This window comes from Streptomyces sp. NPDC054932 (assembly GCF_053610205.1).
This window is the reverse complement of the sequence record NZ_JBSGXU010000005.1, coordinates 54,809-109,114: the sequence shown is the minus strand read 5'-3', so window position 1 is coordinate 109,114 and position 54,306 is coordinate 54,809. Positions and strand designations below refer to the sequence as shown.

At 69.1% G+C, this 54,306-nt stretch carries 55 protein-coding genes and 2 pseudogenes (1 of these 57 running past the window's edge); 35 read left to right on the top strand and 22 right to left on the bottom strand.

Annotation, left to right across the window (positions count from 1 at the left end):
* Positions 1 to 36: 36 nt before the first annotated feature.
* Entirely contained in the window at positions 37 to 1,278 is a 1,242-nt protein-coding gene (locus ACWGE1_RS02865) for a hypothetical protein (protein ID WP_453418775.1), read from the top strand.
* A gap of 281 nt (positions 1,279 to 1,559) precedes the next feature.
* Here the strand turns inward: ACWGE1_RS02865 and ACWGE1_RS02860 are convergent, their stop codons facing one another.
* From ACWGE1_RS02860 to ACWGE1_RS02850, 3 genes are read right to left on the bottom strand one after another with little or no spacing between them, the layout of a single operon-like run.
* On the bottom strand, positions 1,560 to 3,665 hold the full coding sequence (locus tag ACWGE1_RS02860; RefSeq protein ID WP_453418774.1) for a xanthine dehydrogenase family protein molybdopterin-binding subunit: 2,106 nt from the start codon (positions 3,663 to 3,665) through the stop codon (positions 1,560 to 1,562).
* A 40-nt stretch (positions 3,666 to 3,705) separates the two neighbouring features.
* Positions 3,706 to 4,722 (bottom strand): FAD binding domain-containing protein, encoded by a 1,017-nt coding sequence (locus ACWGE1_RS02855; RefSeq protein WP_453418773.1) that lies wholly within the window; start codon positions 4,720 to 4,722, stop codon positions 3,706 to 3,708.
* Positions 4,719 to 5,264, bottom strand: a complete 546-nt coding sequence (locus tag ACWGE1_RS02850; RefSeq protein ID WP_453418782.1) for a (2Fe-2S)-binding protein — start codon at positions 5,262 to 5,264, stop codon at positions 4,719 to 4,721. Before ACWGE1_RS02850 ends, ACWGE1_RS02855 begins: the two co-directional genes overlap by 4 nt.
* 398 nt (positions 5,265 to 5,662) lie before the next feature.
* Here ACWGE1_RS02850 and ACWGE1_RS02845 point away from each other — a divergent pair, with 398 nt between their 5' ends.
* The 12 genes from ACWGE1_RS02845 to ACWGE1_RS02790 all read left to right on the top strand — a co-directional run bounded on the left by ACWGE1_RS02845 (position 5,663) and on the right by ACWGE1_RS02790 (position 16,141).
* A complete protein-coding gene (locus tag ACWGE1_RS02845) occupies positions 5,663 to 6,496 on the top strand; it encodes a PIG-L family deacetylase (protein ID WP_453418772.1) in 834 nt (277 codons plus the stop codon).
* Positions 6,497 to 7,019: 523 nt separating this feature from the next.
* The gene (locus tag ACWGE1_RS02840) at positions 7,020 to 7,301 is read left to right on the top strand and encodes a hypothetical protein (protein WP_453418771.1); all 282 of its coding nucleotides are present in this window, start codon (positions 7,020 to 7,022) and stop codon (positions 7,299 to 7,301) included.
* On the top strand, positions 7,282 to 7,815 hold the full coding sequence (locus ACWGE1_RS02835; protein WP_453418770.1) for an RNA polymerase sigma factor: 534 nt from the start codon (positions 7,282 to 7,284) through the stop codon (positions 7,813 to 7,815). Before ACWGE1_RS02840 ends, ACWGE1_RS02835 begins: the two co-directional genes overlap by 20 nt.
* Positions 7,802 to 8,392: a hypothetical protein gene (locus ACWGE1_RS02830; protein WP_453418769.1), complete on the top strand. Its 591-nt coding sequence runs from the start codon at positions 7,802 to 7,804 to the stop codon at positions 8,390 to 8,392. The genes ACWGE1_RS02835 and ACWGE1_RS02830 overlap by 14 nt, the downstream gene beginning before the upstream one ends.
* A 69-nt stretch (positions 8,393 to 8,461) precedes the next feature.
* Positions 8,462 to 8,728: a hypothetical protein gene (locus ACWGE1_RS02825; RefSeq protein ID WP_453418768.1), complete on the top strand. Its 267-nt coding sequence runs from the start codon at positions 8,462 to 8,464 to the stop codon at positions 8,726 to 8,728.
* Positions 8,729 to 8,926: 198 nt separating this feature from the next.
* Entirely contained in the window at positions 8,927 to 9,535 is a 609-nt protein-coding gene (locus tag ACWGE1_RS02820) for a hypothetical protein (RefSeq protein WP_453418767.1), read from the top strand.
* Positions 9,536 to 9,744: 209 nt separating this feature from the next.
* Entirely contained in the window at positions 9,745 to 11,868 is a 2,124-nt protein-coding gene (locus ACWGE1_RS02815) for an SEL1-like repeat protein (protein ID WP_453418766.1), read from the top strand.
* A gap of 272 nt (positions 11,869 to 12,140) precedes the next feature.
* Complete coding sequence (locus ACWGE1_RS02810; protein ID WP_453418765.1) at positions 12,141 to 12,452, top strand: hypothetical protein; 312 nt, start codon at positions 12,141 to 12,143, stop codon at positions 12,450 to 12,452.
* A gap of 8 nt (positions 12,453 to 12,460) precedes the next feature.
* A complete protein-coding gene (locus ACWGE1_RS02805) occupies positions 12,461 to 12,697 on the top strand; it encodes a hypothetical protein (RefSeq protein WP_453418764.1) in 237 nt (78 codons plus the stop codon).
* On the top strand, positions 12,694 to 13,812 hold the full coding sequence (locus tag ACWGE1_RS02800) for a radical SAM protein (protein ID WP_453418763.1): 1,119 nt from the start codon (positions 12,694 to 12,696) through the stop codon (positions 13,810 to 13,812). Before ACWGE1_RS02805 ends, ACWGE1_RS02800 begins: the two co-directional genes overlap by 4 nt.
* Positions 13,813 to 13,835: 23 nt before the next feature.
* Positions 13,836 to 14,942 (top strand): radical SAM protein, encoded by a 1,107-nt coding sequence (locus tag ACWGE1_RS02795; protein WP_453418781.1) that lies wholly within the window; start codon positions 13,836 to 13,838, stop codon positions 14,940 to 14,942.
* The gene (locus tag ACWGE1_RS02790) at positions 14,939 to 16,141 is read left to right on the top strand and encodes a 2OG-Fe(II) oxygenase (protein ID WP_453418762.1); all 1,203 of its coding nucleotides are present in this window, start codon (positions 14,939 to 14,941) and stop codon (positions 16,139 to 16,141) included. Before ACWGE1_RS02795 ends, ACWGE1_RS02790 begins: the two co-directional genes overlap by 4 nt.
* 54 nt (positions 16,142 to 16,195) lie before the next feature.
* On the opposite strand, the gene ACWGE1_RS02785 is transcribed toward ACWGE1_RS02790, so the two are convergent.
* The gene (locus tag ACWGE1_RS02785; RefSeq protein ID WP_453418761.1) at positions 16,196 to 17,137 is read right to left on the bottom strand and encodes a glycosyltransferase family 2 protein; all 942 of its coding nucleotides are present in this window, start codon (positions 17,135 to 17,137) and stop codon (positions 16,196 to 16,198) included.
* A gap of 41 nt (positions 17,138 to 17,178) precedes the next feature.
* Positions 17,179 to 18,021, bottom strand: coding sequence for a 50S ribosomal protein L11 methyltransferase (locus ACWGE1_RS02780; protein ID WP_453418760.1), 843 nt, complete (start codon positions 18,019 to 18,021; stop codon positions 17,179 to 17,181).
* A gap of 227 nt (positions 18,022 to 18,248) precedes the next feature.
* Here ACWGE1_RS02780 and ACWGE1_RS02775 point away from each other — a divergent pair, with 227 nt between their 5' ends.
* Both ACWGE1_RS02775 and ACWGE1_RS02770 read left to right on the top strand, forming a co-directional pair.
* Positions 18,249 to 21,635: a LodA/GoxA family CTQ-dependent oxidase gene (locus ACWGE1_RS02775; protein ID WP_453418759.1), complete on the top strand. Its 3,387-nt coding sequence runs from the start codon at positions 18,249 to 18,251 to the stop codon at positions 21,633 to 21,635.
* Entirely contained in the window at positions 21,635 to 22,795 is a 1,161-nt protein-coding gene (locus ACWGE1_RS02770; protein ID WP_453418758.1) for an NAD(P)/FAD-dependent oxidoreductase, read from the top strand. The genes ACWGE1_RS02775 and ACWGE1_RS02770 overlap by 1 nt, the downstream gene beginning before the upstream one ends.
* A gap of 360 nt (positions 22,796 to 23,155) precedes the next feature.
* Here the strand turns inward: ACWGE1_RS02770 and ACWGE1_RS02765 are convergent.
* Positions 23,156 to 23,331, bottom strand: a pseudogene (locus ACWGE1_RS02765) (IS110 family transposase); the annotation flags it as partial.
* A 735-nt stretch (positions 23,332 to 24,066) separates the two neighbouring features.
* Between ACWGE1_RS02765 and ACWGE1_RS02760 the strand changes: the two are divergent.
* A complete protein-coding gene (locus ACWGE1_RS02760; RefSeq protein ID WP_453418757.1) occupies positions 24,067 to 25,248 on the top strand; it encodes a serine hydrolase domain-containing protein in 1,182 nt (393 codons plus the stop codon).
* 70 nt (positions 25,249 to 25,318) lie between these two features.
* On the opposite strand, the gene ACWGE1_RS02755 is transcribed toward ACWGE1_RS02760, so the two are convergent.
* Complete coding sequence (locus ACWGE1_RS02755) at positions 25,319 to 25,885, bottom strand: CAP domain-containing protein (RefSeq protein ID WP_453418756.1); 567 nt, start codon at positions 25,883 to 25,885, stop codon at positions 25,319 to 25,321.
* Positions 25,886 to 26,799: 914 nt separating this feature from the next.
* Here ACWGE1_RS02755 and ACWGE1_RS02750 point away from each other — a divergent pair.
* The 4 genes from ACWGE1_RS02750 to ACWGE1_RS02735 all read left to right on the top strand — a co-directional run bounded on the left by ACWGE1_RS02750 (position 26,800) and on the right by ACWGE1_RS02735 (position 31,336).
* Positions 26,800 to 27,498 (top strand): hypothetical protein, encoded by a 699-nt coding sequence (locus tag ACWGE1_RS02750; protein WP_453418755.1) that lies wholly within the window; start codon positions 26,800 to 26,802, stop codon positions 27,496 to 27,498.
* Positions 27,499 to 28,794, top strand: coding sequence for a hypothetical protein (locus tag ACWGE1_RS02745; RefSeq protein WP_453418754.1), 1,296 nt, complete (start codon positions 27,499 to 27,501; stop codon positions 28,792 to 28,794).
* Positions 28,791 to 29,468 (top strand): FkbM family methyltransferase, encoded by a 678-nt coding sequence (locus tag ACWGE1_RS02740; protein ID WP_453418753.1) that lies wholly within the window; start codon positions 28,791 to 28,793, stop codon positions 29,466 to 29,468. The genes ACWGE1_RS02745 and ACWGE1_RS02740 overlap by 4 nt, the downstream gene beginning before the upstream one ends.
* A gap of 407 nt (positions 29,469 to 29,875) precedes the next feature.
* On the top strand, positions 29,876 to 31,336 hold the full coding sequence (locus tag ACWGE1_RS02735; protein ID WP_453418752.1) for a ribonuclease catalytic domain-containing protein: 1,461 nt from the start codon (positions 29,876 to 29,878) through the stop codon (positions 31,334 to 31,336).
* Here ACWGE1_RS02735 and ACWGE1_RS02730 read toward each other — a convergent pair.
* Both ACWGE1_RS02730 and ACWGE1_RS02725 read right to left on the bottom strand, forming a co-directional pair.
* Entirely contained in the window at positions 31,298 to 31,801 is a 504-nt protein-coding gene (locus tag ACWGE1_RS02730) for a DUF6233 domain-containing protein (protein ID WP_453418751.1), read from the bottom strand. The two genes, ACWGE1_RS02735 and ACWGE1_RS02730, sit on opposite strands and share 39 nt — an antisense overlap.
* Positions 31,695 to 32,273 (bottom strand): hypothetical protein, encoded by a 579-nt coding sequence (locus ACWGE1_RS02725; RefSeq protein WP_453418784.1) that lies wholly within the window; start codon positions 32,271 to 32,273, stop codon positions 31,695 to 31,697. Before ACWGE1_RS02725 ends, ACWGE1_RS02730 begins: the two co-directional genes overlap by 107 nt.
* Positions 32,274 to 32,302: 29 nt before the next feature.
* Between ACWGE1_RS02725 and ACWGE1_RS02720 the strand changes: the two genes are divergently transcribed.
* The 4 genes from ACWGE1_RS02720 to ACWGE1_RS02705 all read left to right on the top strand — a co-directional run bounded on the left by ACWGE1_RS02720 (position 32,303) and on the right by ACWGE1_RS02705 (position 35,529).
* The gene (locus ACWGE1_RS02720) at positions 32,303 to 32,995 is read left to right on the top strand and encodes a DUF6193 family natural product biosynthesis protein (protein ID WP_453418750.1); all 693 of its coding nucleotides are present in this window, start codon (positions 32,303 to 32,305) and stop codon (positions 32,993 to 32,995) included.
* A gap of 86 nt (positions 32,996 to 33,081) precedes the next feature.
* Entirely contained in the window at positions 33,082 to 33,315 is a 234-nt protein-coding gene (locus ACWGE1_RS02715; RefSeq protein ID WP_453418749.1) for a hypothetical protein, read from the top strand.
* 279 nt (positions 33,316 to 33,594) lie between these two features.
* Positions 33,595 to 34,425, top strand: coding sequence for a helix-turn-helix domain-containing protein (locus ACWGE1_RS02710; protein ID WP_453418748.1), 831 nt, complete (start codon positions 33,595 to 33,597; stop codon positions 34,423 to 34,425).
* 60 nt (positions 34,426 to 34,485) lie between these two features.
* Positions 34,486 to 35,529 (top strand): methyltransferase, encoded by a 1,044-nt coding sequence (locus ACWGE1_RS02705; protein WP_453418747.1) that lies wholly within the window; start codon positions 34,486 to 34,488, stop codon positions 35,527 to 35,529.
* A 209-nt stretch (positions 35,530 to 35,738) separates the two neighbouring features.
* Here ACWGE1_RS02705 and ACWGE1_RS02700 read toward each other — a convergent pair whose 3' ends face one another.
* The 3 genes from ACWGE1_RS02700 to ACWGE1_RS02690 all read right to left on the bottom strand — a co-directional run bounded on the left by ACWGE1_RS02700 (position 35,739) and on the right by ACWGE1_RS02690 (position 38,290).
* Positions 35,739 to 36,269: an SMI1/KNR4 family protein gene (locus ACWGE1_RS02700; protein WP_453418746.1), complete on the bottom strand. Its 531-nt coding sequence runs from the start codon at positions 36,267 to 36,269 to the stop codon at positions 35,739 to 35,741.
* Between the two features lie 57 nt (positions 36,270 to 36,326).
* Positions 36,327 to 36,983: a response regulator transcription factor gene (locus ACWGE1_RS02695; RefSeq protein ID WP_453418745.1), complete on the bottom strand. Its 657-nt coding sequence runs from the start codon at positions 36,981 to 36,983 to the stop codon at positions 36,327 to 36,329.
* A gap of 101 nt (positions 36,984 to 37,084) precedes the next feature.
* Complete coding sequence (locus tag ACWGE1_RS02690) at positions 37,085 to 38,290, bottom strand: sensor histidine kinase (protein ID WP_453418744.1); 1,206 nt, start codon at positions 38,288 to 38,290, stop codon at positions 37,085 to 37,087.
* Positions 38,291 to 38,456: 166 nt separating this feature from the next.
* Here ACWGE1_RS02690 and ACWGE1_RS02685 point away from each other — a divergent pair, with 166 nt between their 5' ends.
* Complete coding sequence (locus ACWGE1_RS02685) at positions 38,457 to 38,849, top strand: MmpS family transport accessory protein (RefSeq protein ID WP_453418743.1); 393 nt, start codon at positions 38,457 to 38,459, stop codon at positions 38,847 to 38,849.
* A gap of 890 nt (positions 38,850 to 39,739) precedes the next feature.
* Here the strand turns inward: ACWGE1_RS02685 and ACWGE1_RS02680 are convergent.
* Positions 39,740 to 39,883: a hypothetical protein gene (locus ACWGE1_RS02680; RefSeq protein WP_453418742.1), complete on the bottom strand. Its 144-nt coding sequence runs from the start codon at positions 39,881 to 39,883 to the stop codon at positions 39,740 to 39,742.
* 116 nt (positions 39,884 to 39,999) lie between these two features.
* On the opposite strand from ACWGE1_RS02680, the gene ACWGE1_RS02675 reads away from it, so the two are divergent.
* On the top strand, positions 40,000 to 40,440 hold the full coding sequence (locus ACWGE1_RS02675; protein WP_453418741.1) for a DUF4240 domain-containing protein: 441 nt from the start codon (positions 40,000 to 40,002) through the stop codon (positions 40,438 to 40,440).
* A 348-nt stretch (positions 40,441 to 40,788) separates the two neighbouring features.
* Here ACWGE1_RS02675 and ACWGE1_RS02670 read toward each other — a convergent pair whose 3' ends face one another.
* Complete coding sequence (locus tag ACWGE1_RS02670) at positions 40,789 to 41,091, bottom strand: heavy metal-binding domain-containing protein (protein ID WP_453418740.1); 303 nt, start codon at positions 41,089 to 41,091, stop codon at positions 40,789 to 40,791.
* 522 nt (positions 41,092 to 41,613) lie between these two features.
* A complete protein-coding gene (locus ACWGE1_RS02665) occupies positions 41,614 to 42,177 on the bottom strand; it encodes an RICIN domain-containing protein (protein WP_453418739.1) in 564 nt (187 codons plus the stop codon).
* A gap of 221 nt (positions 42,178 to 42,398) precedes the next feature.
* Here ACWGE1_RS02665 and ACWGE1_RS02660 point away from each other — a divergent pair.
* A pseudogene (locus ACWGE1_RS02660) lies at positions 42,399 to 42,601 on the top strand (M15 family metallopeptidase); the annotation flags it as partial.
* A gap of 150 nt (positions 42,602 to 42,751) precedes the next feature.
* Here the strand turns inward: ACWGE1_RS02660 and ACWGE1_RS02655 are convergent.
* Complete coding sequence (locus tag ACWGE1_RS02655) at positions 42,752 to 44,062, bottom strand: hypothetical protein (protein WP_453418738.1); 1,311 nt, start codon at positions 44,060 to 44,062, stop codon at positions 42,752 to 42,754.
* 451 nt (positions 44,063 to 44,513) lie between these two features.
* On the opposite strand from ACWGE1_RS02655, the gene ACWGE1_RS02650 reads away from it, so the two are divergent.
* On the top strand, positions 44,514 to 44,717 hold the full coding sequence (locus ACWGE1_RS02650) for a cold-shock protein (RefSeq protein WP_373040189.1): 204 nt from the start codon (positions 44,514 to 44,516) through the stop codon (positions 44,715 to 44,717).
* 91 nt (positions 44,718 to 44,808) lie between these two features.
* Here the strand turns inward: ACWGE1_RS02650 and ACWGE1_RS02645 are convergent, their stop codons facing one another.
* Both ACWGE1_RS02645 and ACWGE1_RS02640 read right to left on the bottom strand, forming a co-directional pair.
* Entirely contained in the window at positions 44,809 to 44,952 is a 144-nt protein-coding gene (locus tag ACWGE1_RS02645) for a hypothetical protein (protein WP_453418737.1), read from the bottom strand.
* Positions 44,953 to 45,607: 655 nt separating this feature from the next.
* The gene (locus tag ACWGE1_RS02640) at positions 45,608 to 45,982 is read right to left on the bottom strand and encodes a VOC family protein (protein ID WP_453418736.1); all 375 of its coding nucleotides are present in this window, start codon (positions 45,980 to 45,982) and stop codon (positions 45,608 to 45,610) included.
* Positions 45,983 to 46,047: 65 nt separating this feature from the next.
* On the opposite strand from ACWGE1_RS02640, the gene ACWGE1_RS02635 reads away from it, so the two are divergent.
* The 3 genes from ACWGE1_RS02635 (at position 46,048) to ACWGE1_RS02625 (ending at position 49,591) form a co-directional block, all read left to right on the top strand.
* A complete protein-coding gene (locus ACWGE1_RS02635; protein ID WP_453418735.1) occupies positions 46,048 to 46,998 on the top strand; it encodes a helix-turn-helix transcriptional regulator in 951 nt (316 codons plus the stop codon).
* Between the two features lie 374 nt (positions 46,999 to 47,372).
* Entirely contained in the window at positions 47,373 to 48,539 is a 1,167-nt protein-coding gene (locus ACWGE1_RS02630; RefSeq protein ID WP_453418734.1) for a hypothetical protein, read from the top strand.
* 41 nt (positions 48,540 to 48,580) lie between these two features.
* Complete coding sequence (locus ACWGE1_RS02625) at positions 48,581 to 49,591, top strand: TauD/TfdA family dioxygenase (RefSeq protein ID WP_453418733.1); 1,011 nt, start codon at positions 48,581 to 48,583, stop codon at positions 49,589 to 49,591.
* Positions 49,592 to 49,747: 156 nt separating this feature from the next.
* Here the strand turns inward: ACWGE1_RS02625 and ACWGE1_RS02620 are convergent, their stop codons facing one another.
* From ACWGE1_RS02620 to ACWGE1_RS02610, 3 genes are all read right to left on the bottom strand, one after another.
* Positions 49,748 to 50,191, bottom strand: a complete 444-nt coding sequence (locus tag ACWGE1_RS02620; RefSeq protein ID WP_453418732.1) for a hypothetical protein — start codon at positions 50,189 to 50,191, stop codon at positions 49,748 to 49,750.
* Between the two features lie 147 nt (positions 50,192 to 50,338).
* Positions 50,339 to 50,506 (bottom strand): hypothetical protein, encoded by a 168-nt coding sequence (locus tag ACWGE1_RS02615; protein WP_453418731.1) that lies wholly within the window; start codon positions 50,504 to 50,506, stop codon positions 50,339 to 50,341.
* Between the two features lie 203 nt (positions 50,507 to 50,709).
* Complete coding sequence (locus ACWGE1_RS02610) at positions 50,710 to 50,937, bottom strand: hypothetical protein (protein WP_453418730.1); 228 nt, start codon at positions 50,935 to 50,937, stop codon at positions 50,710 to 50,712.
* Between the two features lie 21 nt (positions 50,938 to 50,958).
* Here ACWGE1_RS02610 and ACWGE1_RS02605 point away from each other — a divergent pair, with 21 nt between their 5' ends.
* Both ACWGE1_RS02605 and ACWGE1_RS02600 read left to right on the top strand, forming a co-directional pair.
* Positions 50,959 to 51,255: a transposase gene (locus ACWGE1_RS02605; protein ID WP_453418729.1), complete on the top strand. Its 297-nt coding sequence runs from the start codon at positions 50,959 to 50,961 to the stop codon at positions 51,253 to 51,255.
* Positions 51,189 to 51,527: a DDE-type integrase/transposase/recombinase gene (locus ACWGE1_RS02600; RefSeq protein WP_453418728.1), complete on the top strand. Its 339-nt coding sequence runs from the start codon at positions 51,189 to 51,191 to the stop codon at positions 51,525 to 51,527. Before ACWGE1_RS02605 ends, ACWGE1_RS02600 begins: the two co-directional genes overlap by 67 nt.
* Positions 51,528 to 51,530: 3 nt before the next feature.
* Here the strand turns inward: ACWGE1_RS02600 and lspA are convergent, their stop codons facing one another.
* A complete protein-coding gene (gene lspA, locus ACWGE1_RS02595; protein ID WP_453418727.1) occupies positions 51,531 to 52,115 on the bottom strand; it encodes a signal peptidase II in 585 nt (194 codons plus the stop codon).
* 835 nt (positions 52,116 to 52,950) lie between these two features.
* Between lspA and ACWGE1_RS02590 the strand changes: the two genes are divergently transcribed.
* Both ACWGE1_RS02590 and ACWGE1_RS02585 read left to right on the top strand, forming a co-directional pair.
* The gene (locus ACWGE1_RS02590; protein WP_453418726.1) at positions 52,951 to 54,108 is read left to right on the top strand and encodes a DUF3419 family protein; all 1,158 of its coding nucleotides are present in this window, start codon (positions 52,951 to 52,953) and stop codon (positions 54,106 to 54,108) included.
* An 88-nt stretch (positions 54,109 to 54,196) separates the two neighbouring features.
* Positions 54,197 to 54,306 carry the beginning of a 3-oxoacyl-ACP synthase III family protein gene (locus ACWGE1_RS02585; protein WP_453418725.1) on the top strand. It continues 916 nt past the right edge of the window, so 110 of the gene's 1,026 nt are visible here — the first part of the coding sequence; its start codon is at positions 54,197 to 54,199; its stop codon lies off the right edge, out of view.

Below are 54,306 nucleotides of genomic sequence, written 5' to 3'. Positions count from 1 at the left end.
CTCCACATGGATCGATCAGCGTAGGATTCAACAGCCATGACCAAAGATGTGTACGCCCTAGACGGGCTCGATGACGTTCCCTGGTCCACCCTTCGCCACGCGTACGCGACGGCCGACGAGGTACCGGGTTGGCTGAGAGCGCTGAACGCGCATGACTCGGCACGCAGGAGTGAGGCCCTGGAGTTGCTTTTCGACGGCCTCTTCCACCAGGGAACCCGCTCGGCCGCCTCCCTCGCCGCTGTACCGTTCCTTGCACGGTCCGTTTTCATCGTGCCCGCCGAAACGCGGGCCGGCGTGCTGCTCCTGCTGATTCGGCTCGCCGTCGGCTGGCACGACGAGTCCGAACTGCCCGGCACGATCAACACGCCCGCCTGGCGGTCCCTCGTAGCCGAACTGAACAGTCCGGAAAATCTGGCCTGGTACGACGAGCAAATTGCTGCTGCCACAGATCCCGCAACACGACTGCAACTCACAGAGATGAGGGCAGCAGCGGAACAGTACACAGATCCGCGCGATATCGCTCTCCAATGCTATGACGCCGTACGCGCCGAACTGCCTCGTATTCTCACCCTCCTCACGGCCTCCGACCCCACCACCCGCAGCCGGGCGGCGTATCTCGCGGCGTGCTATCCCGAGGAAGCCGCATCGTCCCTGCCGCGGCTCCTGGACCGACTGTCGGCGGAGAGTGAACCCACGGTTACGGCGACCATCCTCGTGGCCGTCGGACTGATCGGCGACGCCCTCGCCGTTCCCCTCGTCACTGACCACCTGACATCCAAGGAACCCGCGATTCGCTGGGCCGCCGCCACGGCCCTCGCCCGCCTGGCTACGGGTGCGGCTGCCGCAATGGACGAAGACATCGCTGCACGAGTCGTGCGCACCCTGGCGGCGGCAACGGAGACTTCCGCCCTCGCCGACATCGAATTCAACGGTGGAGACCTCGTCGGATACAGCACCCTGTCTCTGCTCTCCTTGGCCGCCTTCGACCTCGACCGAGTCCTGAAGGCAGTCGCCGCCTGCCTCCCTCTCGTCTCGGACAGGCTCAGGACGACGATGCTTCCACCAGCAGTGCGCGTCGCATTCGCGGACCCCTACTCCGACGGCTGCCCAGCCTTCGCTGCGCTTCCCGAGGGGCAGCAACGGCTCCTGGAGAGCCTGCTGGAGGTCGTGGGGCCGAGTCGTTTCAACCGGCTGCTGCAGGAGGAGCTCAACGGCTGCGGCCTACCTGACACGCGCGCCACCCTACGCGCCTACGTGGAGAGCGTGTCTTGTCGCTGACGCCAGCGAGTTCGACCACCTCCTCATGACCCTGGTCCGAAAGGATGCTCGGGCTCGGTGTGATCGCGTCCTGATCCTCCGGCTTCGCCACCGCCGACCGCCGAGGTTGTAGCGCCGACCTCAGCGTCACCGACATCGCCGAAGTGGAAGAGGCCCGGGCGGTCGTCCCACGTCCGAAAGGCGCGCACTCCACCGGACGCCGTTGGCCGTGTCCACGGCGTACGCGGTCGATGCCGTCGGCCTGGAGAACGTCGAAAGGCCCGGCGGGCGCCCGGTCTTCCTCAGCCGAGGGCCGTCAGGACGCGGTCCGGGGTGAGGGGGAGTTCGCGGATCCGGCAGCCGGTCGCGTGGTGGAAGGCGTTGCCGATGGCCGCCGCCGTGCCGACGATGCCGATCTCGCCGATTCCCTTGCCGCCCGTCGGGTTGAGGTGCTTGTCGTGCTCGTCCAGCCAGTGCACCTCGATGTCGGGCACGTCGGCGTGGGCGGGGACGTGGTAGGAGGCGAGGTCGTTCTCGGTGAAGTCCCCGAAAGCCGGGTCCATGGTGCTGTGTTCGGTGAGGGCCATGCCCAGACCCATGACCATGCCGCCGACGAACTGGGAGCGGGCGGTGAGCGGGTTGAGGATGCGGCCCGCGGCGAAGACGCCGAGGAGCCTGCGGACCCGGACCTCGCCCGTGACGGTGTCGGTCTGCACCTCCGCGAAGTGGGCGCCGAACGCGTGCCTGGCGTACGGGGACTTCTGCTTGGCGGAGGCCGTCGTATCGGCGGGTACGGACACTCCGGCCTCCGGGATCGGGCCGGGGCGGCGGGCGAGCAGGGCGACCAGGCTCGTGCAGGCGTCGTGGACCGCCCAGCCCCAGGAGGCCGTACCCGCCGAGCCGCCGGCCACCGAGCCCTGCGGCAGCGCGGAGTGCCCGATCTCCACCGTCACCCGGTCCAGGGTGACCCGCAGCGCGTCGGCGGCGATCTGTGCCAGGACGGTGCGGGCGCCGGTGCCGAGGTCGGTGGCGTTGGTCTGCACGAGGTACGTGCCGTCGGGGAGGGCGTGAGCCCGCGCCGAGGAGGGAGCGACGTACACCGGGTAGGTGGCGGCGGCGACCCCGGTGCCGATCAGCAGCGGGCCGTCCTGGCGCGGCGTGCGGTGCGCTGCCCAGTCGAACCGGGCGGCCCCCTCGCGCAGGCATTCCACCAGATGGCGGCTGCTGAACGGGTGGCCGCTGTCGGGCTCTGCGTCGGGCTCGTTGCGGATGCGCAGCTCGACCGGGTCGATACCGAGGGCGCAGGCCAGCTCGTCCATGGCCGACTCCAGGGCGTACATGCCGGGGGACTCGCCGGGCGCCCGCATCCAGGAGGGCGTGGGCACGTCGAGGGGTACGACGCGGTGGGTGGTGAGGAGGGCGGGAGCGGCGTACATGACGCGGGCGGGGACGGCCGCCTGTTCGACGAACTCCCGGACGCGGGAGGTGTGGGTGGTGACCTCGTGGGCGAGGGCGGTGAGCGTGCCGTCCGTACGGGCGCCCAGGCGCACGCGGTGCAGGGTGGGCGCGCGGTGGCCGACGACGGCCGCGAGGTGGCGCCGGGGCAGGGCGAGGGTGACGGGACGGCCGGTGTGCCGTGCGGCCATGACGGCGAGGACGACGTGCGGGCGGGGGGTGCCCTTGCAGCCGAAGGCGCCGCCGACGTGTTCGGAGACCACCGTGACGCGGTCCGCGGGCAGCCCGAAGAGGGAGGCCAGGGTGGAGCGTACGAGCCCGGACCCCTGGCTGGAGTCGTAGACGGTGAGAGTGCCGTCGTCGGCGTCCCAGTGGGCGGTGGCGGCGTGCGGCTCCATGGGGTGGTTGTGCAGCGGCGGTACGGCGTACGTGCAGTCCACCCGGACCGGCGCGGCGGCGAACGCGGCGGCCGCGTCGCCCTTCTCGCGGTGGGCCGGATAGCCGCCGTTGACCTGTTCGGGGGTGTAGGCGGCCGGGTGGCCGGCGTGCAGCACGGCGTCGTGGGGCTCGGCGTCGTAGCGGACGCGGACGGCCGCGGCCGCGGACCGGGCGGCCTCCGGTGTCTCGGCCACGGCCAGGGCCACGTACCAGCCGCGGTGGGGCACTTCGGGGTCCTGGAGCACGCGGAGGGTGGGGTCGTCGCAGGGGCCCAGCCGGGGCGCGTCGTAGGGCGTGAGGACGGAGAGGACGCCGGGCAGCGCGAGCGCGCCGGTGGTGTCGACGGCGGTGACGCGTCCGCGGGCCACGGTGGCGGGCACCGGCCAGGCGTACGCGCGGTCGGGCAGGGCGTACTCGGCCGCGTAACGGGCCCTTCCCGTGACCTTCTCCCGGCCCTCCAGCCGGGTGGCGGGGCTGCCGAGGGAGGGCGCCGGGTCGGCGGGGCTGGAGTCCATGGCGGGGTCCTCGCGATCGGGGGCGGGGCTGAGGGACGATTCAGGTGCGGGAGCTGCGGGAGCTGTGGGAGAGGTGACTTCCCGCGAGGGAGTTGAGCACGTCGCAGGCGAGGTTGCGGGCCAGGGGGACCTTGAAGGCGTTGTCGCGCAGCGGCTCCGCCGAGTCGAGCTCGGCCTCGACGGCCTCCCGTACGGCGCTCTCGGTGGGGGCGGCGCCCTGCAGCCGTTCCTCGGTGGCGGTGGCGCGCCAGGGGCGGTGGGCGAGCCCGCCGAATGCGAGCGCGACATGGCGGATGCGTCCCCCGGAGATGTCGAGCACGGCGGCGACGGAGACGAGCGCGAAGGCGTACGAGGCGCGGTCCCGGGCCTTGCGGTAGCGCGACGGGAGGCCGGCGCGGTCCGCCGGGAGCGTGACCGCCGTGACGATCTCGCCGGGCTCGATGACGGTGTCCCGTTCGGGCTGGTCGCCGGGCAGCCGGTGGAAAGCGGTCGTGGGCACCGTACGGGCGCCGTGGGGGCCCTGGAGTTCGACGGCCGCGTCGAGCGCGACGAGTGCCACGGCCATGTCGGACGGGTGGGTGGCGATGCACTGCGGGGAGTGGCCGAGGACGGCGTGGTCCCGGTGGACTCCGTCGCGGGCACCGCAGCCGGTGCCGGGCTCCCGCTTGTTGCAGGGCTTGGCCACGTCCTGGAAGTAGGGGCAGCGGGTGCGCTGGAGCAGGTTGCCGCCGGTGGTGGCGACATTGCGCAGCTGGGCCGAGGCGCCGGCCAGGAGCGCCTGGGACAGGGCGGGGTAGCGGGTGCGGACGAGGGGGTGGAGCGCGAGGTCGCTGCCCCGCACCCCGGAGCCGATCCGCAGGCCGCCGTCCGGGGTCTCTTCGACGGAGCCGAGTGGCAGGCCGGCGAGGTCGACGAGGGTGTCGGGGGCTTCGACCCCGAGCTTCATGAGGTCCACGAGGTTGGTGCCGCCGCCGAGGTAGCGGGAGCCGGGCCGCGCGCCGTGGGCGGCGATGGCCTCGGACAGGCCGGTGGCGCGCACGTACGCGAACGGCTTCACGCGACCACCCGCCCGTCACCGGGAGGCTGGGCCGGGGCGCCGGCCTGCGAGGCCGCGGCCACGTCCTGTACGGCGTCCACGATGCGGGGGTACGCGCCGCAGCGGCACAGGTTGCCGCTCATCGCTTCGGCGATCCCGGAGCGGCTGAGGTCCGCGGCCCCGGGGTCGGCGGCCGCCTCGGCGAGCAGGCCGGCGGCGGAGCAGAGCTGGCCGGGGGTGCAGTAGCCGCACTGGAAGGCGTCCCGTTCCATGAAGGCCTCCTGCAACGGGTGCAGCTCGCCCGTTCCGTCGCCGCCCAGTCCCTCCACGGTCGTCACCTGTGTGCCGTCGTGGGCGACGGCGAGCAGCAAGCAGCTGTTGGCGCGCCGGCCGCCGACCAGGACGGTGCAGGCGCCGCACTGGCCGTGGTCACAGCCCTTCTTGGCACCGGTCAGGCCGAGGTGCTCCCGCAGCAGGTCCAGGAGGGTGACCCGGTGGTCCACGTTGAGCTCGTACCGCCGGCCGTTCACATGCAGCCCGACACTGCAGCAGGTCTCCTGCATTGCATGCACCACTGTTGCCCCTTTGTTCAGGAATGGCGATGGACCTCCCCTCGGATAACCGGCCGGGGCGGATCTCACACCTCCCGTGTGGGACAAGCGGGTGCGTGGCGGTGGGCCCGGGCGGCGGAGCGATCCGGCAGTCCGGGGCGGGCCGGGCAGTCCGGGGCTGGTCGGGCGGGCCGGGCGGGCCTGGACGGAGGCTGTTCGGAAGGCCGAGCGGCCGCGCCGGGAACAGCCGGTCCGGTCGGCGCGGTTGCACCGACCGAGGGACCGGGGGCGCACGGGCGGGGAACACGGAGACCACAGGGTCGTCCGCCCCACCAGAACCCGGGCCCCAGGATCGCGGTAAGCCCGCCGCGCATTCGGACCAAGAAGTACTTCTGCAGGAGGATTGTTCCGTGAACGACCGGCCTTTGACGCTCATGGCAGTGCACGCCCACCCCGACGACGAGGCCACCGGAACCGGAGGGGTCCTCGCGCGGTACGCGGCGGAAGGCATCCGCACGGTTCTCGTGACGTGTACCGACGGCCGTTGCGGTGACGGACCGGGGGGTGTCAAGCCGGGCGATCCCGGGCACGATCCGGCGACTGTCGCCTTGATGCGCCGTCAAGAACTCGAAGCGAGCTGTGACGTCCTGAAGGTCAGCAATCTGGAGACGCTGGACTATGCCGACTCCGGGATGATGGGCTGGCCGAGCAACGACGCCCCCGGATCGTTCTGGCAGACCCCCGTGGAGGAAGGCGCCGCCCGACTCGCGGAACTCATGCTGCACTACCGACCCGATGTGGTCGTCACCTACGACGAGAACGGCTTCTACGGCCACCCTGACCACATCCAGGCCCACCGCATCACGATGGCGGCGCTGGAGATGACCGCGCTGACACCGAAGGTGTACTGGACGACGATGCCCCGCTCGGGGATGCAGCGGTTCGGGGAGATCATGCGCGAGTTCCATGAGGACATGCCGGAGCCGGACCCCGCCGAGGCCGCCGCGATGGCCGAGATCGGCCTCCCCGACGATGAGATCACCACGTGGGTGGACACCACCCCATTCAGCGGTCAGAAGTTCGATGCGCTGGCCGCGCACGCCAGCCAGGGCGAGAACATCTTCTTCCTCAAGATGGGCAAGGAGAGGTTCGGCGAGTTGATGGGCATGGAGACTTTCGTACGAGTCAAGGACACCACCGGCGCGGCCGTACCCGAGAACGATCTCTTCGCCGGACTGCGCTGATCCACCCGTCCGACCGGGCCCCAGGAACGCTCATCGGCCGAACGGCGCGATCGAGCGGGCCTGGGAGCCTCTCGGTCGCCGACGGCTCCCTGCGGGAGCGGTGAGCGGCTATCGCTCCCGTCCTCGCCGGGCACGTGGCGGCAGCCGTCGGTCGCCGCAGAGCCCTGGCGGCTACTCCCTGCTCGGACCGGTCCGGGGGAGCTCCACCGGGGCGGGCGCGGCGCTCGCCGTGTTCGCCTCCCGGCAAGTGCTGGTGCTGATCACGGCGATCGGCCTGTCCGGCCCGGTTGCCGTGCCTGCCGTGCTGAAGCGGGGCCGCAGCCGATCTTGCCCACCCTGCACGTCACGTTTCCCCCGCCACCCCGGGTGGTCGCTGCCCGCCACGAAAGCAGGTCCTCCGGGGCCAGCCCTCGGCCCTGCTCGTTCGTCCATGTTCCGCAGGCTTGGACGTTTTCCCGCGTCTTGCGCTCTACATGGTGAAGGCTGTTGAACGGCTGAACGGCAAGTCTGGGAGGGCTGGCTGATGGGGCAGACGGAGACCTTGTGGGCGTACCTTGCTTTCGCGGCCATGGGGCTGGCTGCTGCGGTGGTCGGGGGGCTGATGTACAGAATCCGGGAGCTGGCGCGCACCGTGCCGCTGGTTGAGGCGCTGAAGCTGATGACGCGTGGGGGCGCTGTGAAGTACCGCTCGACGGATCGGCAGGGGAGGGCCTCAACGGAGTGGGAACTCACCATCGACAGGGATCGTCCACGGCTGCGGGAAGCCAACGGCGAAGGAGCAGGCGGTGATCAGTGTGGAAGGTGAGCCGCCACCGAAATGGGAAGAGCTCTATCGGTCGCACCATCGCAGCGTGCTCACCGCGGCGACGTTTGCGGCAGGAGGCGACGTGCAGGCCGGCCTGGACGGCCTGCAGCAGGCCTTTCTGAGAGCGGGCGAACGGCTTAAGGATCCCGCGGCCACGCCCATCCGCAATTGGGCAGCCTGGCTTCGAAAGGTCGCGGTGCGTCACGTGGTACAGGCCAGAGCAGACGGTGCCCGCCTTCTGTCGCTCGACGGTCACGATCAGCCCGACAGGATCCCGACCTTGGACAGCTGGGTGTTCTCCAGGGAGGAGTACCGAACCCTCCTCAAGATCATCAGTGCCATGCCGGTGCGACGTCGTCAAGCGTTCGCGCTGCGGTACATCGCTGGCTACACGGTGGGGGAGACGGCTTTGATCATGGACTCCACGGAAGCGAACGTGCGCAACCTGATCCATCTTGTACGCAAGGAGCTGCCCGTCGGGAGCGGAAGGGAGACTGCAGATGAACGAGCCTGACGGACAGGACGCGATCGGCGACGAGCAGTCCGAACTTGCTCTGCAGGACCTGGTCGCGCGGACCGAGGAAGAGATCGGCAACCATCTGGACGGGGTCTTCGACGCCGATTCATTCTTGGAGCAGTTGCGCCGCCGGGTCGCAGGACGCGCTGATGCCCCCGTGAGCGGCTCGGCCCGAGGAGGTTCGAGTCATTCCAACGTCCGGCGCGAGACGGGAGAGGACGCTGCAGAGACGTTCGGGGTTCTGATCGGCAGTGTCTCGGCCAGCGCGTTCAGCATCGGTGACAACAGTGTTGTGTACAGCCATCACACGCAGGCCCCGGACTCTCACTATGGAGAGCTGCTGGCGGCGGTACTGCAGCTCCGGGCGGACTTGGCAAGACTCACCCCTACCGAGGCTAGTGCCGCACTTGATCTCGAACTGGCCAAGACGGCCGACGAGATCCAGGCGGCAGGTGCAGCCGCGCCCGGACAACTGGCCCGGCTGCGGCAGGCACTGCAGGCCGGCGGCGCGATGACGGAGATCCTTGCCTCGGTCCCTGCTGTGGCCGCCGCCCTTGCGTCATTGCTGGGGTGATGACAGGAGCGTGCTTCTGAACGAGCCCGATGCAGCGGTCCCCGGCAAGGTAACGCCTACCGGGGACCAATGCTGTTCAAGGTCAGTCTCAGCACCAACGGCCATACCTGCGCACCCGCGTCCAGCAGCGCCGACGGCCGGCGGGACGACTCCATCGAGGAGACCGTCGTGGAACGCGCCGACCGCGTGATGATCTCCATCGCCGTGTGCCTGCTGGGGCCGAGTACATCGCCTGCACCGGCGCTGACATGGACGTCTCCTTCGCGGACCGTCAGGTCGAGGGTGGGGGGAGACGGCCCCGGGGCCGTCTCCACCATGGCCGGGTGGTCGTGGTGACCGCGGCAACAGGCGTTCCTTGGACCGCCGGTTGGCCATACGGTTGCTCCATTGAATCGGAGTCCGGCACGGAGTCGAGCGAGCCGGGTCGGGCGGGTCGGGTGGAACGGGGGGCACATGCCGGGAGCCGACAGGCGGCGTCGCATCCTTGTGTGGAGCGGGGCCGGCGGGGGAGTCGTAGCAGGCGCGAGCATCGCGTTGCTGTGGGATCCGGGGCAGACGCTGGCCTGGGCGGCCGGTGTCGGGGCGGCGGCCGCGGCCGCCTACCTCGGCCAACAGGCACCCCAGCATCTCCAGGAGGTCCTCGCCCGGCGCCGGGCCGGGCGTGAGCTGACGGGGAGCGACCCGTTCGCCGTCGCCACGGAAATCCGCAACCACGACTACGTGACTCTCGACCTCGGCGACCGCGTAGCAGAGATCCCGGCCGCGGGGCATACCGTTCGGATCGTGATCACCTCGATGGGTCCATCGGCCGTGATGCTGACCGGGGTGCGGGCGGAAGTCTTATCCAGTGAGCAGTTGCCCGGAGATCTCACACGGCACGCGGGAGAGGTGCCGGTGCGGCGGTTCGAGGTCCTCCTCGACTCCGATCCGCCTGAGGTGCGTGCCCTGGGAGGAAGTGACTTTCCCTACCGGATCGCCGCAGACGAGTCGGAGGTTCTCGACCTCCTCGTCAGCACAGAGCGCGGCCTCGTGAGGTGGGTGCTGTGGCTGGACTGGACGTCCGCGGGCCGCCAAGGCAGCACCCGGATCGACCTTCAGGGCCATGCGTTCCGCACCGCCGCGCGTCAGCCGGGCGTCGTCTGATGGCCACGGGGCAGCGCCGTGCCGGTGCGGCCGCTCTGGGCGCAGCACTTCCCGCAGCCGCCGGCGCCGCTGTTCTCGCCCCCATGGGCGTGCACACGTGGCCGCCTTACGTCGCGGTGGCAGTCGTGTCGGCTCTCTCCGCGTTCGTGGCGTCCGCGCGGCACGGACAGCGGCCCCGCCCTGCCGAGCGGATGCAGGAATCCTCGACAATGGCGACCGCAGCCGAATCAGTTTCTTCCGATTCGGAACGACCCGTGGAAGGCCGGGCGGACGGTGCACCCGACGTGCCGGGGCTATCCGTCTACCACATGACGCGGCCCATCCGACCCATACCCGCGCAAGGACTTCCGGGCAATCAGCCGTTCACCGTTCAGGTCGCCGTCCACAGTCAGCTCGCGCACCTCGCCTCGCCCGGGCTGCTGGGCACCCCGGAGGGGGTCTACGTTCCGCTGACCGGGCACAACCTCCTTCTCTCTTTGACCACGACGGGACAGGATGAGGTCGTCCTGCGTTCGCTCCGTGCCGAGGTGACGGACCGTCTGCCGCTGCGCGTGGATGGCGCCTTGATCGCCTGGCCGCGGGTGCCCGACCTGGCTCTGAGCGCCGACCTTCTGGAGTCGGCCCAGCGTGCGGCCCGGGCGTACCGGCGCCTCCGCAGCCCCGATGTCGCAATCCTTCTGGACCCTTCACCCGCCCCCGCCCTGGCGGAACTCGACGCGGACCCCGTTCTGCCGCTGACCGCTGCGCCGGGTGAGACCGCCAACCTGACCTGCGCACCAGTGACGGACGACGGGCGATGGGTGCGGTGGCGGCTGACGGCAGAGATCGTGTGTGCAGGGCGCATCTGGCAGCCCTGGTGGGACCTCACAGTCACCGCCAACGCGCGCCTCACGCGCTTCACCGCTCACGCCGCACCGGTGCCCCAGCCGGTGCACGATGTGTACCCCGACCACTACGACCCCAGGTACCCGGGCGGACGGCCAGGCACCGAGTCCGAGGCGGAACAGACCTTCTACCTGTCGGCCCATTCCTCGCAGGACGGCGAGGGCTGGCTCCAGATGCCGTCCCGGCCCGACCCCGACCCAGAGCCCCCCGGCGCCGCCGAGGCCATCCAGCGCGCCCTTGACCTGGCCGGGGGCGGAGACCTCCCTGGCGCTGCCCAGGTTTTCCTGGCGGCGGCGGAGAACGGCAGCGGGCAGGCCGCCTACCTGCTGGGAAAGCTCACACAGGACCGGGGAGACCCGCACGGTGCGGTGCGCTGGTACGAGAAGGCCGCCGCCCGGCGCGTCCCGGCCGCCTATAACAATCTCGGCGCGCTCGCCGTGTTGCGCGGCGATCTCGACACGGCCGAACGCTGGTACCGCCAGGCGATGGACGCGGGCGACTGGGTGGCGGCCGTTGGCCTCGGCGTAGTACTGGAAAGTCGGGGGGACGAGGCACAGGCCGAAGAACTGTGGCGCCTAGCCGGGCTGCGCAACGTTCCGAACGCGGATCAGAACCTGGCGGTCCTCTACCAGCGGCAGGGCAGGCTACGTGAGGCCGACGAGTTGTTCACACGAGCCGCCGAAGCGGGCGACATCTCGGCGGCCGTGAAAGTCGGCTTTCGCTGCCACGAAGCCGGCGACCAGACCGGGGCGAAGCGTTGGTGGCGTACGGCGGCCGACGCGGGCAACGCGGAAGGCGCCTTCTACCTCGGGCTGCTCCTCGTGCGCGAAGGTCGGACCGGGGAAGGGGAACGGCTGTGGGAGCGGGTCGCCGAGCGCCTCGGTACGCCCAAACAGGGGGTCACAGCATTGCCGTCCGGGCCGGGCATGGGGACCTCCCACCGGACCGGCCGGACGGCAGAATCGGGCGAGACCTACGCCGCGTACTACCTCGGACAGCTCCACTGGGACCGGGGCGACCACCAAACCGCTCTCGCGTGGTGGACCCGCGCCGCCGAGGCTGGGCACCCGGATGCCGTGTTCCGGCTGTGCGAGCTGTACCTGAGCGTACGCGGTGGCCTCGCAGACGGCCTACGCTGGGCGTCCATCATGTTGGAGCTCGAGGGAGTGCCAGCTACCCGGGTGGAGTTACTCGCCGCAAGGATGCGCGAAATTGCGGAGCAGCTGGCCGATACCGCAGGCACACACGAGCCCGAACCCGGCTCCGCGGCGCAGGCCTGCTACCTGGCGGCCGAGGCCTACCGGCATCTCACAGCTCGCGACACCGCCCACCGTCCGGCATGGGAGGAGAGCGTCCAGCGCCTCGCTGCCTTGGCCAAGTGGTCCGGCTCGTCGCGTGCACAGGAGTCGGCCGTGAGCGCCGAGGCGCGGTTGCGGGCATCGGATTGAGCAAAGTCCGCCGGCCGCGCCGACTCTTGTCCGCTGATCGAAGTCGAATCCCTGCCTGTGTCCGTCGTCAAGGTGCTGATCCCAAAGCGGCCCACCTCCGCCTTCCACCCGCATGGCGCACCTTCTCCGGCGTGCCGAACAAGGCGTCCGTCACATCTGTAGGAGATGCTCGAGACGTGTGATCAATTGCACCCGCCCGGGTCGAGTCCCTGCTTGCCGACGTCGAGGCAGGCCTACGGGATGGCGCACCACCCCATGTGAGGGAGGCCGTCATGGCTGAGGAGCACGAGAGCATCTCGCAAGACGAGGTCGCGGCATTTGTCCGCAAGCTGGAGCAGTGGAGCGCAGGCCTCGATGACAAGGAGAAGGCCTTGCTGCAGGCGATGCTGACTCCCCCCGAGGACATCCAGCAAGACAGGTCGAGCCTTGAGGACCGAGGCTTCAAGTTCAACAAATTCAGCATCGAGGTGCCCCTGGAGAGCCTCCTGTACCGATTCCGGTACGAGCAGGAGGGGCCGGAAAAGCGCGTGTACATCAAGGATCCAGGCCCGTCATGGGTGAGGTTCATCCAGCGACAGAGGTGAGGGACAGCATGGAATCGACTTCGACGGTACAGCCCGACCGGCAGACCGCGGCCAGCCTCGCGGCCAAGCTGGTCGACTGGGGCAACGCGGAACTCTCCGACAGGGAGCGCGCGATCCTCGTAGACCTCGCCTGGCGGCACACCGGCCTGCACGAGCGCATGCGTATGGACCAGGCGGACGTGCTGGACGCTTCGGAGGAAGCGCTCGTCCGTGAACTCGAAACGGAGTTCCGGCGGCCGGAATGACCAGTGTGGAACTCATCGTCAAAGCCACACGCTTGTGCAATCTGCGCTGCACCTACTGCTACGACTGGCGCGTGGGTGAGGGCAACACCATGTCCTTCGGCACTCTTGCACGGCTCGTCGCCAGGACACTCGGCCACCCCGACCATCGTTCGGCCGGGTTCGACTGGCACGGTGGCGAGCCCACGGTCCTTCCCCTCGCCTTCTTCAAGAAGGCACTGCACCTCCAGGACCGCTTTCGGCAGCCGGGCCAGTTGGTCAGGAACGCCATTCAGACCAACGCCACGCGGATCACGTCGGAGTGGGCGCGGTTCTTCGCGGACAACCACATTGACGTCGGCATCAGCATCGACGGGCCGGCTGCCGTCCACGACCGCTACCGTGTCGACCGGGCGGGTCGCCCCACATGGGCCCGGACCCTCGCAGGGCTGCGGCTGCTGCGGGACCACGGGATCGAACCAGGCGTCGGGGTCGTCGTGGACAGGGCGGCCCTGGACCTCGGCCCCGCGGTTCTCTTCGACTTCCTCGTTGAGCAAGACATCAGCGCCACCGGTCTCAATTTCGTGATGCCGGACGCCCTGGCCGGCGAGATCGGGCACGGCGACGGACGGCACTACGTCGATCCCGGGCAGTCCGCCCAGTTCCTCATCGGCCTGTACGACCGCTGGCGCATGCACACGGGCCCGGATATCCACATCCGGGAACTGGCCGCGCTGGTGGAGTCCTTGCACGGCAGAACGCCTTCGCCGTGCACTCTGGCGGGTCGGTGTTTCGGCGTCGTCTACCGCATCGAACCAAACGGCGACGTCCATCACTGTGACTACTTCGGAGAAGACCCCCGCTATCGCTGGGGGAACATCAACACCGACGACTTCTCCGCCATCCGGCAAAACACCCGGCTTCACGAGCGGGCCGAGGAGCGCGCCCAAGACCGGGAGCGGATGCGGTCCTGCGCCGAATTCGACGTGTGCCATGGATGGTGCCCCCACGTACGGCACACCTCACGTCAGCACTACGCGGAGCATCGCGAGGACTGCTGCGGTCTGCGCCCCCTCATCGCACACATCCGTGCGAACCCGCCGCTGAACAGCGAACCGGCTCCGACCACATCAGGGTGACCGACCCCAGGGAGAACAGCGCGATGCGCGACGTAGGGCTCATTGTCAAGGTAACCCGCCTGTGCAATCTGCGGTGCACGTACTGCTACGACTGGCGGTCGGGACCGGACCAGAGAATGCCGTTCCAAGTGGCCGCACGCATGACGGCCGCGGCGCTCACCGACCCGGAGCACCGCGGGGTCGAATTCCTCTGGCACGGCGGTGAGCCGACCCTGGTCCCGATCCAGTACTTCGAGAAGGTGATGGCGGTACAGGCGCGTTTCAGCCGCCCGGGGCAGCCCATCGTCAACTCGATCGCAACGAACGCCGTTCACATCAACGAGAAGTGGATCGACTTCTTCCGCCGGTATGAGTGGCAGGTCGGCATCAGCGTGGACGGCCCGCGAGAGGTCCACGACGCTCAGCGTGTGGACGCGTCCGGCCGGCCCACTCTGGAACGCGCACTGCGTGGCTACGAGAAGCTCCGTGACGAGGGGCTCGGTGTCGGAGTCATCTCCGTGGTGGACCGGCGGACACTCGCCCTCGGCCCCGACGTGCTCTTCGACTTCATGGAGGAGGTCGGTATCCGTGACTACGGGATCAACTTCGCCATGCCCGAGCCTCAGCCTCACGCCCCCTCCGGCACCAGGGTCGCTCACTACATCACGACCAAGGAACGCACTGAGTTCCTCATCGGTCTGTACGACCGGTGGCGGGCTCACGGTGACCAGGGCATCGAGATCCGAGAGATCGCCACAGTGCGGAACCGGCTGGAGAAGACCCGCGGCGGCTCCTTGCCGTGCACATTCGCCGGCAACTGCTTCGGGAACCTGTACACGGTCGAAGCCAACGGCGATGTCAACCATTGCTGCTACCTGCTGGGCGACCCGCGTTACCGGTGGGGCAACATCATGCGCCAGGACTTCGCCGACATCCGGCGGAGCCCGAACATGAACGTGATCGTCGCCGAGCGGGAAGAGGAAGAGGCGTCACTGCAGCAGTGTCCCGAAGTCGAGGTGTGCCGGGGAGGATGTCCGATGGAGACGTACATGGCCGCGCGCCATGACCCCGAACCTCTCGGCGGATGCTGCGGGCAGGCCGATTTCATCCGTCATGTCCGCGCTCACTCCGTGGCGGCCGAGCGCACATGACCAGTCGGAAGAGAGATACGACGGCCGCCTCCCTGGCCGGCTCCTCCCTGCTCGAGCGGGAACCGTATCCGCACGCTCTTCTCGACGGACTCCTCGACGAGAACATCGCGGCACAGATCCTCGACTGGTTCGAGAATCACGGCTCTTGGACCGTCGAGCGCACCGGTCTCTACGAGCAGTACCGCTGCGTGAACATCCTCGACCTGCTCTTCGCCCACTCGGCCGGCCTCAGCCCGATGCTGCTGCGCGTGGCCGACCGCCTGGAGGAGGTATTCGGCCGTCCGGTCGAGCGGCGGTGCATCGAGGCCGGCGCGCACAAGCTGGTGGCGGGGCAGTACATCAGGACACACACCGATGTGCCGCACGATCTCACCGAGACCCATCGGGCGGTCGTCTCGTTCGCGTCCCCTGCTGCCCCCGTCACGGGAGGAGAGCTGATGCTCCAGCGCTCCCGGTCCTCCATGGACGACGCCGTGCGTGTTCGGGCTCTGCACAACCGCGCGGTGCTCATGGAGTTGTCCGACCGCTCCTTCCACTCCGTCCTCCCGGTGCAGAGCGGTGTCAGGTACAGCCTGGTGTTGTCGTACTGGGCCGCCGACCTGCGCGAGAAGTTGCACCGAAGCCGGCACGCGGAGGCCGTCCCCGCCCGTCTCCTGGACCTCCTGGAGCGGATCGGGGCCCATGAGGTCCCGCATGCCGGTCGGCGGGCCGCCGCCACCGGGCGCCGGGCGCGAAGGCGACCGTTGTCCGATCACCTGCTCGGCACGCATGCGATTCTGAGGTCCTGGGGATGCGACCCCGACGTGTGCACGGCCGGGCTCTTCCACGGCGTCTACGGGCCGCTCGGCCTCGGCACTGCCCTTCTGCCCCTGGACAGCAGGGCCCCGCTGCAGGAAGCCATCGGCCCGAAGGCCGAGCGACTCGTCCACCTCTACTCGGTGCTCGACCGCCGTACCGACCGGCCGGCTTCCGACGGCAGTTTCGTCGCGGGCGTCCTCGGGGAACCGGAGGCTGCCGCACTGGACGGCAGCACGGTGGCGGGTGTCTTCCTCATCTCCTGGGCCAGCCTGCGCGAGCAGGTCCCCGACGTCGCACTGTCCGGCGCTGAGGTGGACGAGATCCTGGGCCGGCTCGAGCTGTTCGGAGCTCTGATCCCTCCTGCCGCAGCCGCGGATCTCACCTCGACGCTCTGTTCGTGAGGTCGTGCGGCCCACCACGAGTGCCCGGCGCCGAGTATCGCCGACCGCCGTGTGTCACACCGGCTGCCAGCCCGGCAGGCCGCCCCCGTAGTGATCCCTGAGACGGGCGCCGGCGTACTCGCTGGCCACTCGCACGTGCTCGCGGAGGAGTTCGACGCCGACGTAGTCGTCATGAGCATCGGCCGACCACGACATCTGCCCGAGGTGGCGGAACTTCGCCGCGACAGCGGGCGGGAACGGCTTCCACGGCAGTCCCTCCCGCCCCAGCCGCTCGAACAGAGCGGCTGCGGTGTCGTAGAAGGCAGCCGATGGGAAGCCGTCGAAGGCCGATGGATCGAGGACGTGGTGGCGTGCGCGCGAGTACCACCGCTCCTCCTCAAGCGGATCACCGAACGTCAGGACCTGGCGGAAGGGGACGCCGAGCGCGCGGAACGCGTCGGTGCGCAGCAGGAGCAGGTACGTGGCGAGGCGGTCCCGGCAGGGAAACCGTCCGGGTTCGAACTCTCCGACGGCTGCCAGGCCCTCGGCGTCCGCGAGATCGACGAGATCGCTGAGCCATCCCGTGGACAAGAATTCGACGTCGGAGTCGAGCAGCAGGAAGTACGGGGTGTCCACCTGGGGTGCGAGCCAGTCGAGGGCTGTGGAGTGCTGGCAGAGTTCGCCGTCGTCCGGGACCACGATCTCCACCTCGGTCCTGATCCTGTCGAGCACGGACCGGTGCCCCGCTGGGCACTCGGCGACGAGCGCGTCCAGGTCTGTTCGCAGCTTCTCCAGCGTACTGCGCGCTTGCGCTGCCTCCTCGCGGGCCCGGCGCTTGCGCTCGTCCAGTGAGAAGACGGTCAGCCAGCCGAGTCGTCGCAGGTCGTCCAGCGTGCCGTCGGTGGACCCGTTGTCGGCCACGAGCACGCGGACGGGTTCGAGAGTATGGCGGTGGAACGACGCGTACGTCAGGCGGGTCGCCAGACGTGCGTTCCTCGTCGCCCCGATCACCGTCACGCGCGGGTCCGCCGTCCCGCACGGTCGGCTGCCCCGGTTCGTCACGGCCGTGTCCCTTCGAGGTCGAGGCGCAGTGCGTCGAGGTCGTGCCGGGTTGTGAGGCGAACGGCCGTGCCCGCCCGCACTGCGACCGGGGTGGGGAAGGTTTGCACCGCCTGCTCCCAGTGGCTGGAACCCGCGCTGTGGTTGCTCACCCTGTTGCCGTTGCCGAGGTCGAGTTCGAACCACATGACGACGGCGTGCGCGATCCCGTCCGTGGTCACGGGGACCATGAGGTGCCGGGTGCGGGGAGCGGGTGGCTCACCGAAGTCGAAGTCGAGAAGCCTGAACGCCGGAGACAGAACGGTATGGGGATGACAGCTGATGCGGCCCGGGAAGTAGCCCCGGGTGCTTGCGACGTTGAACGGGCTCAGGTCGAAGCCCTCCACAACGCCCACCTGGTTGAGCCCGTGGAGACTCTCGCTCTCCACCAGCTGTGCCCAGAGGCGGCCGCCGCGGGGAACAAAGCGCGTGGTGGCGGAGATGAGCTCGCGGTGGGCGTGATCGAGGCTGCGCAGGGCTGACTCCCCGACCAGCCCGCAGTCGAAGATCTCAGCGGTGACCACGTCCGGTTGCCTGGGCAGGTCACGACCCACGACGAGCTCGGTGGAGGACCTGGGAATCAGCGTGATGCGGTCGCCATAACCATTGGCTCTGATCACCCGGTCCGCGAGGAACGCCGTGTGAGGGTTGCTTTCGCAGGTCACTACGTACCCGCCGGCGCGTGCGGCCATCAACGCCGTGACACCGGCGCCGGTCCCGATGTCCAGGACGAGGTCGCCGGGGCGAACGGCCGTTTCGATCGCTTCCCGATACGCGTGATTGCGTTCCCGGTCGTTCATCATGGCGAAATGCCAGGGGGGAACCGCCTGTTGGATCGGGATCTCCCTGCTCCAGGGAGGCGCGGCGGGCAAGGAAGTCATCCGTGCATGTCCCATCAGTTTCCGACGTCGCAGAATCGTCGTTTCACCGTAGCCCCTGACGACCGATGAGGACCGCCCGGCGCGGCACAAACCTCTGCGCTCCCGCCCGTGCGACCATACGGATGTTTCCAGCCCATTCGGAGGCCTGGTTGAATCTCGATGACATCGCCCATTGCGAAATTCACCCGACAATCGGAATCGCCCGGGTCGGCAACAGCCCGGACGCGTATTTCGTCGGACCGGAGGCCCCGGGGAGCACGGTTCATCCGGAAGGCGGATTCAAGGATTCCGAAGGACGGGTCAAGCGCCAGGCGGCACGCTTCCGTGTCTACGCGTTCGACAAGGACGGCAACGTCCTGGGCGAGGTGTCGGCTGCCGACGCGGACGTGGAGTGGTCGGTGGAGCTGGCCAACACGAAAGCGGCGTGGTTCCGGTTCCGCGGGCGCTTTCACCAGTCGGAATCCCCGGAGAACCGACGCAATCAGCATGTCGATCCCGCTGATCCCGAGGCGCGCGCCACACTGATGATCACGCCGGGACCGCGACGGGCGAAGGGCCCGAACGTGGACGGTACCGACGCCCGGTTCGACACCGGAACCTTTCTCGGGCAGTCGGTTCCCCTCGGGGAGCTGCGCACCGACGAGGCGGGCCGGCTTCTCGTCCTGGGCGGCCTCGGGCACGCGGCCTCCGTGAGACCGGACAACCCCGTGACCCACTACGCGAACAACGACCACTGGTACGACGACACCTCCGACGGACCCGTGACGGCCACCGTGCGGATCGGTGAGGACCGCACGGTCCCCGTCAGACCCGCCTGGGTGATCGTCGCTCCCCCGGACTTCGCACCCGACACGTCGAACCTGGTCACCCTGTACGACGTCGCGCACGAGGTCGCCGAGCGCGTCGGCTGGTGGCCGCAGGGCGAGGAGGTCTCGTTCACCCAAGACATCCGCCCTCTGCTGGGCCGCATTCAGGGCTACTCATGGGTGAACGGGAACGCGCTGCGAGGGCACGGCAGAAGCACACAGGGCGAATTCCTGAACCCCGACCGTCTCTCCCGCCTGGCATCGAACGCCCCGGAGGACTCGGGCCTCAGGAAGTCGGTCTTCGAGCGGCTGCGCACGCCCGAGGCGGAGGACGTGGTCCAGGCCGGGTACGCCTTCATGCCGCAGCTCGCGGGGGACGACGGAGACCCGGCCGACGGCAAACCCCGCACCTGGATGTCACTCCTTCCCGGACAGTACGAACGGATGCGCCGCTGGGCCGCAGGCGAGTTCACCGCCGATGGGACGGACCCGGTCGAAGCGGTGCCGCTCAGCGACCTCCCTCTTGCCGAGCAGCCGCACGCATTGGTCCGGGCCGCCCTCGAGGCGTGCGTCGGGGCGTCGTTCTTCCCCGGCATCGAGATGACGTACATCGCCGCCGAGCCGTCGACCTGGACGGCACCGTTCCGCCTGCGCGAGGACCTTTCGGCCGGGGACATCACCAAGCACATGGCCGTGCCGTGGCATGCCGACTTCTACGAGTGCCATACGCACTGGTGGCCGGCTCAACGCCCGGACGACGTCCTGCCCGAAGAGCAGTACCGTCGGCTCATCAGCACGGCGGAGGCCGCCTGGGAACCCACCGAGCTCAGTGTGTACCGCAGGCCGTGGGCCCGTGGCGTCGGCGTGCAGCCGGTCTACCCTCCGCAACTCGATCCGCTGCCGGACGAGAGCGATCAGCAGTACCGCGACAGGGTGGCCAAGCGCTGGTCACTGCTGCGTGAGCACGCCGGCGACAACGAGATGGTGGAGAAATGGAGCCGCCTCGGCTTCGTCGTGGCACGTACCGGCGAGTCGGGCGAGACCATGCTGGTCGAGACCGAACGCGCGGAGCACGTCGGCCTCGGCGACCGTGACTGGTTCCACATGCTTCAGCACCCAGAACGCTACCCCGAGCAGGCGGAGGCCGCCCGGCACTACGCCGAGGCAGTTCTGGCACAGGCCAGGGCGGCACAGACCGATCCCCTGTTCCCGGTGATGCTGCGTCCGTTCCGGTACACCCGTGAGGCCTTCGAAGCCCGGCTACAGCTCATCTATACGGACATCGTGGAACGGGTGGAGGACTCCGATCCGGCACTCGACCCGCTGCGTACCCGCAGCGACGTCATCGAGCGGATCCGCCAATTCGCACCGTTCAACCTTCTGGACGGCGCCTGGTTGCGCAACATCACCCCATTGGGGCCTATCGACGAAGTCCGTTCACTGCTGTTCTCCATCTGGATGGACGAGATCGGCGGCGGTGATCCCGCACTGAACCACTCCAACCTCTATGCCGACCTGCTCCACAGCGTGGGTCTGTACCTTCCACCGGTGGACTCCTACCAGTTCGCCATGCTCCCCGAAATGCTCGATTCGGCATACTCGGCCAGCGCCTTCCAGTTGGCCATCTCGCAGCATTCCCAGCGATTCTTTCCGGAACTTCTCGGAATGACGCTGCAACTGGAATGGAATGTCCTGGAGATCGTGCCGGTCGTGAGGCTGCTGGACTACCACGGCATCAACTCGCAGTTCTACCGGATGCACATCGGCATCGACAACGCGGCGGCGGGGCACGGTGCCAAGGCTCGCGATGCGGTCATGCTCTACCTGGACGAGGTGCACGAGAGCGGCGGAGACCAAGCCGTCCAGGAGCACTGGCGGCGCATCTGGGACGGCTACGTGGCCTTCCTCATCATCGGTACCCTGTCCGACGACCTCAGGGCTCTGGTGGCCGACCGGCCGACTCCGCGAGAACGGCTGCTCGACCTGATCGAGCGCAAGGCTCCGTTCGCCCGTATGAACCACAACGGCAAGCGGCTCGGCGGCAACAGGATCAACGACTGGTTCCTCGACCCTTCCGGTCTTCTGCGGGAACTCCAGGAGTCGGGGCTGATCGTGCCGGGGGAACCGGAGAAGAGCCCCTTCTTCGAGCTGACCACGTTCTCCGGGCCCATGTACAAGGTCTTCGAGGAGAACGAGCTCGAACTGTGGCGCGAGTGGACTCGCTCACTCGCCCTTAAACCCGACGGTCACCCCCAACTCTCCCCGCTCCAGGCGATGATCCGGCTGGTCGACACGCTGCGCCCCCGCCAGACAGGCTCGGTGGCCCACACCGGCATCCGCATCACCGGCCCCGATCCGGGCGATCCGACCCGCACCAGGCGCGAGCCGGTCGCCTGGTGGTTCACCCAGCCCACTGCGTTCCTGCTGAGCGCAGTCGTCCACCCGGCCAATGAGCTCGTCTCTCCCGGCCGCCCGGAGGAAAGCTCCTTCATCGATCTCCTCGGACCCTCGACCAGCATGGGCAGGGCCTACGCCGGTGTGGTGCCCGGCACGGGCAGGACCGGCCGCCAGATCACCATCGACTGGATCACTGCGGGTTGTCCGCTGCCCGACCTGACACCACCGGACAACCGGCCGCTCCTCTCGGCACCGTTGCCGGCCAAGGGCGCCGGCGCCGGCGCCGTGGAGCAAGCCCCCATGCACGTCTACGGCATGGGAGCCGTTCACTGATGCGCGAACCGAGGACCCACGCGTACGGTGACGTGGTGATCGCAGGGGCCGGACCGGCGGGGGCCGCGGCCGCGATCACCCTTGCCCGCCATGGTGCCTCCGTCATTGTCGTCGACCCGGGCAGCACACGTCCGTGGAAACCCGGGGAGAGTCTGGCGTCCGGGGCCTGGCCCCTTCTGCGGCGCCTCGGCGTGCTGGACGCGGTGGCCGCCGGCCCCCACACCCCGTGCTTCGGCAATCAGTCGCTCTGGGGCGGGGAGACACTCGGCGAAGTGGACTTCCTGTTCAGCCCTTACGGAATCGGGCGGCATCTCGATCGCGCTCACTTCGACCAAACCCTCGTGGACACGGCCCGCCGGGCCGGTGCCCGCCTACACCCCGGCCGCATCAGGTCCGCGCGGCGCGTCGGGGCCCACTGGCAGCTGTCACTCGATCGCGGCGGCCTCCGGGCCCGGTACCTCGTCGATGCCACGGGGGCCGGGGCTCGTCCGGCGCGTCAGGCAGGAGCCACCGTCGTAAGAGCCGACCGCATGGTCGCCCTCACAGCCCGCCTGCCGTACGAGACCTCGGGTGACAGCCTGCCCCGGACCTCGCTGGTCGAGTCGGCACCCTTCGGCTGGTGGTACGGCGCGCCGCTGCCCTCAGGGTCCTACTTCGTCATGGCGGTGACGGACGCCGACCTCGTCGCCGGGCAGGCACTCCATCGACCGGACGGCTGGCGGCGGGCTCTGCAGGAGACCACCCTTCTGCACCAACGCCTCCACTACGCAGCCGCAGCCCCACCGCCCGCGCTGCGCATCGTACGGGCGGCGACGTCGTATGCCTGCCCCGCAGCGGCTCCGGGATGGGCCGCAGTGGGCGATGCCGCCATGGCGTCCGATCCGATCGCCGTGAGGGGCATCGTCACCGCCCTCGCCACAGGCATCGCGGCAGCCGACGCCGTCCACGCCGACGCGGCGGGCGATCCCACAGCTTTGAGTGCCTACGCTGAACTCGTGCAGGCGAGCCACAACGAGTTCCTGAGGGGGCGACTCATCTGCTACGGGAGAGAGCGGCGGTGGAACACACCGTTCTGGAACAGACGGCACTCCGCAGTGCCGTCCCCCAGCTCCGAGCCGCGACACGGCAGGCAGGCGGCCGAGCCCATCTCCAAGCGGTGACCGTCGCGGCCGTCCGGCGCGCATCCGGTCGGGCTGGTGCTGCGACCGGGAGGGTCCGGACGAGTGTGGACATGTGCCGGGCATCAGGGTTCCACAGCCCCTGCCCCTGGCCGCCGTTAGCACGGAGGCACGCGGGTGGAAGTCCGTTTTGAACGAGCTGGACGATCACGGTCCGTCCGTCGAACGGGTCGCCGGTCAACTCCATGCCAACGGTGTTGTTGTCCACCTCGCCCGCGAGCCGAGGTGGACGACCATCAGGTGCTTGAATCCCCGGCCCCATCTCAGCAGCTGATCACGCGCCTGTCCGGAGGATAAAGAAGTCTCAAGTCGCAGTGACAGGCCGGAATTCGTAGAAGGCTCGTCCCGGAGCATCGCGAAGAGGACGTCGGCCCGTCGTGGGGCGAGGCAGAGCGGGGCCTGGGTGTGGTGTTCCCCTGGGTGATCTTCTTGTCGTAGTAGATCCGAGATGCCGGGTCGGCCACGGTGGCGAACGCGGAGAGGAAGAGGGCCTGTTTGAGCTGCTTGTTCCCTCTCCTGCACCTCGACCCACTCACGGTTCAGGGCACGGTCGTCGTCGTGGGCGGCGGCCGGCAGAGCGGCTGCCCCGATCAGCGTGCCGGCGGCCAGGACCGTGGTGACGGCGCGGCGGGTGGCGAGGGAAGCAGACATGCAGACGGCTCCTTCAAGGTCGGCCGGCCCGGCGTTGTGCGAGCCGGGGCGCGGGCTCCGTATGGTTCCCGGCGTTCTGCCGAGGAGCCACACTCTGGCCCGCACCCGCCATCAACCGCCACAACCTGCGACTCACGTTTCCTAATGCGGACATGTCCGTAACTCTCCCTTGTGAGAGGCGTGCGTCAAAGTCCGGTTGACGCGGGCGGTGCGGGAGGCGGGGACGGCCCTGTCGGTGCCGGAGCAGGGGGATTTCGGCCGGATAAGCAGTTCATTCACGCCATGTCGCATGCTGGCGCCGAATGGGTTCAGGGCTCTGTAACAGGCGCTTCTGCCGTTTCCTCGAACCACTTGTGCACCACCGCTCGGACGTACGGACAGTGACGGGCCGACGCTTCAGGGACCGGGCAGGACACCGGCCAGGGAGCCCCGGCCACCGGCCGCTCCTGCCGGAACGCCACGATTCCGGCTCGACTCCCCCTGGTCCCGGGGGATATCCCCACCCGGGACGGGCCGGGTGGCATGATCGCCGAGGACGGGCACCCCCGGAGAGGCTGGGAGCGGAAACCGCTGGATTCCCAACGATTCGTAGGAGTTGGCCCGTGCACGCACAGGTATGGCACATGCTTCGTCCCTCCTGGCGTCAGCAGGGTGTCCGACGCAGAGCCGCGACGGCCGCGGCCGCCGCGGCCGTCTGCGCGATGACGCTGGGCGCGCTGGCGCCGCCCGCGGCATCCTCCGCCCGGCCGGACGCGGTCCAGCGGGGTCTGGACGCGCTGGTGCGTTCCGACGGCCTGCCCGCCGCGCTGGCGAGCGTCCAGGACGTCAAGGGCCGCGCCCGTACCTACACCGCGGGGTTGGGCGACCTGGCCACGGGGGCGAGGGTGCCGCAGGACGGGCAGGTGCGGGTGGGCAGCACCACCAAGACGTTCACCGCAGTGGTCGTCCTGCAACTGGTGGCCGAGGGGAAGGTCGGTCTCGACGACAACGTCGACACCCATCTGCCGGGCCTCGTCCGTGGAGAAGGGATCGACGGGCGCGGCATCACCGTCCGTGAGCTGCTCCAGCACACCAGCGGAATTCCCGACTACGAGAAGGAGGTCGACAACGCCTTCCTCCAGCGCCGGTACCTGGAACCCCGCGACATCCTGGACATCGCCCTGCGGAAGAAGGCCGACTTCGCCCCCGGGAAGAGCTGGGCCTACAGCAACACGAACTACGTGCTGGCCGGCCTGATCGTCCAGAAGGTCACCGGGCGGCCGCTTGCCGAGGAGATCGACAAGCGCGTGGTACGGGCCGTCGGACTGCGCCACACCTACTTCCCGACCGCCGGCGACACGACCGTCCGGGAACGCCATCCCCGGGGCTACCGCCAGGAATCGGCGGGTGCGCCGTGGCGCGATGTCACGGACATCGACCCGTCCGCGAGCTGGGCGGCGGGACAGATGATCTCCACCAACTCCGACCTCAACCGGTTCTACACCGCGCTGCTGGCCGGCGACCTGCTGGAGGACGCGCAGCTCGCCGAGATGCGCACCACCGTCCCCCTCGGGAACACCGGTGCCGGGTACGGGCTGGGGATCATGAGCAGGCCGCTGTCGTGCGGTGGCCTCTACTGGGGCCACGGCGGCGACATCATGGGGTACGAGACCCGCGGCGGGGTCACCGACGACGGCCGCGCGGCGGCGAACGTCACGGTGACCGCCGTCCCGACGGACGTGGCGACCACGAGGCGCGTCGAGAGCGTCGTGGACACGGCCCTGTGTGCCGCGAAGCAGAAGTAGCCGGACGGGGGCCCAGGGGGTGTTGCAGAAGGCCGTGCAGTACGCACCTTGGCCATGGCCCCCCACCGGTTCACTGCTGGCAGCGCCCGAAGGTCACGACGTAGGTTCCGGCCTGGCTCGCGCCGGCCCCGGCCGGGTCGGCCGAACCCGGCTGGGCCCAGGCGCCGATCTCTCGCATGGACGGGTCGAGGATGATCTGGCGGTGGCCCCACGTGCTCACGTTCATCCACCAGTTGACCGCCGCATTCGGGGTCCCCGAGCCGCCCCAGCCGGTGTACGTGATCTCGGCGACGGCCCATGACCTGGGGTTCGGGCAGTAGCCCGCGGCTTTGATCCGGCTCTGCGGTGTCGAACCGGTCTGCGGGTTGCGGTGCGAATCCTTACCCGGTCCCCACCACTTCAGCTGCACGGCGGCGGCGGAGTGCTGCTGCGCCGCAGTCGTCAGTGCCTGGTTCGTGGTGAGGGCGGGCAGACCCCTCTGCGTGCGCTGGTTGTTGATGAGGCAGATCAGTGCATTCCTTACGGCGCTGTCGTTGCTGCTGTTCGGGGCTCGGGCAGCGGCCGCCGCGTCGCACGCGACGGCTGTCGCCGGTGCTGCCGATACCGGTACCAGTGCGGCCGACAGGACTCCGGCCACAGCGAGACTCCGTGCGGTTCTGATGAACGAAGCGTGCCTGCTCAAGGAGGTCCACCTCCCGGGAAGAACACGAACAGTGGTTTCCAGCAGTGGAGGCGCCACGTCGCGCAAGTGGCGGCACGTGGCACGGCCTGCCGCTACGGCTTCTCCTCCAGGCTGACAGCCGACGCGCCGACCCGCCATCCGGGCCCCGGGCAGACGCACAGGCGCGCTCGCCGGCATGCCCGAGGAGCCGGGACGGGAACGGTCGTCCCCGCCCGCGCCGCGCCGCCGCGCTGTCGCCGGGCAAGGCGGTGAGTTCAGCGGCGGCCACCGTGCCGACCGGCTCCGCCACCTCGGCCGGGCCGGACACCTACCTGAGGACGTGCACAGGGCAGCTGGGGAGCCGACGCAGCGAGGGCCCCGGGTGTATTCGCACAACCCGTCGCCACCCCTGTAGGGGCTTCCGGGCGCGGTTCCGGCGCTCATCTGCCCATGGTCGGCGCTGGCACCGACCAGCCCCCGGCGGTCAGGGGGCGGGAGGGCGGCCCGAGGTGCGGCTGGAGAGCCGAGGGGTCGGACACTTCGACGGTGACCGGCCGGGGCCCGGACGATGATCTGGAAGCGCGGGGGCCCCTCTCCGTGCCGGAGTGCGTTGGAGACGAGTTCGCTCACCACCGCTATCTGGAGCGGGGAACGTGGAGCGGGAGGCCGCGGTTGGCCCTTTGGGGGCGCATGTGGGCCTGCGCTGCGCGCGTCGACCCGGAACCTCCCTCACCTGGCATATGCCGCTGTGCTACGGCTAGAGGGCAGGCATTTCCCCGGGACAGAAGGGCATGCGCGTGGCTGTTGTCGGCGAAGAGACCCAGAGACCAGCCCATCCATCACTGCGAACGGTCGGCATCGCCCGACGAGTTGACGCCCTGTTCAGGGCCATGTCGGCGGACCTCCTGCTCCGCGAACAGTTCGTCACGGACCCCGCGCAGCTCCTGTCCGAGTACGTCGGCGGCAGCAGGCTCTCGCCACAGCAAGCCTCGGTCGTCAACCAGCTGATCCACTCGGTGGCCTCGGACCGGGAGGCGCTGGCATGGCTGCGGGACTACGTCGTCGACCACCGCGACACCCCGGTGTCCCGGGACCGGTTCATGGTGGAGCTCGGCCGAGCGGTGGCGGAGAGGAAGTCGGTCCACGTCGTACTCGCGCTGCTGAGGTTCGCCGTGGAAGGGGAAGACCTGTCCGTCGCCGTCGATGAGGCCCTGGTACCGATCCTCAACGACTGCGGGCTCTTCGGCGACGAGCTGGCGTCCGGTACGGAGACCAGCACGGGAACGGCTTTCGGTACCGAGAAGAGTGGTACGCACGTCAGCACCGGCCCCGTCGTTTCTGGGACCGAAACCAGTACGGGAACGGCCTTCGGCACGGAGAAGAGTGGTACGCACGTCAGCACCGGCCCCGTCGTCTCCGGGACCGAAACCAGCACCGGCACCCAGTTCGGCACCGAGGTCAGCGGGACGCAAGTCAGCACCGTCGTCAGTCTCTTCGCCGGTCACTACGTCCCGGCTCTGGAGGCTCTCGTCGAGTACTCCGTCCGGCTGCGCGACCGCGGGTTGCTGGAAAGCGTCGGGGGCCTGTAGGTGGAGGACAACCGCGCTCCGGGCGCGAGCCTCCCACCGCCCGTCGACCCCGGCCGGCGCGACGCGCGCCGGGACCTCACGACGTCGCTCGCGCGCCGCGGCCGAAGCGACGAGTGCATCGCCCTGTGGCGCACCGAGGCGGCCTACGACGCCGAGGACCTCGCCTGGCTGGAACACCAGTCCTGGCTCGCCCTGCTGGAACACGACCTCCCGGTCGCCGGCGAGTACGCGCGGATCCTTGCGGCGGTCCGCCTGGGCAGCGCCTGGTACCCACGGTCCGCCCCGCCGCCCCGCCCGGGCGCCCCGGACATCCACCTCACGGCTCCGAAGCTGCGCCACGACATCGACCAGTTCCGCTACCTGCAACAGCGGGGCGTACTCGGTGACGAGTTCACCGACATCATCAGCAGCTACGAGGAGACGGCCTCCCACCTGGAATCGGCCGGTGTGGACGGGCCCGCGTCGGCGGACGCCTCGGCGTGGCGGGCCATCGAGCACGTCTACGGCCGACTCGTCCATGTACGGGACACTCCCCGCGTACGGCGCGCACTGGCCGACGCGTGGAAGCCCCAGGAGGTGGAGGACCAGTACCTCGACCAGCCGCCGGGCGTCGTGGTCATCGACGACTTCCTGGCCCCCGGTGCGCTGGAGGAACTCCAGCGCTTCTGCCTGGAATCGACCGTGTGGACGGGGAACCGCTACGCGCACGGACGACTCGGCGCCTTCTTCCGGGACGGGTTCAACTGCCCGCTGCTCCTCCAGATCGCCGAGGAGGTACGGGACGCCCTGCCCCGGGTGATCGGCAAGCGCTACCCCCTTCGCCAGCTGTGGGCGTTCAAGAACCAGAGCAACTTCCCGGCCGACTCCAACACGCACGCGGACTTCGCCGCCGTCAATCTGAATTTCTGGATCACCCCGACCGAAGCCAATCTGGACGAGGAGTCAGGCGGACTCGTCGTCTACGGGGTCGACGCCCCGCTCGACTGGGATTTCGCCACGTACAACAACCGCACCGACGTCATCGAGCCCTATCTTCGGCAGCAGCACGCGAAATCCTTCAAGATTCCCTATCGCCAGAACCGTGCCGTTCTCTTCAACTCGGACCTGTTCCACGGCACGGACGGCCTGTCCTTCCGGCCGGGGTACGAGAACCGGCGCATCAACATCACGATGCTCTACGGCGAGCGGGAGAACGACACCCACCACCGACAGCTCTCCTCGGCCCCGTCACGGGACGGCACGCCCGCGGCCTGGCGGTCCGGGGCGTTCGGCCGCGTGCGCGGGCATCGGTCGTGACCTCCCAGTACAGCCAGGACGAATTCGTCGTCGAAGTCCTCGGAGGGATGCGGGAGGGGTTCTTCCTCGACTCCGGGGCCTCGGACGGTCTGCAGGCGAGTAATACCCGCCTGCTCGAGCAGTCCTTCGGCTGGACGGGCATCTGCATCGAACCGAACACGGAATTCTTCGCCCGCCTCGTGGAGAACCGTCGGTGCATCTGCGTGAACTGCTGCCTCTACGACCGGGAAGGCCACGTCGAATTCCTGGAGGCCGGGACGGTCGGGGGAATCCTCCACGAATACGATCCCTCCCTCCTGCGGTGCGCGAAGGGTCTTCTGCGGGTCGCCGAAGGCAGTGCCCCTCCCACGGTCCGCAGGACCGCGCGAACCGTCCGCTCGGTCCTCGACGCCTGCGGGGCCCCGCCCGTGATCGACTACTGGAGCCTCGACACCGAGGGGTCGGAACTGGCCATCCTGTCGAGCTTCCCTTTCGACCGGTATTCCTTCCGCGTACTGACGATCGAGCACAACTGGCTGCCGGCCCGCTCCCGCATCAGGACGTTCCTGGAGGGACGCGGGTACAGGTGGGTGCGGGAGGCCGGCTGCGACGACTGCTACGTCCGGCACGACGTCGCCCACCCCCCGCCGTGGCGATCGCCGTGGCGAAGCAGCGCATGGAGGCGGGCAGGCTGACTCGGCGACCGTGCCGGCCCACCAGTGGCCGACGGGGAATTCCTGCCCCGTTCGGCCATCACCGGTTGGGGGCGTGCGGAGCCCGCCGGGCGGTAGGTGGAGGTTCCGCGCTGGAGCCGACTGCTCCTACCCTCCGCCCGATCGCCGTGGCCGGTCCCTCCGCCCTGCACCCCGCCGGTCAGCCTCTGCCGCTCGCACAGGCGGGAAGGACACAGGGAGGGTGCGAGCCGTTTCGGCTGGGCAGGCGCCCCGATCCGGGACGGGGCAGCAGCCGGCCGCCGACCTTCGGGTGCCCCGGTGCCGCTTCCCGCTCGTCCACCGTCCGTCACCCCCGGTCCGTACGGCCCGTTCCGCCACCCGGACCCGCTCGCCGCGCCGGGCCGTGACCGTCGCCCTACGCTCGGGGCATGCGACATCGTCCGATGCACATGTCCGACAAGGCCCTGGACACCCTGCGCTCCGCGCTGGTGGAGCTCCGTGCGGAGCTGAAGGTCCCTCTGGCCTTTCCCAAGCGCGTACTCAAAGCGGCCGACAAGGCAGCGGCCCAACCGCAACCGCAACTGCAGTACAAGGACGCCACCCAACTGCCGTTCTTCACGATCGACCCGCCGACCTCCAAGGACCTCGACCAGGCCATGTACCTGGAGCGCCGGCCCGGCGGCGGCTTCCGCGTGCACTACGCCATCGCCGACGTGACCGCGTTCGTCAGGCCCGGCAGCCCCCTGGACGCCGAGGCGCATGACCGGATCGAGACCCTCTACTTCCCCGACCTCAAGGTCCCCGTGTACCCGCCCGTGCTCTCCGAGGACGCGGCCAGTCTGCTGCCGAACAAGGACCGCCGGGCCCTCCTGTGGCAGCACGATCTCGACGCCGACGGCAACGTGACCGAATCGTCCGTGAGCCGGGCCATGGTCTGCAGCCGGGCCAAACTCAGCTACCAGGGCGTCCAGCAGGCCATCGAGGACGGCACGGCCGAGGAGTCCGTCGCATTGCTGCGCGAGATCGGCAAGCTGCGGGAGGCCGTCGAGATCACGCGCGGGGGCATCTCGGTGAACCTGCCGGATCAGGAGGTCGCCTTCGAAGACGGATCCTTCCGGCTGAGCTACGCGGCGACGCTGCCGGTGGAGGGCTGGAACGAGCAGATCTCCCTCATGACCGGAATGGCCGCCTCCCAGATCATGATCGACAGCGGTACGGGGATCCTGCGGACCCAGAAGGAGCAAACCGACCAGCTGGTGGTCAAGCGCCTGCACGAGATCGCAAAGTGCCTGGGCATCGTCTGGGACCCCGGCGTCTCGTACGCCGCGCTGGTCCGCAAGCTCGATCCGAGGAATCAGAAGCACATGGCCTTCCTCACCGAGGCCACCACCACGATGCTCAAGGCGGAGTACACCATCTTCCGCGATCACCAGACGCCGGAGCACACGATGCACGCGGCGATCGCGGCCCCGTACACCCACTGCACGGCACCGCTGCGCCGCCTGGTCGACCGGTACACCGGTGAGCTGTGCGTGGCGGCGTGCGCGGACAAACCCCCGCCGAAGTGGGTGCTCGAGGCCCTGCACTGTCTGCCGTGCGACATGGCACGGGGGAAGGGGAGTGTGGCGGACCGGCAGACCGTGGACCTGGCCGAGGCCGCGGTGCTCATGCACCGCGTGGGCGAGGTGTTCGACGCTGCGGTCATCGACACCGACGCGGAGCGGGACGATCCCCACAAGGGCAAGGTGTACCTGGCCGACCCCGCGGTGATGGCCAAGATCGCCTCGACCAACGGCCAGAAGCTCCTGCTCGGAGCGAGCGTCAGGGCCAAGCTCGAGCGGGCGGACCCCTCATCGGACGACGACAAGGTCCTCTTCAGCGTGCCTTGAGCCGCCGCGCCCACACCGCCTCCCCGACCGTCTGACCCTGTGGTCGGGCGTCGGGGAGGTCACGTCGTCCTGGCCGTGGGCGAGGATCGGCAGGAGCGCCTCGGCTGCGTCGCACACGCTGCACACCGTCTTGCCGGGCCGCGCGAGCGCGGCGAGCGCCTGCATCGTGCCCAGCGGATGCGCACGGTCGGTGGCGCTCGGGCAGCCCTCGGAGCGGACGCCGACCGGGTGTCGATGGACACGGCCGTCGAGCAGCCACGCCCGTCGGGCCTGCGTACAGGGCACGCAGAGCGGGTTCTCTGGGTGTGACCGTGTGGCGCCGCTGCTGTCCGGACTCGGCTGAGCCTGCTCACGGAAGTCAAGGGCCTTGGGGGTCGGGCCAGGCGCCCTCGTCGTCGAGCGCCCGGTTCGCAGCTTGAGTGAACTCGCGGAAGGCGGTGTGGAATCCGCCTTCGATCGATGCATAGTCCGAGAACTGGAGTGACTGACGGGACAAGCCGGCGATCCGCAATGGCATTTCCATCCAGATGCCGACGCGGTCGCTTACGGCCTCGGCCGCCTTGGTGACGTAGTCGGGACCTTCGATCGCTATGACCGAGCGTGCGCGGAGTAGTTGGCCACGTACGACGGCAGCGGCCTCGCCCTGAATGAGTGCGAGTGCTGCTCGTGCGTCACCCGTCTCCGCCGTCTCGTGGGTTCGCGCGACGAGCTCCATAAAGGTGTAAAAAGACTCGGCGAACGCCGCGTACGCGCTTCTGCGGGCGTCGCGGCGGACCCGTACGTGGTCAGCGAGTCCCTGTTTATGGAACTGTGCCCTCTGCTGATGTAGTTGAGCCAGCGGGCCGCGTAAGCTCAAACGCACCGTGACGAGGGCCGCAACAGCTGCCCCCGTCGCGCCGATGCCAGCGCTGATCAGCGCGGATATCCCTTGATCCATGGAGGGCAGTCTCAATCACAGGGGCGGGCATGACAACAGGTGGCCAAGAGGCGGAGCTGCGGGTTCCGGCCGATCCCGATACGGCGTCGCTGGCGGGTCTGATCCGGGGTATCGAGCACATCGCGCTGGCTCAAGGCTTCGACCTGGGCGAGGTGGGGACTCGCTCGGGCTGGGACGCCGGCGCCGAGGTGACTACCGATCGGGGAAAGGTTCTTGTTTCCCCCTGCGCGGAGGATTCCTTCGGCGTACGGATTCGTCGCCACCGTGGCTTCGTGTCGTCGGAGGGATGGACGAATGACCTCGTCGCTGCGGTGGGAGTCGCGAATCTGTGGCGCCAAGGCGGCAGTCTGCGGGAGCTGCACGACCGCTTTCCGTTCATGAGCTGGAGCGAGCTGGCGCAAGCGTTCGAGGATGGCGACCCTGCTCCAGCGAAGTGGCGCGAGCTCCTTTCCAGCGAGTGGCACCTGCCTGACCGACCACTCCTCCAGGCGGCCCACGCACACCCTGACCTGCGGAAGTTCTGGCCCGACATCAGCCACAGGAGTCTGATGCTGTGCCGGACGCCATTCGACTTGGAATCGGGCCTTGTGAAGATCTGGCCCCTGGAGGAAGGGCGCTGTCGAGTGACCATGATCCCGGGTGGGTTCCGGCGTGAGGTGTCCTCGCTGAGCGCGGCACTTGAGGTCGCCGCTGCCTGTTTCGTTTCCCTGCCGGATTCGTAGCCCCCGGCTCGCAGACGGAGCTTGCCGGAGGGCCTGGTGCGCGACGTGACCTGGCGTCTCCGGTTTGGGCGGACATCGCGGCCGTGATGGGCCGCCTCGATACTGCCGGGATCGATGTCGCCCGGATCCCCACCGGCGCCCACCAAGCCGGTGTCGGTGTGGACCAGGCCGTCGCCGTCGCCGTCGCCGTCGACGCGGCCGCCGCCAACACCCCCGCACCCGCACCCGCACCAGCCGCCGTGCCTGCTGCTGTGTCGTGGGTGCGGGTCGTCGCAGATCCGTGGGCTGCGCCCGCGAGTACGGACGCGAAGCACAACTGAAGCCCCTGACCGAGGGGTTGAACGTCCCCCGCCGGAGCGCGAAGCGGGCCTCCTGGGGCCCGCGGCCCCCGAGCAGCGGGCCCCAGGCAGAAGCCGCCGCCCCCGCCCACGGGCAACAGGCCGCGCCCACCAGGGCTGCGGGACGTGCCCGGTGAGCGGCAGCTCCGAATCCGCATCACATGCCCTGAGCCCGATCCGCCCCGTACCCGGTAGGACTGCGGAACGGCCGCGGAACTTTTGTCCAAGACAAGGGCCTGCCCTGTCAGCGAGCCTGGAGCCATGCCCAGAGACGATGCGGGGGACACGACCCCGGAACGCACTGCTGACAACCGCTGGGAGGTCGCCCGCCCCCTGGGCGGGACCTCTCTCGACGGCGTACGGATGGCCGGGTTCCGGGACCCCACGGGCAGCGGACTGGACATGCGGGTGCTTCCGCAGCCCGCCGTGATCGTCGTCATCGGGCTCGGAGCCGGGCCGGTCATGGTGGAGAGCGCCTCCGGGCACCGGCCACTGACGGGTCTCGTCGCCTCCCTGTCGCCAGGTCCGGCCCGTATCCGCGGCGAGGGCGTCGAATGCGTCGAGGTGGCGTTGTCACCCCGGGCCGCCTACGCCCTGCTGGGCGTTTCCCCGCTCGAACTGGACGGCTCCATCACCGGACTCGAGGACCTCTGGGGGCGGCACGCTCGGCTGCTGCGCGAGCAGCTGGCCGACGCCGCGTCCTGGCAGGAACGCCTCGCGCTCACGGACGGATTCCTCAGACGGAGGGCCGCAGGGGCCCCGCCCATGGCCCCCGAGGTCGCCGCCGCCTGGGACGCCATCGTGGCCCGCCGTGGCCGAGTACGGGTCGGCGAACTTGCCGCGTCCTGCGGATGGAGCCGCAAGCGGCTCTGGGCCAGGTTCAGCTCCCAGGTCGGCCTGACCCCCAAGCGCGCCGCCATGCTGGTCCGCTTCGACCTCGCCGCTCGGGCGCTCCTCGCCGGCGAGCGCGCCGGCGACGTTGCCGTGGCGTGTGGATATACCGACCAGCCCCATCTTCACCGCGACGTCCAGGCCCTCGCCGGGTGCACACCCGGTGCACTGGCCGGCCTGACCGCGTCCACCGAGCCCTGACTGGCCGTATCCAGACCGATCGGTGATCGGTCGACCCGAAGGAAGGAAACAAGGACTGTGATGAACACCGAGGTCCGAGCAGCACAGACGGCGGCAGGCCGGGAGCTCGTCGTCCGGCTCGCGTTCGGGAGCATGGCCGCGCACACCCTGCGCGCGGCGATCCGCCTGGAGGTCGTGGAACTGATCGGCGACGGGCCGCGCACAGCTGCCGAGGTGGCCGTCGGAGCCGGGACCGCCCACCAGCCCATGACACGGCTGCTGCGTGCCCTGACCGCCCTCGGCCTGCTCGCGGAACACGCCCCCGACACGTTCTCGGTGACCCCGGCGGGCGCGCTCCTCAGCCCCGGTCACCCCGACTCCCTCGCCTCGTTCGTCCGCATGTTCACCGATCCGGCGATCGTGCGCGCCTGGGAGCAACTGGAGAGCAGTGTCCGTACGGGAGAGATCGCGTTCGATTCCGTCTTCGGCACGGACTTCTTCAGCCATCTCGCCCGACACCCCGAGCTCTCCGCGGACTTCAACGCGGCAATGAGCCAGGTCGTCTCCGAGACCGCCGCCGTCCTGCCGCGAGCCTTCGACTTCGGCCGGTTCGCCTCGGTCACGGACGTCGGTGGAGGCAACGGCACCCTCCTGGCCGCCGTTCTCGAAGCCCACCCGGGTCTCACCGGCGTGGTTTTCGATACTGCCGACGGTCTCGCAGAGGCCGCGAAGACACTGGCGCGGCACGGGCTGGAGGAGCGCTGCTCCCTCGTTGCCGGGGACTTCTTCCAGTCGGTACCGCAGGGCTCGGACGTGTACCTCGTGAAGAGCATCCTGCACGACTGGACGGACGCCCAGGCGGTCACGATCCTGCGCCACTGCCGCCAGGTGCTGCCGCCCGGTGGCGCAGTTCTGATCGTGGAGCCCGTGCTTCCCGAGGTCGTCGGCGCGGAGGACGAGGGCACCTACCTGAGCGACCTCAACATGATGGTGAACGTCGGCGGCAGGGAACGCACCCGCGCGGACTTCGAGGAGGTGTGCCGCCGGGCCGCCCTACGCGTCACGTCGGTCACCCCGCTCGCGGACGCCGCCCCGTATTCCCTGATCGAGGCCGTGGCCGACTGACCACAGACCGCGCGCCGAGCACCTGGCGAAAGCGGCGCGCGTCATCGGCTTCCGGCTGGACCCTGCTGGTGCATGTGGTCAGCGGCCGCCGGGCATGTGGTCCTGGGCGCGAAGGCGTCCGGACCCGCAACGAGGCAGCCGCGCATCAGGTCGTCCAGGGCGGCCGTTTCGCCTGCGATCTGCTCCGTGCCGGGCAGAGCGCCGCATGGTCACACTGCACCGAGACGGCTGAATTCATGGGTGGCCAGGGGGAAAAGTGACGAGAGGACGTCCGACTGCAATTCTCCGGTGAGGGCGGACGCGAGGAATTGCGTGCACGATACGGGATAGTGTTCCCATCGGTCGCTCACCTCGTTCACCATGACGGTCCATTCGTTCGGCTCAAGTCCTGGAAGGACGAGCCAGTACAGGCATTCTCCGTTGTCGGTGGTCGCCCATGGGATGAGTACGGACCCCTCGGTCTCCAGTTCCGCCGGCTTCTTCTCGACTGTCCACAGGCCCTGCAGGTCCTGGAACTGGTACTTGGCCCATTTGAGGAGGTCGTAGTGTTTGTTGGGGCAGTCGGGCTCCAGGACGTAGAGGTAGTCGTCCCAGCGGCTTCCTCCGTAGATGCCGATGAACTCTTTGTAGTCGTCGGGGAGCTCGACCGCGAGGGCGCGTTCGACCTCGCCCCAATCCTTGTGGCGGGGCCGGCTCGGCGCCGGGGCGATTTCGAGAAGACGGGTGAGGGCATTGGTCACGGCCCCACATACTGCCCCACCTTGGCCTCAGCGGGTGATTCCTGCGGTCCGCCGGGCTCAGGAGACGAGGCCGTGCTCCCAGGCCCAAGCCGCGATCTCCACACGGTTGCGGGCCGGGAGCCTCTCCTGGATCCGGCTCAGGTGACTCTTGACGGTGCTGACCGCCAGGTTCAGCTCGGCGGCGATCTCGTTGTTGGTGCGCCCGCGTGCGACCAGGGTGGCGACTTTCAGCTCCTGCGGTGTGAGGCGCTGGATCTGCTCCGTGTTCCGCTGCGCCGGAAGCCTGTTGAGGTGTCTCAGCAGCCGCACCGTGGTGGACGGTGAGATGAGCGACTCTCCCTGGGCCGCCGCGTGTACCGCTTCCACGAGCAGCCGCGAGCCCGAGTTCTTGACGATGAAGCCGTTGGCCCCGGCACGCAGCGCCTGGTAGGCGTATTCGTCCAGGTCGAAGGTCGTGACGATGACGATCTTCGTGCCGGAGGCCGCGGCGTGAGGGCCGGTCCGCAACAGTCTCGTCGCCTCGAGGCCGTCGAGACCCGGCATCCGGATGTCCATGAGGCATACATCGGGGGTGAGTCGCCGCACGGCCTCGACGGCTTCGACACCGTTGGACGCCTCGCCGACCACGGATATGCCTTCGTGGCTCTCCAGGATCAGCCGGAATCCGGTCCGTACCATCTCCTGGTCGTCGGCGATCACGACGGTGACAGTCACGGGTGGGTGCTCCTCGGGTCGGTCGGGTCCCGGCGACGTCTCGCTGCCGGGGCTCAAGGGTGGCACAACGGCGTGCGGCGGGTGACGGCGACCGCCGCCGGCTATTTCAGGGGTATCGCGGCGGCCAGCTCCCAGCCGCCCTCGGGCATGGGGCCGCAGTTGAGCTCGCCACCCAGTTCGGTGAGCCGTTCGGTCAGCCCGATCAGGCCGAAGCCACTGGGGCGGAACCGGGGGCGTGCGCGTTGGCCGCCGGTCGCGTTGTCCCGTACCCGTATGACGACGCGATCCCCTTCGCTCTCCAGCAGGACGTGCACGGAGGTGGCGCCACGGGCGTGCTTGCGGACATTGGTCAGCCCTTCCTGCACCAGTCTCTCGACCGACTTGGCCAGTTGCGGAGACCAGGTGGTGCTGTCGACCTCCTCGGAGACGGTCAGCCAAGTGTGCTGTTCCGGTGTGTCGGCACGGCGTACCAGATCGCCGACCCTGGTCAGGGCAGGAGTGGTCGGGGCGGCTTGCTCGCGGGCGTCGGGGTCGCGCAGCAGCCGCACCATACGGCTCATGGCCACGAGGCCGTCCTGACCGCTCCGTTCGATGTCGGAGAACAATCGCCGGGCGGTGGCGGCATCACGCTCAGCGATGTGTTCGCCCGCCTGGGCCTGCACGATGATGGCCGTGACGTGATGGGCGACATGGTCGTGCAGGTCGCGCGCCAGCTCCAGCCGCTCGGCCTGTCGCACCTGCTCGGCGGTCGAGCGCCGGCGGCGGTCCTCGGCGCGCAGATAGACGCCCAACAGGGCGAAGGCCGTCGGCAGCAGGGTGAAGAAGCCGTCCAGTGGGCTGAGCAGCGGCACGTCCGAGAGCCCGGGTGCCCGCTGGCCGAGCCGCGTCGTCGCGGCGAACAGTGCGGCTGCGGAAAGCACCAGCGGCAGTCCGCGGGAATAGCGGCAGGTCACGCACACCAGAAGCAGCAGTCCCGCCAGCTCGGCCCAGCCAGGGGTCCGCTGCAGTACGGACTCCTGCACCATCGAGGTCACCAGCAGCGAGAGGACGGACGCGCCTGCGGCCAGGACGCAGGCCGTCCCGTGCCGGCCGGTGCGAAGGGCACGCGACGTGGCGGCCACCGTGCAGCAGACGAGTGCCTCACAAACCAGGATGGCGAGTCCGAGCCTGGTCCTGCTGACCACACCTGCGTCGACCACCGTGAGCAGGACGGCGAGGAGGCCGGCGGCGAGCCTGGGAGAAGTGAGGCTCGTCGGGAGTGTGAGTGGGAACGGGAGGTGGAGTGAGCGTGGGAGCGGGGGCGGCATGGCGAAGAGGATAGATGCCGCTGGTCAGAGGGACGACGGCGGGAAGACGAGTGCGTACTTTCGGCGGAGGCCTCCGGTGCAAATGCGTTCTTTCGACCACTGGGAGGGGCAGGTCCGACCGCTCAGAATGGTCGACGCAAGCGCACACAGAACGTCTGGAGTCCTCGTGAATTCCGCTGTTTCCCGATTCCCCCTCCTGCACCGCGTGGCCCGTCCCGCCCTGCTGGCGAGCGGCGCGACGCTGCTTGTCGCCACGACCCTCACCGGTTGTGGCCTCTTCAACAAGAACTGGGACGTGAAGTTGGAGGTGACGGGGACGGGACAGGCCGATATCGGCTACAACTTCTCCGGGGAGAACGCCCCGACGAAGGCCACGGGCGAGTCGTTGCCGTGGACGGTCTCGCAGAACGTCGGCTTCGGCTTCAACGGCGTCGCCGTCCTCCATGCGCAGCCCGGTACCACTTGCCGCGTCTACGTCGACGGCAAGCTCCGGTCGAGTCAGGATGCGCCGGACTCCCAGGGCACGGTTTCCTGCTCCGTCAACCTGCAGGACGAGTGACCCGTGGCGGCGACGGCGGAAAGGGCCATGGACTCGAGGCCGGGTCCGGGTCCGGGGCCGAGACCGGGTCCGAGGTCGCTGCTGCTGCCGCCGCCGCTGCTGGTGCGGTTCACCCCGGAGGGCGCCCGCCGCCGGCTGCGGCGGCACCGACGTGGAGTTCACCCCCGCCCCGTAGTCCGAGTGCCAGCGGGGAAGAGCTGCCACCACGTCAGGCCCGGTCTCGCGGTGGCGGCCTCATTCCGGTCAGGCGATGGCCCGGGAGGCGCCCGGAAGGTGAACGGCGACGGCGCTTGACGACCACCGTGATGCCGAGGCCGAGGCCGAGGCCGAGGCTCACCGCGACGACGGCGCCGAGTGCCAGGCCACTGCCAGGAGAGGCCGGATTCCGCAGCCGTGGATTCCGCGCGTGGCGCCGCAGTCTGCTCGGCGCTGGGGGTGGGGGCCTTCGCGGGGGCCGGGGGAGCCAGGGGGTCGACGTCAGGCGTCCACGGCCCCTACACCGAGGACTTCGTGAGGTAGCCCCGCAGGTCGGTAGCGGCAGCCGCCGGCATCACCGTGCCTGCGCTGATCGTCCACGCTGCGACGATCACGGCCGCCGCTCTCCGCCACGACCCACGTCGACGTATGGTGCCCTGCATTTGCGCCCCTCTGCGTCCATGCGCTGCAGTCTCGCGCGGACCCACCCCATCACACGGTCCGGCCAGGGCGGCGCGAGCAAGTATCCGACGGCCCGCTCACGCAGACGTGCGCCGCTCGGCGGTGAAGATGTGCAACCCGGGGCTTCGGAGGGGTAGGGCTGCGGGCTGCCGGTGGTGCTGGTGCGCCATGCTGTGGTGGTCCTCTTTCACATCGAACTCGCTGGCGACTCGGCGAGGTTTGCCCGTTCCGTCTCACGTGAGGGCGTAGACCGCGATCACGGAGGTGCAGGCGGCGGCACCTGCGGTGACGAACGCTGCGGCCCCTGCCAGGACGGCCATGGCCGCACGTTCTACGCCGCTACGGTGGCCAGCCGGTTTCCCATCACGCTGGTTCATGATCACAGCGTGTTTCCATCAGGCCGCCACCGCATGAGTACGTGTGCTCAGGTTCCCGGGCGGCGTCGCCCAGCAAACAGGTAACCCGGCAGACAGGGCTGTCAGACTGCTGCGGCATGCTCGCCACCATGAACGAAGACGCCTTCTGGCAGCTCATCGACGACTGCAGGCCCACAGAACCCGACCCTGATGCCGAACTCCTCGCAGCCACAGTGACCGAACGCCTTGCCCGCTCCCCGTTGTCGCTGGTCATCGGGTTCGCCGAGCAACTGTCATGGGCGCTCTACCGGCTGGACCGCAAGGAGTACGGACACAACCTGTCCGATGACGCCTTCCTCTACACCCGTGCCGCGGTCGTCGCCGCCGGCCGCACCGTCTTCGACAGCGTCCTCCAAGACCCTGCGGCTTTCACTCCTTACGCCACCGACCTCATCTGGGCCGAGCGCCTGCTCTACACCCCGGACCGGGCATACAAACGCATCACTGGGGAGGAATGGGATCGCGACACGCGCTACTCCTACGAGTCGTGCTCGAACGCCGAGGGCTGGACTGATTGAACGCCATGTCCTGCGGATGGAGACGAGTCCCAGGGCCAGTGATCGTCCTCACGGAACGGAATGTGTGCCAGAACCTTGACGGGTGCAGGCTCAACTTCTGTGAAACAGTTACTGACAGTCACATTTTCGAAGCGAGACGGCACTGATGAAGGTAAGTGGGGAACTGCGCCGAGGGTGAGGAGAGGGGTTCGGTTGTTGAGTCCGGCGGCCGTGTGGTCGAGCCGTCATCCGCAGCAGATGAGAAGTCGGGGCTGCGAAGACCTCCGGGCCCAGCAGCCGTTGGCGTCCACGCGGCGGACCGGATTTAGCGGAGCCGTACGGCGCGGCCGGACGGCCGCGCCCTCCCGTTTACTCGGATGGCGTCCACCGGACGGCAGTGCCGTATGCGACGAAGTCCGTTCTGAAGTGGCCGACGTCCGGGACGATCGACACACCGAGCACACCGTCGGCACCAAGACCGCGGGCCTCGCTCTGCATGCTTTCCACCGCTTCCATCACACTTTGCCGCCGGTATCCGGCGACGATACCGAGAGCGGTGTGCGGGTGGGGCGGCGCAGGCACAGTCACGCTGTAGAAGCCAAGGCTGGCTTCCCGGGCGGCCCACTCCCGCTCCTGGCGTTCCTCGAATTCCTTCTTCTGCTTTCTGTCCATCGCGCCATCCTCTCGCGCCCCGAACGCGCGATCGACATCAGGCCCTTGGCATGACGCCCGGCGCCATCACCCACGGTGCCCCCCAGTACACACCCGCTGCTCTGCATCCTGACAGAGCGCCTGCGGCGCCGCTGTGCGCGAGCGCGATCGACCCCGCCGGAAGGAAGCTGACCCAGTGCCGGTCGGAGAAGAGGTCCTCGGCGGTGCCGGGCCGGGGGCTTGCTGGTGGAGTTCACCGATGTCGACCACTGCGACGAAGCCTCGTGGACCCGCCCGAGTACGGCGGATGCCCTGTGAGCTTGGGCGGCTCACAGGGCATCCGTGCTGGTGGGGCAGCGTGCTGTGGGGGCTGCGAGGCCGGGGGCGGGGGCCGGCCGGACCGCTGCGCCGCGGTCGGGGGTTCGGAGGCGGCCACGGAGCTGTCCGCCTGGGGATGGCGGTGGCCTCGGCGCGATTCAGGTTCGGTAGGAGACAGCTGGCTTTGCAGGTGAGTTCCGATTCACCTCAAAGCTGCTGGTGTGTTCAGGCCGCGGTGTCGTACAGCTTGGTTCCGGCCTGTCCCTTGCAGTCCCACAGCTGGACGCGGGCGCCGTTGGCGGTCCCGGAGTTCTCGACCTCGAGGCACTTGCCGCTGCCGTAGTTCCTGAGGGTGTAGTAGCCGTTGCCGGCGTCGACCGGGTACCACTTGGATCCGGCCTGTCCCTTGCAGTCCCACTGCTGGATGCGGGCGCCGTTGGTGGTACGGGAGTTCTCGACCTCGAGACACTTGCCGCTGCGGTAGTTCTTGACGTATTCGTAGCTGCCGTGCTTTTCGGCGTACCAGCCGGATCCGGCCTGCCCGTTGCAGCCCCACTGCTGGACGCGGGCGCCGTTGGCGGTCGAGGAGTTCTCGACCTCGAGGCACTTGCCGTTGAAGGTGTGGACCAGCCAGCCGTTCGCAGCGGCTGCGGATGTGCCCTGATCGGACGTGGCCGCCCCGGGGTTGGGCAGGGGGGAGGGGCCGGAGGCGGATGCGGAGGCGGGAGTGACGCCGAGAGCCCAGGCGCTGACTAAGACGGCGGCGAGGGTGAGAAGGCGACGGGGCATGTGTGTGTCCTTTCGGTGCCGGCCTTGGGGCCGGGGCGTGAACGGAGTTACACGATCTCGTTCGGGGACCGGTCGGCGGCAGTGCAAGGCGCATCGGCCGATGTGTACTCCACATGGGCGGGGCGGGTGCGGTGCACGGGCGCCCGTCTCACGTGACCCCATGAGCGGGTGGAGCCGGGCGTTGCGGCGCGGGCGGGGGGCCAGGTGCACCGAGCCGGGAACGCAAGGAGGACCCGGCGGGCGCCTTCGCCTACCTGCGGGGCGGAGTGTCGGACCGGCTGCTCAAGGCCCATGCCTTGCTTCCGCGGGGCCTGTGTCTGCTGTTCGTCGAGGGGTACCGGCCACCCGCACTCCACCGCACAGTGCAGGCGCGGCCGTCGACCTCACGCCAGCCGACACCGGCGGGTGCGAGCTGGACCTGGGCGGGTTCGGCGGTGCCCCCAGGCCGGCCGGGCGAGTGATAGGGCAAATTTCCGGGCGGCCGACTGCGAGTGCGTGAACGGGCCGCGGGCGAGGCTCGGTTGGTACTGGTACTGGTACCGAGGCGGCTGTTGTCGCGGCCCGGGGCCTGCCGTCAGGAGTTAGGGAGGCGGCGGAAGCGGTCGTCGTCCCCGTAGCCGACCGCCGGTATGCCCAGCAGGTCGTCCACTCCGGGGAAGCCCTCGCCCGCCTGGAACTCCGCCCCGTGCACCGACGCGTTCTGCGGCGGGCCCGCGTACATGCCGGTGTGGGCGCTGCCCAGTTCCATGAGGTAGCCGCCCGCCGCCGAGGGGTGGCGACGGTCGTTGGCGACGGCCTGGGTGGCGTAGGTGTTCATTGCGGCGACGCGCTGGTAGAGGGCGGTCGCCGTCATCGGGGGGCGGCGGGCCGGGCGGCCGTCGAGGCCCTTGACCCGGATGTGGTGCGTCCGGGCGGCCTCCAGCACCGCTCGCAGTCCGGTCGCGCCCAGGTTCATGTTGCTGTCGTAGCGGGTGACGAACGTCAGCAGCTCGGGGCTCATCGTCCCGTCGGCGAGGTACGCATCGACGAGTGACTGGTATCCGTCGTCGCGGACGCTCTCCAGGTAGAGGGTGCTCACGCCGGCGGCCTGGATCTCTTCCATGTGCGTGCACAGGAACTGCCAGATGCGTGCCCCGGAGTGGGTGCCTCCGATGGCCACGCCCTCGAACTGCCCCAGCAGTGCGCGCAGGTCGCCCATGGCGTCCTGGGAGTCTGCGGCGGCCAGGGTGTCCTCCACCGTCTGGTGGCGCTGCTGCCGGTCCTCGGGAGTCTCCGTGTACGCGTCGCGCGTGGCCCGGGCGTCACGGCCGAGTTGTGCGTCGCGTGCGTCCTGGCGGTTCCAGTGGCCGAGGGTGCGCGGGTCGGCGCGGCCGATGCCCTCCAGCACGTCATTGCGTCCGGCGGTCGGGGGGACGTCCGGCGCGAGCCTGCGGATGTTGCCCAGGTTGTAGTGGAGCAGCTGGTCAGTCTCCTGGAGTGTCTGCGGGTCCGCGTCGATGGCTACGCGCTGCTTGTTGCCGGCGTCCCGGGTGGCCTGCGGCAGACTCTGCCATTCGTCCGCCGTCAGCGCGTTCGGCGTGCGGTCCCTCGCGCGGGAGTTGCGGGGACCCCGTACCCGCAGCGCTGGGCCCGGCGGGTGCTGGTGCAGTTCGTCCTGCTCCATGCGCTGGACCACGGGAGCGGGACCCGACGGCGGTACCGCGGTGTGCGCGTGCTGCTGTGCCTCGATGATGCGGGCCACCACCGCGTTCCCGGCGAGACGCTGGAGTTGCAGCATCGATTCCGCCGTCGTCGCGCCGCCGGACCGGGACTGTCGTGCGGCCTGCGCGGCTCCCGGGCGCTGCGGTCCTTTCCGCTGCTCGTCACCGGTCTGCTGCGCCCGCATGCGGCGTCCCCTCTGAGACATGGACTGGGAACGTCCAGTGTCACTGCTCCGCCTTCCTCGAGGTACGTTCGGAGGGGCAGGTACGGGTGCAGGCTCCTTGCCCTTCACGCGTGGAGTGGGAGCGGGGGCGGCGCACCATCCCGGATCTCGGTTGGCGGGTCGCTGCTGTGGCCTGCGATTCGCGTGACCTGCGTTTTGCGTGGCCTGTTTCAGAGGAGCACGGTGGCGACGGTCAGATGCACCGCTGCCCTTTCATGCCCCCCGAGTAGAGAACTGGATGGTGAGCTCGACGCGCCCTGGTTGTGGAGGCGGGCCGGGAGGCGGGGGAGGTGTCGTGCTCGGTCTCGTCTCTTTCACTCTTTGGTGGTGTTTCGCCTGTTCGGGGTGGGGGAGTATCGGGTTGCTGCCGGCCGCGGTGTTCGCGGGCTGGGGTGGATCGGGAAGGCGTGTCATGGCTCAGGGGACTGTGAAGTGGTTCAACGCGGAGAAGGGGTTCGGGTTCATCGCGCCGGATGACGGTACTCCGGACGTGTTCGTGCATTACTCCGAGATCGACGCGTCCGGGTTCCGGTCGCTCGAGGAGAACCAGCGGGTGGAGTTCACCACTGGCCAGGGCCCCAAGGGTCCCCAGGCGCAGCAGGTCCGCCCCATCTGACCCTTTCGCGCCCGACCGCTGCCGCGGAACCGCCCCCGGCCCGGGCCTCTGCGTCTTACGGCCAGGTACGGAGTTCAAGGTGCGCCGGCGGTCACGGCCGCGCCCAGTCGATGTACTGCTGGAGGTCCTTCAACCCTTTCTGGAACGCCTCGCCGCCCGCGCTCGGTCCGGAGTCCTCAGCCGCGAAGAGCGCGGTGGCTGGGCTTCGCCGGGGCACGTGGGTGCCTACGCTCACATGGTGAGGGTCTGGTGGTACCGGATTTCGGGGCCGTGGCGGTAGCGGCCCGGACACGATGAACGGTGGGGCCAATTCGCAGGCGGCACGAACGCGCAGTTCGACGACGTCCTCGACGCTGCCCTGTACGTCGACGATCCGCCAGCCCTCCGGAACACCGGGGAGGACCCGGGCCTTGTCCGCGAAGTGCGTTACGACCGCGAGCCGTCCGCGTGCGCCCGGACCTGGCGCCCTGGCAGGAACCTCGGAACCAGCAGCCCCGGGTCGCCGTGGACCGGGGGACGGACGGCGCCCGAGCGCACGGCCGCCCTCCTGGGTGAGCGGCCCGCGCTCGGCGAGCAGTTCGGCGCGCGGATCGACGGACTCGTCGGCCTCCATCACGCCCGCCCCGGCCCCACACCACGGCGCCCGGGCCCGGGCCCGGGCCAGCGAGCGCGAGTACGCTCCCGTGACGAAGTGCTTGCGGCCCGGGGCATGCGGAGTGACCCACCGGGCCGGGGGCGGGGCGCCGGAGATCCGGCGGATCAGCAGACCGCGATCTTCTTCACGGCCGTACCGCCCCGGTGTCCTCGACGGGTTCCCCACCGGAACCGGACTCTCGCCCTACCCCTCTCCACCAGCACGCTGAGAGCCGAAGACGGTGCGGGACGGGGGCTCAGACTCCGTGCGTCGACAGACAGAAGGGATGTCCCGCCGGGTCCAGGAGCACCCGCCACACATCGGGCCGCGGCTGGAAGGAAGGCAGGGTGGCACCCAGCGCGAGCATCCGCTCCTGCGCGGCGTCCAGGTCGTCGACGCCCAGTTCGAGGTGGGCCTGCTTGCCGTGGGCGGGGTCAGGCCAGGCCGGAGGCCGGTAGCCGGCCTGGCGGACGAAGCCGAGCCCAGGGGCTCCCTCCCGCCCCAGCAGGACGAAGTCGTCACTGCGGTACAGCACGGGCAGGTCCAAGGCATCTCCGTAGAAACGGGCCAGCTCAGCCGGGTCAGGACAGTCGAAGTCGAAGGAAAGCAGTCGGATCTCGGGCTTGTTCATGGGACCGGACCATAGGTCATGACCCTGACAGGGAGTGTCCTGGTCATACGGAACACTGGGGGATTGTGATCAGGACCTCCTCCCGTCTGCTGCGCCTGGTGTCGCTGCTGTCCGCGCGCCCCGAATGGACCTGCCGTGAACTGGCCGAGCGCATGTCGGTCACCGACCGCACAGTCCGCCGGGACATCGCCCGGCTGCGGGACCTGGGGTACGGAGTCGAATCCGCGGCCGGCCCCTGGGGCGGCTACCGGCTCACCCCCGGCACTCGGATGCCGCCACTGGTACTGGACGACGAGGAGGCCCTGGCGGTCGCCGTCGCCCTGCGCGAGGCCGCGCTCAGCGGAGTCCTCGGCACCGGGCAGGCCGCCCTCTCCGCGCTGCTCAAGCTTCGCCAGAGCCTGCCCACACACCTCGCGGACCAGCTGAACACACTGGGCGGCACGCTCGAACACACTCCGCGCTCCGGCGAACCGCAGATCGACACACCTCTGCTGCTGGAACTGGCGCGAGCCTGTCACAGCACACTGCGCACCACCCTCTCCTACCGGGACCACGCCGGACGGGCCTCCGTGCGAGCCGTCGACCCGTACCGCCTGGTCCACACCGGCCTGCGCTGGTACCTGGTCGCGCGGGACGTCACCAAACAGGAATGGCGCACGTTCCGCGCCGACCGGGTGGTGAGCGTACGCCCCACCCCCGAACCGGCCGACCTGACCGATCCGCCCGACGCCGCAGCACTGGTCTCCCGGGGGATCGCGAGCGTCGTCTACCCCGTGTACACGACGATCCGCCTACCGCTCCCCATGGATCGCGCTCTGGAAATGGTCCCACCCACCATCGGCACACACAGCCCTGACGGCTCCGAAGCCACCGTGGTCGAGATCGGCGGCAACAGCACCGACAGTCTCGTCGCCTACCTCCTCAGCCTGGCCACACCGCTCACAGTGCTGTCCCCGGACGAGGTACGCCAGGGACTCATCCGCCACGCCCACGCTCTCCTGACAGCCAACCGCTGACGGCGACGAGCAAGGCGCAGACGCTCGGCGAGCAGGCGCGGCGGGTTCTGCGCTGGGGAGTCCGCCGGGCGGGCCCCGGGCGCGGGGAATGTCCCGCGCGAACTGGACCTCGGCGACCGGGCCTGCTCCCCGGAACAGCTGCAGGTACCCGGCCGCGCACTCCCGGATGGTGTCGATGGTCAGGGACATCCTGCCGGGGCGGGAAGCGGACCTCCTGGTCGACTCACGCCAGTCGACGCTGCTGACCGCCCGCATGGAGAGGATCGGCGATCGCGACGCCACACATGTCGTCCTCGGACCGGAGACCGCGGGCGCATGCCGCGCCCGCCACCACCACCTCGCCGGCCGTTTCCGGCCCACGCACAGGAACGATCATGCAGATCAGGTTTCGTGTGGAGTGTTGTTGGCGAAGTACTTCCACCATGGGCTTATCGCCGGTTGCCGGTCATCCTGCTGTCGCTGTTTTCCGTGAGCCCCGAGGCGGGCGGTCCGCCCCGGTGTTGGGCCCGCAGATCGATGCTGAGGCGGAGCGGACCGCGCGCGTGCTGGCCGGGCTGGCGACCCATGCCAGACCTGTCGAGCGGGCCCTTGCGCTGCGTCAGGCCACTGCGGCTGCCGGTGAGTTGGTGGCCGCTCTGTCGGCACTGGATCCGGCCGTGGCCGGTGAGACACTGCCGGCGGAGTCGACCAGTCAGTCGTTCTTCCGGGTCCGTGAAGGGGAACTGTCGGATCAGCAAGCCGCCCTGCACGGTGTCCTGGTCGTCCACCGCGGTCTGGAGGACCTGTGTGAGGCTCCGCTGTCGGGCGCCGACCTGGCACTGGAGGCAGCCGGGATGCGGCAGGCGGTGCTCGACCTCACCGGCGCAGCGCCGGGCGCCGACCCTGACCCCGTACCGCCTGCGGCCGTCCCCGAGCCTGCTGCGGGGGAGTCAATGGAGAGTGTGTGGACTGCTCGGTGGCTCATCGGGCACCAGGTCCATGTCCTGTTCAACATCTGCGCCGCGGTCGCCGTGGCCGACGCCACCCGCCATCTACGACACGGCGACGGCGATGCCGCTCTGCCACGGCTGGCAGATGCGACGGTGTACGTGCGGGGCTTCCCGGCGGCCATGACCCACGCAAGTACGGTCCCGGCCGATTACTACATGGCGGCGATACGCCACACCATGGCGCCCCCGTCGGTGGACGTCCCGTTGAGCGGTCGGCAACATCGCGGATACAAGCTGTTCCGGGCGGCGATGAAGGACCTGCTGTCCGTGATTCCCGACTCCTACGGGCAGTTGGCGGCCGACGCCCCGGAACTGGCCGAGGCCCGGGGCGCGCTCCTGGAAGCCGACATCGTGGACGGTGAACGGCACGTCACCCTCGCGTACTCGATGGTGCATCTGCGTCGCTCCATCGCTCAGAAACCCGAAGGCCCCGACAACGCCGTCGCCGAACTTCGGCTCATGCGCCATCGCCGCGCGGCCCAGTACGCCTCCCTGATCCGATTCGGGGACCACTACATCGCCGACGCCGTGGCCGGCCTGCGCCACTCGTGAGTCCGCGTGTCCGCCGCCCACACCTCCGGCAGGAGACCCTGATGCCCGAGACGACGCCCGGCACCACCCCAAGCTCTGCCGTCGCCGCCGACTGGGCACTCGACCCGGCCGATGCCGGCGCGTGCGAGCGGCTGGCCCGCACCCTGTGCACCGGCGAACACGACCGCGTCGACAACCCCGAGTGGGTGGCCCGGGCGCGGGACGCCTGGGAGGACCTTCCGCTCCCGCTGCGCCGTGGGCTGCGCCGATTTCGAAGGCACTCCGGCCCGCACGGCACATTGGTGATCGGCGGCCTGCCCGTCGATCAGGCGGTCCTGCCCGCGACACCGTCCGTACCCGGCTCGGTCCAGCGCCGGGCCACCGTCTCGGCCGCGGTGCTCACCATGGTGGCCTGCGGGCTCGGCGAGCCTCTCGCCTACCGGGCCGAGAAATCGGGTGCGCTCGTACAGGACGTCGTTCCCGTGCCCGGGCAGGAGAGCTTCCACGGCAACGCCGGATCGGCGCCGCTGTCCTTCCACACCGAGAACGGCTTCCACCCCCACCCACCCGACTATGTGATCTTCCTGTGCCTGCGCGCCGACCACGATCGGATCGCCGGCATGCGCGTCGCCGGCATCCGCCAAGCGCTGCCGCGCCTCACCCCAGCCAGTCGCCAGACCCTGTTCGCACCGGAGTTCATCACCACACCACCACCTTCTTTCGGCCCCGACGCTGCCGCGAGTGAGCCCGACGCCGAGCCCCGACCGGTGCTGTCGGGAGCGGTCGAGGATCCCGACATACGGATGGCCCAACTCGTCACCACCCCGCTCACCCCTCGGGCCGCCGCGGCGCTGACCGAATTCGGCCGCGCCTGCGAGGCGACCGCCCGCACCCTGCGCCTGAATCCGGGTGACCTGGTCATCATCGACAACCGCGTCACCGTCCACGGCCGCACCGCCTTCCACCCCCGCTACGACGGAGCGGACCGCTGGCTGCAACGTACCTACGTCACCACCGACCTGCGCCGGTCCCGCGACCACCGCCCCCACGACGGCCACATCCTCGCCCGCTGACCGGCGTCCAGCCCCACGGGGTGGGTGGTGGCGTACGAGGTGAACGTCTTCCCCCCCCGCTCTGGGGGCTCGGGCCGCTTGTCCGGCGACAAGGAGTCTCAGTGGTAGCGACAGGGAAAGCGTCTGCGGGTCGACGGGACCCGAGGCGAAGACGCGTCAGTCCGCCACGATACCGAGTTCCGTTTTGGCGGCTTGCATGAATGGTCCGCGCTCCTCGTGGATGAAGTCCCAGACCTCCTTGCCGTCAGGTACGCGGCCGTAGGCAGCGGCCATCAGGCGGTCGGTGAACCTGAAGGCCATGTCGCTCAGGTGGCGGCTGACGACAAGGTCGAGGCATTTCTGGCGGAACCACATCTCGTGGGTGAGTTCGGGAGAGCCTTCAACGAACGTGTTGTTGTTCTGATAGCGGTGCTCGGCCGCGCGCTCCACCCGTTGGCAGATCTCAAGGAAGGACAGGATCGCTTCCTTGCGTTCGGCACGGACCGCTGCCGCAGCGGCTCTGGATGCCTGCCTCTTGGTCTCCCTCGTCGTGAGGTACTGAGCAGCGAAGGAACCTGCGGCGCCGAACGCTACACCTACCAGAGGCAGTGCGGTCGTCATCAGTAAGGACGGCATGATCAGGCTCCCCTGCTCTCGTCGGTGGCTGCCAGGTCCGGCGAGCAGCCACGCCGCTGGCGACGACCGAGAGTGACGATCTCGATGCGGATCTGTTTGGGCGAGTGGATGCCGGCAGTGCGAGCACCCCTGTCAGTGGTCGGTTGAGCCTCGATCGGTGATCGACTCCTTCGTGTCGCGGCGGCGGAAGGCGACGGCGAGGGCGGCGTTGTACTCGGCCCCGATCCGGGCGGCGCACCCGTCACGTGGTTCGTCACCATGGCCGACGACGCGGCGGCCGCCACCAATGACCCCGCCCACGCATCTCTCAACCCGCACCCTGCCCCCAGCCGCCCCACGCGTCAGGGGACGAGCGTAGAAGAGAACCCGAGGCGGCGTTGGCCGAAGTCGTAGAACGCCGACGAGACGGCGACCGCGAAGGGGTGCAGTGGCGTTTCGCCTGTGCGCCGGCATGCCTGGTGTGACTTAGCGCTGTAATCAGCCTGTGCGGCTGACTACAGGGCTCAGGATTCCGCAATCTTTCGGCGACCTCGTGCCGTCGTGATCCCGCGTCGACGGCCGCCACGCAGGCCGGCGGTGATGACGTCCAGGCGGAGCTGGCCGCAGCCCGGAGCCGGATCCGCGAGCTGGAGGAAGAACGCGACAGCCTCCGCAAAGCGGCCCCGGTATTTCGTAGGGGAGACGCGCCGGCGAACCGCTGCCAGTTCGTTGAAGATCACCAGCGCCGGCACGGCGTTAAGCGGCTCTGCGACATGCTCGGCCCCTCCCGCTCGAGCTCCTGCTACTGGCGCCGCACCGCGGCCGCAAGAGTGGCTCGGCAGGCCGCCGAGGCCGGGCTCGCAGCCCGGATACGCAAGGTCCACCAGGACTCCGACGGAACCCACGGAGCCCCCAGGATCACCGCCGAGCTTCGCTACGAGGGCGGCCCGGTGATCAACCACAAGCGCGTCGCCAGGATCATGCGGACCACCGGCTCGAGGGAGTGCGTCTGCGCCGCCGGCACCGCACCACCGTCGCGGACCAGGCGGCGCCGAAGGCACCGGATCTGATCGGACGCGGCTTCACCGCGGCCGCGGTGAACACGAAGTACGTCGGCGACATCACATACCTGCCGGTCAGCGGGGGGAAGCCGCTCTGTCTCGCGACCGTCATCGACCTCGCCTCACGCCGGCTCGCCGGGTGGGCCATCGCCGACCACATGCCCACCCAGCTCGTCATCGACGCCCTGGCGGTAGCTGAGCGGACCCGTGATCGGTGTGCATCACCGCTCCGGCCAAGCTCCCGCGGTGCGGGTCCAGGATCTGCTACGCGGTGGGGATGAGTGTCACCCCGGGACGGCGATGCCGCTGTCCCGGCGGTCTTGCGGGGTGGTTCCGTCCAGGGAAACGCCCAAGAACGAAAGGAGGATCATCAGGGCTCCGCCGCAGACAATCGCCGAGTCGGCGAGATTGAAGACCGCGAAGTGCTGAACAGAGATGAAGTCGACGACGTGCCCTCGGAAGACTTCAGGTGCCCGGAAGATCCGGTCGGTGAGATTGCCGAGCGCACCCCCCAACAGCAGGCCCAGGGCGAGAGCCCACGGGAGGCTGCGGAGCTTGCGTGAGGCGCGCACGATGACCACGATGACCGCGAGCGAGATCGCCGTGAACACAGCAGTGACCGCCTGGCCCATACTGAACGCCGCGCCCGAGTTGCGTATCACCTGGAGAGTGAGCACGCGGCCGACAACGTCGACGGGCTCGTGGTTCTCCAACCGCGAGACGGCCAGGAACTTGCTGCCCAGGTCCAATGCGTAGGTGAGACCAGCTGCTGCCAGCAATGCGGCCAGATGGCTCTTGCTCAGAGCTCGGGCGCCGGCTTCGGCCCCTGCTGTCTCCCGCTGGGGTTGCGAGGAACTGCTGGTAGGCATGATCCACTCCACTGATATTACGACACAATGGCGCCTACTCTACTAGAGGCAGGCAAATATGGACATTGTGCACCTGTCCGGCCACTGTCAGTGACGGATGCCAGCTTGGCCGACTCGGCCGTACGCGCCGAAGCGCTGGAAAAGGACTGACGGGAAATCCGGGAAAGCGTTCACTTCTGCTTCGATTCCGCCCTCCTCGGATGCGAGGGAACTCGCGGAAAGCGGTGATCGAGAAGTGGTCCCCAGACGGTGGAACGGCGGAACGCGGTCCAGTAGCTGCGCCAGGCCTTCGGCCGCCTCGGGTCGGCGATGCCAGGCGGACTCCGACCGGCTCCCCACGGGAAACCGGTACACCGAGCCAGGTCGGCCTGCGGCATTCCGACAGCGTCGAGCTGATCCTTGAGCCTTTCACCGGGCGGTCCGGCGGAGTCAGGGGGGTGGGCGGCGTGAGCAGTCGGCGGCGTCCCGAGGAGCTCTCTCGGCTCGTACGGGATGCTCATCGAGCGGACCGGGAGAGGTCAGCCGGACGAAAGGGCAATCGGCGGTCAGCGCTGGTCATTTGACGCCGGCACCATCGCGCACACTTCGGCCCGCTCCGCATCCGTCATGTCGGGGGTGCCGTCAGCCAGGAGACCCCGGGCCCGGTGCGTCCAGGGCGCCCGGAAGCAGGGCGGCGGGGCGGCAGGGTGGCGACCGCCGCGTCAAGGAGCGAGCAAGAGTCACTCGGAGTAGCATTTGGTGATAAATCTAACCAACGGGGAGGAGTGGGGCATCAGGGGCAGCGGGTGCTACTGCCTCATCTCGACAGGGCCAGGCCGACGATGGGGCTCGCGTTATGGAGAGCACGCTCAATCGACTGATAGAACGCACCTACTTCCGCGGATTGGTATTCAACCAGTCCTGGGAGGATCCGCTTCTCGATCGTGAGGCGCTCCGCATATCGGCGGACCAGGACACCGTTCTGTCCATCACGTCGGGTGGCTGCAACTGCCTGAACCTCCTCTGTCTACGGCCCCGCCGGCTCATCTGCGTCGACCCCAACCCCGCTCAGACGTACCTGCTCGACCTCAAGCTGGCAGGCATTCGACACCTTGACCATGCCGACTTCTGCTCTCTCCTCACGTCCTGTGGCAGCACGGAGGCGGTGGACATCTACCGGCGAGCACTGCGAGCCAAGTTGCCTGATGGCGCACGAAATTACTGGGACAGTAACACTCGGGTACTGGAACGCGGGATACTTGCCCAGGGCAAGCTGGGGTTCTTCTTGAAGTGGATTCGCCGCTATATGCGATTGCAGCTCGGAGAGCGACGGATACGCCAGTTCTTCGAGGTTGGCGACATCGATGACCAGCGCGATTTCTACTACCGCGAGATCCACCCGCGGTTGTTGCGCGGTTCGGTACTCAAAATCCTCGGCTCCCGATGGGTGCTTGCCTGCGCCGGCATGCACCCCTCCCAGTATGACCTGATTCAAGACCGTCATGGCATAGGGCGATACATACGCGATCGCATGGAATATGTGCTGACCACCGTCCCGATACGTGACAACTATTTCATCGCCCAGGCATTTTTGGGCGCCTACCTGGACGCGGAGAGCGTTCCTCCCTACCTCCTCGAACGGAATTTCGACACCCTGAAGCAAACGGCCGATCGCGTGGTCAACGTCACGGCCTGGCTCACCGAGTACCTCGATTCACTGCCCGAGTCGTCGGTCGACAAGTTCAACCTTCTGGACATATTTGACTGGATGAGCCGGGAGTCCCTCCATGCGACGGTGCGCAGCGTGCTCAGGGCTGGTACGCCAGGTGGCCGCTTCATCTACCGTTCCGCCGTACGCTCACTTCCTGTCCCTCCTGAGCTCCGAAGTGCGGTGGTCGGCGAGGACGATCTCGCCCACCGGCTCTTCGCACAGGACCGGTCCTTTACGTACAGCAGCTTCTACATCTACCGAATTGACCAGCAGCGAGTCGCGGATCAATTGCGCCGGACGTAATCTTGGGCCAGCCACACCTTCACAGGTCAGATGCAGCTCGCTTCTCCTGGCCGGATGCCGGACCACTTTCACCCGAAGGAGTGAGGTCGTGCTCGAGCAGTTCAGTATTTCAGGCACCGGTCATGCCGTCGGCTCCAGGATTGTCTCGAACACCGGCTTGGCTGTTTCGATGGGGCTGTCCACGGATTGGTTCACGAA

Excerpts from the sequence above, each read along its gene's own strand:
- ACWGE1_RS02795 (WP_453418781.1), top strand. The coding sequence starts at position 13,836 with ATGCGCGACGTAGGGCTCATTGTCAAGGTAACCCGCCTGTGCAATCTG.
- ACWGE1_RS02770 (WP_453418758.1), top strand. The coding sequence starts at position 21,635 with ATGCGCGAACCGAGGACCCACGCGTACGGTGACGTGGTGATCGCAGGG.
- ACWGE1_RS02670 (WP_453418740.1), bottom strand. The coding sequence starts at position 41,091 with ATGGACAGAAAGCAGAAGAAGGAATTCGAGGAACGCCAGGAGCGGGAG.
- ACWGE1_RS02800 (WP_453418763.1), top strand. The coding sequence starts at position 12,694 with ATGACCAGTGTGGAACTCATCGTCAAAGCCACACGCTTGTGCAATCTG.
- ACWGE1_RS02840 (WP_453418771.1), top strand. The coding sequence starts at position 7,020 with ATGGGGCAGACGGAGACCTTGTGGGCGTACCTTGCTTTCGCGGCCATG.
- ACWGE1_RS02665 (WP_453418739.1), bottom strand. The coding sequence starts at position 42,177 with ATGCCCCGTCGCCTTCTCACCCTCGCCGCCGTCTTAGTCAGCGCCTGG.
- ACWGE1_RS02650 (WP_373040189.1), top strand. The coding sequence starts at position 44,514 with ATGGCTCAGGGGACTGTGAAGTGGTTCAACGCGGAGAAGGGGTTCGGG.
- ACWGE1_RS02805 (WP_453418764.1), top strand. The coding sequence starts at position 12,461 with ATGGAATCGACTTCGACGGTACAGCCCGACCGGCAGACCGCGGCCAGC.
- ACWGE1_RS02605 (WP_453418729.1), top strand. The coding sequence starts at position 50,959 with ATGCTCGGCCCCTCCCGCTCGAGCTCCTGCTACTGGCGCCGCACCGCG.
- ACWGE1_RS02865 (WP_453418775.1), top strand. The coding sequence starts at position 37 with ATGACCAAAGATGTGTACGCCCTAGACGGGCTCGATGACGTTCCCTGG.
- ACWGE1_RS02830 (WP_453418769.1), top strand. The coding sequence starts at position 7,802 with ATGAACGAGCCTGACGGACAGGACGCGATCGGCGACGAGCAGTCCGAA.
- ACWGE1_RS02730 (WP_453418751.1), bottom strand. The coding sequence starts at position 31,801 with ATGCATCGATCGAAGGCGGATTCCACACCGCCTTCCGCGAGTTCACTC.
- ACWGE1_RS02690 (WP_453418744.1), bottom strand. The coding sequence starts at position 38,290 with ATGCCGCCCCCGCTCCCACGCTCACTCCACCTCCCGTTCCCACTCACA.
- ACWGE1_RS02750 (WP_453418755.1), top strand. The coding sequence starts at position 26,800 with ATGTCGGCGGACCTCCTGCTCCGCGAACAGTTCGTCACGGACCCCGCG.
- ACWGE1_RS02735 (WP_453418752.1), top strand. The coding sequence starts at position 29,876 with ATGCGACATCGTCCGATGCACATGTCCGACAAGGCCCTGGACACCCTG.
- ACWGE1_RS02860 (WP_453418774.1), bottom strand. The coding sequence starts at position 3,665 with ATGGACTCCAGCCCCGCCGACCCGGCGCCCTCCCTCGGCAGCCCCGCC.
- ACWGE1_RS02590 (WP_453418726.1), top strand. The coding sequence starts at position 52,951 with ATGGAGAGCACGCTCAATCGACTGATAGAACGCACCTACTTCCGCGGA.
- ACWGE1_RS02810 (WP_453418765.1), top strand. The coding sequence starts at position 12,141 with ATGGCTGAGGAGCACGAGAGCATCTCGCAAGACGAGGTCGCGGCATTT.
- ACWGE1_RS02715 (WP_453418749.1), top strand. The coding sequence starts at position 33,082 with ATGGGCCGCCTCGATACTGCCGGGATCGATGTCGCCCGGATCCCCACC.
- ACWGE1_RS02780 (WP_453418760.1), bottom strand. The coding sequence starts at position 18,021 with ATGATGAACGACCGGGAACGCAATCACGCGTATCGGGAAGCGATCGAA.
- ACWGE1_RS02625 (WP_453418733.1), top strand. The coding sequence starts at position 48,581 with ATGCCCGAGACGACGCCCGGCACCACCCCAAGCTCTGCCGTCGCCGCC.
- ACWGE1_RS02815 (WP_453418766.1), top strand. The coding sequence starts at position 9,745 with ATGGCGACCGCAGCCGAATCAGTTTCTTCCGATTCGGAACGACCCGTG.
- ACWGE1_RS02655 (WP_453418738.1), bottom strand. The coding sequence starts at position 44,062 with ATGCGGGCGCAGCAGACCGGTGACGAGCAGCGGAAAGGACCGCAGCGC.
- ACWGE1_RS02675 (WP_453418741.1), top strand. The coding sequence starts at position 40,000 with ATGCTCGCCACCATGAACGAAGACGCCTTCTGGCAGCTCATCGACGAC.
- ACWGE1_RS02790 (WP_453418762.1), top strand. The coding sequence starts at position 14,939 with ATGACCAGTCGGAAGAGAGATACGACGGCCGCCTCCCTGGCCGGCTCC.
- ACWGE1_RS02825 (WP_453418768.1), top strand. The coding sequence starts at position 8,462 with ATGCTGTTCAAGGTCAGTCTCAGCACCAACGGCCATACCTGCGCACCC.
- ACWGE1_RS02725 (WP_453418784.1), bottom strand. The coding sequence starts at position 32,273 with ATGGATCAAGGGATATCCGCGCTGATCAGCGCTGGCATCGGCGCGACG.
- ACWGE1_RS02705 (WP_453418747.1), top strand. The coding sequence starts at position 34,486 with ATGAACACCGAGGTCCGAGCAGCACAGACGGCGGCAGGCCGGGAGCTC.
- ACWGE1_RS02710 (WP_453418748.1), top strand. The coding sequence starts at position 33,595 with ATGCCCAGAGACGATGCGGGGGACACGACCCCGGAACGCACTGCTGAC.
- ACWGE1_RS02620 (WP_453418732.1), bottom strand. The coding sequence starts at position 50,191 with ATGACGACCGCACTGCCTCTGGTAGGTGTAGCGTTCGGCGCCGCAGGT.
- ACWGE1_RS02630 (WP_453418734.1), top strand. The coding sequence starts at position 47,373 with ATGCAGATCAGGTTTCGTGTGGAGTGTTGTTGGCGAAGTACTTCCACC.
- ACWGE1_RS02720 (WP_453418750.1), top strand. The coding sequence starts at position 32,303 with ATGACAACAGGTGGCCAAGAGGCGGAGCTGCGGGTTCCGGCCGATCCC.
- ACWGE1_RS02640 (WP_453418736.1), bottom strand. The coding sequence starts at position 45,982 with ATGAACAAGCCCGAGATCCGACTGCTTTCCTTCGACTTCGACTGTCCT.
- ACWGE1_RS02850 (WP_453418782.1), bottom strand. The coding sequence starts at position 5,264 with ATGCAGGAGACCTGCTGCAGTGTCGGGCTGCATGTGAACGGCCGGCGG.
- ACWGE1_RS02680 (WP_453418742.1), bottom strand. The coding sequence starts at position 39,883 with ATGAACCAGCGTGATGGGAAACCGGCTGGCCACCGTAGCGGCGTAGAA.
- lspA (WP_453418727.1), bottom strand. The coding sequence starts at position 52,115 with ATGCCTACCAGCAGTTCCTCGCAACCCCAGCGGGAGACAGCAGGGGCC.